This window comes from Bradyrhizobium sp. AZCC 2289, from assembly GCF_036924615.1.
Taxonomy (GTDB): domain Bacteria; phylum Pseudomonadota; class Alphaproteobacteria; order Rhizobiales; family Xanthobacteraceae; genus Bradyrhizobium.
In genome coordinates this window covers 8,618,905-8,676,575 of sequence record NZ_JAZHRY010000001.1, presented here as the reverse complement: position 1 = coordinate 8,676,575, position 57,671 = coordinate 8,618,905, and the positions used below count along the sequence as shown (strand labels likewise).

At 59.4% G+C, this 57,671-nt stretch carries 46 protein-coding genes and 1 pseudogene (2 of these 47 only partly in view); 10 read left to right on the top strand and 37 right to left on the bottom strand.

Annotated elements, in window-relative coordinates:
• On the bottom strand, nucleotides 1-8 hold the start of the coding sequence (locus tag V1289_RS40705; RefSeq protein WP_334404845.1) for a CocE/NonD family hydrolase. The gene continues 1,738 nt to the left of window position 1, outside the view; only the first 8 of its 1,746 coding nucleotides appear in the window; the start codon lies at nucleotides 6-8; its stop codon lies beyond the left edge, outside the window.
• 357 nt (nucleotides 9-365) lie between these two features.
• A complete protein-coding gene (locus V1289_RS40700) occupies nucleotides 366-785 on the bottom strand; it encodes a DoxX family protein (RefSeq protein WP_334404843.1) in 420 nt (139 codons plus the stop codon).
• A gap of 311 nt (nucleotides 786-1,096) precedes the next feature.
• Here V1289_RS40700 and V1289_RS40695 point away from each other — a divergent pair, with 311 nt between their 5' ends.
• Entirely contained in the window at nucleotides 1,097-1,378 is a 282-nt protein-coding gene (locus V1289_RS40695; RefSeq protein ID WP_334404841.1) for a hypothetical protein, read from the top strand.
• A gap of 129 nt (nucleotides 1,379-1,507) precedes the next feature.
• Here V1289_RS40695 and V1289_RS40690 read toward each other — a convergent pair whose 3' ends face one another.
• From V1289_RS40690 to V1289_RS40680, 3 genes are all read right to left on the bottom strand, one after another.
• The gene (locus V1289_RS40690) at nucleotides 1,508-1,993 is read right to left on the bottom strand and encodes a MarR family winged helix-turn-helix transcriptional regulator (RefSeq protein ID WP_334404839.1); all 486 of its coding nucleotides are present in this window, start codon (nucleotides 1,991-1,993) and stop codon (nucleotides 1,508-1,510) included.
• 76 nt (nucleotides 1,994-2,069) lie between these two features.
• Nucleotides 2,070-5,222: an efflux RND transporter permease subunit gene (locus V1289_RS40685; protein ID WP_334407869.1), complete on the bottom strand. Its 3,153-nt coding sequence runs from the start codon at nucleotides 5,220-5,222 to the stop codon at nucleotides 2,070-2,072.
• Between the two features lie 5 nt (nucleotides 5,223-5,227).
• A complete protein-coding gene (locus V1289_RS40680; protein WP_442896130.1) occupies nucleotides 5,228-6,091 on the bottom strand; it encodes an efflux RND transporter periplasmic adaptor subunit in 864 nt (287 codons plus the stop codon).
• 33 nt (nucleotides 6,092-6,124) lie between these two features.
• On the opposite strand from V1289_RS40680, the gene V1289_RS40675 reads away from it, so the two are divergent.
• Complete coding sequence (locus V1289_RS40675; protein ID WP_334404837.1) at nucleotides 6,125-7,057, top strand: LysR family transcriptional regulator; 933 nt, start codon at nucleotides 6,125-6,127, stop codon at nucleotides 7,055-7,057.
• Between the two features lie 82 nt (nucleotides 7,058-7,139).
• On the opposite strand, the gene V1289_RS40670 is transcribed toward V1289_RS40675, so the two are convergent.
• The 11 genes from V1289_RS40670 to V1289_RS40620 all read right to left on the bottom strand — a co-directional run bounded on the left by V1289_RS40670 (nucleotide 7,140) and on the right by V1289_RS40620 (nucleotide 17,903).
• Entirely contained in the window at nucleotides 7,140-7,748 is a 609-nt protein-coding gene (locus V1289_RS40670; RefSeq protein WP_442896129.1) for a LabA-like NYN domain-containing protein, read from the bottom strand.
• A complete protein-coding gene (locus V1289_RS40665) occupies nucleotides 7,745-8,911 on the bottom strand; it encodes a Gfo/Idh/MocA family protein (protein WP_334404833.1) in 1,167 nt (388 codons plus the stop codon). The genes V1289_RS40670 and V1289_RS40665 overlap by 4 nt, the downstream gene beginning before the upstream one ends.
• A 3-nt stretch (nucleotides 8,912-8,914) precedes the next feature.
• Nucleotides 8,915-9,433, bottom strand: a complete 519-nt coding sequence (locus tag V1289_RS50045) for a hypothetical protein (RefSeq protein ID WP_442896128.1) — start codon at nucleotides 9,431-9,433, stop codon at nucleotides 8,915-8,917.
• A 61-nt stretch (nucleotides 9,434-9,494) separates the two neighbouring features.
• Nucleotides 9,495-9,620, bottom strand: coding sequence for a hypothetical protein (locus tag V1289_RS40655; protein ID WP_334404832.1), 126 nt, complete (start codon nucleotides 9,618-9,620; stop codon nucleotides 9,495-9,497).
• A gap of 654 nt (nucleotides 9,621-10,274) precedes the next feature.
• Nucleotides 10,275-10,484, bottom strand: coding sequence for a hypothetical protein (locus tag V1289_RS40650; protein ID WP_309184105.1), 210 nt, complete (start codon nucleotides 10,482-10,484; stop codon nucleotides 10,275-10,277).
• The gene (locus V1289_RS40645) at nucleotides 10,481-10,669 is read right to left on the bottom strand and encodes a hypothetical protein (RefSeq protein ID WP_334404830.1); all 189 of its coding nucleotides are present in this window, start codon (nucleotides 10,667-10,669) and stop codon (nucleotides 10,481-10,483) included. The genes V1289_RS40650 and V1289_RS40645 overlap by 4 nt, the downstream gene beginning before the upstream one ends.
• A 223-nt stretch (nucleotides 10,670-10,892) precedes the next feature.
• On the bottom strand, nucleotides 10,893-11,111 hold the full coding sequence (locus V1289_RS40640; RefSeq protein ID WP_334404829.1) for a hypothetical protein: 219 nt from the start codon (nucleotides 11,109-11,111) through the stop codon (nucleotides 10,893-10,895).
• 636 nt (nucleotides 11,112-11,747) lie between these two features.
• Complete coding sequence (locus V1289_RS40635) at nucleotides 11,748-12,287, bottom strand: hypothetical protein (RefSeq protein WP_334404828.1); 540 nt, start codon at nucleotides 12,285-12,287, stop codon at nucleotides 11,748-11,750.
• Nucleotides 12,288-12,423: 136 nt separating this feature from the next.
• Nucleotides 12,424-14,136: a thiamine pyrophosphate-dependent enzyme gene (locus V1289_RS40630; RefSeq protein ID WP_334404827.1), complete on the bottom strand. Its 1,713-nt coding sequence runs from the start codon at nucleotides 14,134-14,136 to the stop codon at nucleotides 12,424-12,426.
• A 128-nt stretch (nucleotides 14,137-14,264) separates the two neighbouring features.
• Nucleotides 14,265-17,132, bottom strand: coding sequence for an ATP-binding protein (locus V1289_RS40625; RefSeq protein WP_334404826.1), 2,868 nt, complete (start codon nucleotides 17,130-17,132; stop codon nucleotides 14,265-14,267).
• 375 nt (nucleotides 17,133-17,507) lie between these two features.
• The gene (locus V1289_RS40620) at nucleotides 17,508-17,903 is read right to left on the bottom strand and encodes a response regulator transcription factor (RefSeq protein WP_334404824.1); all 396 of its coding nucleotides are present in this window, start codon (nucleotides 17,901-17,903) and stop codon (nucleotides 17,508-17,510) included.
• A gap of 586 nt (nucleotides 17,904-18,489) precedes the next feature.
• Between V1289_RS40620 and V1289_RS40615 the strand changes: the two genes are divergently transcribed.
• On the top strand, nucleotides 18,490-19,137 hold the full coding sequence (locus V1289_RS40615; RefSeq protein WP_309184099.1) for a response regulator transcription factor: 648 nt from the start codon (nucleotides 18,490-18,492) through the stop codon (nucleotides 19,135-19,137).
• Between the two features lie 98 nt (nucleotides 19,138-19,235).
• Here the strand turns inward: V1289_RS40615 and V1289_RS40610 are convergent, their stop codons facing one another.
• Nucleotides 19,236-25,649 (bottom strand): AAA family ATPase, encoded by a 6,414-nt coding sequence (locus V1289_RS40610; protein ID WP_334404822.1) that lies wholly within the window; start codon nucleotides 25,647-25,649, stop codon nucleotides 19,236-19,238.
• A gap of 350 nt (nucleotides 25,650-25,999) precedes the next feature.
• Nucleotides 26,000-27,559, bottom strand: a complete 1,560-nt coding sequence (locus tag V1289_RS40605) for an ATP-binding protein (RefSeq protein WP_334404820.1) — start codon at nucleotides 27,557-27,559, stop codon at nucleotides 26,000-26,002.
• 283 nt (nucleotides 27,560-27,842) lie between these two features.
• Between V1289_RS40605 and V1289_RS40600 the strand changes: the two genes are divergently transcribed.
• On the top strand, nucleotides 27,843-30,530 hold the full coding sequence (locus V1289_RS40600) for a LuxR C-terminal-related transcriptional regulator (RefSeq protein ID WP_334404818.1): 2,688 nt from the start codon (nucleotides 27,843-27,845) through the stop codon (nucleotides 30,528-30,530).
• 14 nt (nucleotides 30,531-30,544) lie between these two features.
• On the opposite strand, the gene V1289_RS40595 is transcribed toward V1289_RS40600, so the two are convergent.
• From V1289_RS40595 to V1289_RS40555, 9 genes are all read right to left on the bottom strand, one after another.
• Entirely contained in the window at nucleotides 30,545-30,823 is a 279-nt protein-coding gene (locus V1289_RS40595) for a winged helix-turn-helix domain-containing protein (RefSeq protein ID WP_334404816.1), read from the bottom strand.
• Nucleotides 30,824-31,034: 211 nt separating this feature from the next.
• Nucleotides 31,035-33,947 (bottom strand): ATP-binding protein, encoded by a 2,913-nt coding sequence (locus V1289_RS40590; RefSeq protein WP_334404814.1) that lies wholly within the window; start codon nucleotides 33,945-33,947, stop codon nucleotides 31,035-31,037.
• A 117-nt stretch (nucleotides 33,948-34,064) separates the two neighbouring features.
• Nucleotides 34,065-36,914 (bottom strand): ATP-binding protein, encoded by a 2,850-nt coding sequence (locus tag V1289_RS40585; protein ID WP_334404813.1) that lies wholly within the window; start codon nucleotides 36,912-36,914, stop codon nucleotides 34,065-34,067.
• Nucleotides 36,911-37,498, bottom strand: a complete 588-nt coding sequence (locus V1289_RS40580) for an AraC family transcriptional regulator (RefSeq protein WP_309184093.1) — start codon at nucleotides 37,496-37,498, stop codon at nucleotides 36,911-36,913. The genes V1289_RS40585 and V1289_RS40580 overlap by 4 nt, the downstream gene beginning before the upstream one ends.
• 196 nt (nucleotides 37,499-37,694) lie before the next feature.
• Complete coding sequence (locus tag V1289_RS40575) at nucleotides 37,695-37,898, bottom strand: DUF1656 domain-containing protein (protein ID WP_309184091.1); 204 nt, start codon at nucleotides 37,896-37,898, stop codon at nucleotides 37,695-37,697.
• A 9-nt stretch (nucleotides 37,899-37,907) separates the two neighbouring features.
• Nucleotides 37,908-38,858, bottom strand: a complete 951-nt coding sequence (locus tag V1289_RS40570; protein ID WP_334404810.1) for an HlyD family secretion protein — start codon at nucleotides 38,856-38,858, stop codon at nucleotides 37,908-37,910.
• Nucleotides 38,843-40,810, bottom strand: a complete 1,968-nt coding sequence (locus tag V1289_RS40565) for an FUSC family protein (RefSeq protein WP_334404808.1) — start codon at nucleotides 40,808-40,810, stop codon at nucleotides 38,843-38,845. The genes V1289_RS40570 and V1289_RS40565 overlap by 16 nt, the downstream gene beginning before the upstream one ends.
• Nucleotides 40,811-41,181: 371 nt before the next feature.
• Complete coding sequence (locus tag V1289_RS40560; protein WP_334404806.1) at nucleotides 41,182-41,982, bottom strand: acetoacetate decarboxylase family protein; 801 nt, start codon at nucleotides 41,980-41,982, stop codon at nucleotides 41,182-41,184.
• 129 nt (nucleotides 41,983-42,111) lie between these two features.
• Entirely contained in the window at nucleotides 42,112-42,912 is an 801-nt protein-coding gene (locus tag V1289_RS40555; protein ID WP_334404804.1) for an acetoacetate decarboxylase family protein, read from the bottom strand.
• Nucleotides 42,913-43,229: 317 nt separating this feature from the next.
• Between V1289_RS40555 and V1289_RS40550 the strand changes: the two genes are divergently transcribed.
• Complete coding sequence (locus V1289_RS40550; protein ID WP_334404802.1) at nucleotides 43,230-43,562, top strand: hypothetical protein; 333 nt, start codon at nucleotides 43,230-43,232, stop codon at nucleotides 43,560-43,562.
• Between the two features lies 1 nt (nucleotide 43,563).
• Nucleotides 43,564-43,851, top strand: a complete 288-nt coding sequence (locus V1289_RS40545; protein ID WP_334404800.1) for a hypothetical protein — start codon at nucleotides 43,564-43,566, stop codon at nucleotides 43,849-43,851.
• A 362-nt stretch (nucleotides 43,852-44,213) separates the two neighbouring features.
• Here V1289_RS40545 and cyoD read toward each other — a convergent pair whose 3' ends face one another.
• The 5 genes and pseudogenes from cyoD to V1289_RS40520 form a co-directional block, all read right to left on the bottom strand.
• Nucleotides 44,214-44,609 (bottom strand): cytochrome o ubiquinol oxidase subunit IV, encoded by a 396-nt coding sequence (gene cyoD / locus V1289_RS40540; protein ID WP_309184084.1) that lies wholly within the window; start codon nucleotides 44,607-44,609, stop codon nucleotides 44,214-44,216.
• Nucleotides 44,606-45,238, bottom strand: a complete 633-nt coding sequence (gene cyoC / locus V1289_RS40535; RefSeq protein ID WP_334404798.1) for a cytochrome o ubiquinol oxidase subunit III — start codon at nucleotides 45,236-45,238, stop codon at nucleotides 44,606-44,608. The genes cyoD and cyoC overlap by 4 nt, the downstream gene beginning before the upstream one ends.
• A complete protein-coding gene (cyoB, locus tag V1289_RS40530; protein ID WP_334404796.1) occupies nucleotides 45,235-47,223 on the bottom strand; it encodes a cytochrome o ubiquinol oxidase subunit I in 1,989 nt (662 codons plus the stop codon). The genes cyoC and cyoB overlap by 4 nt, the downstream gene beginning before the upstream one ends.
• Nucleotides 47,220-48,077 (bottom strand): ubiquinol oxidase subunit II, encoded by an 858-nt coding sequence (gene cyoA, locus V1289_RS40525; protein WP_334404794.1) that lies wholly within the window; start codon nucleotides 48,075-48,077, stop codon nucleotides 47,220-47,222. Before cyoA ends, cyoB begins: the two co-directional genes overlap by 4 nt.
• A 139-nt stretch (nucleotides 48,078-48,216) precedes the next feature.
• Nucleotides 48,217-49,092: pseudogene (locus V1289_RS40520) on the bottom strand (heme o synthase); the annotation flags it as partial.
• 403 nt (nucleotides 49,093-49,495) lie between these two features.
• On the opposite strand from V1289_RS40520, the gene V1289_RS40515 reads away from it, so the two are divergent.
• The 4 genes from V1289_RS40515 (at nucleotide 49,496) to V1289_RS40500 (ending at nucleotide 53,071) form a co-directional block, all read left to right on the top strand.
• Nucleotides 49,496-49,855, top strand: coding sequence for a hypothetical protein (locus tag V1289_RS40515; protein WP_334404792.1), 360 nt, complete (start codon nucleotides 49,496-49,498; stop codon nucleotides 49,853-49,855).
• Entirely contained in the window at nucleotides 49,822-51,126 is a 1,305-nt protein-coding gene (locus tag V1289_RS40510) for a threonine/serine ThrE exporter family protein (protein WP_334404790.1), read from the top strand. Before V1289_RS40515 ends, V1289_RS40510 begins: the two co-directional genes overlap by 34 nt.
• A 111-nt stretch (nucleotides 51,127-51,237) precedes the next feature.
• Complete coding sequence (locus tag V1289_RS40505; RefSeq protein WP_334404788.1) at nucleotides 51,238-52,569, top strand: NAD(P)/FAD-dependent oxidoreductase; 1,332 nt, start codon at nucleotides 51,238-51,240, stop codon at nucleotides 52,567-52,569.
• A gap of 52 nt (nucleotides 52,570-52,621) precedes the next feature.
• Nucleotides 52,622-53,071 (top strand): hypothetical protein, encoded by a 450-nt coding sequence (locus tag V1289_RS40500; RefSeq protein WP_334404786.1) that lies wholly within the window; start codon nucleotides 52,622-52,624, stop codon nucleotides 53,069-53,071.
• 76 nt (nucleotides 53,072-53,147) lie between these two features.
• On the opposite strand, the gene V1289_RS40495 is transcribed toward V1289_RS40500, so the two are convergent.
• The 5 genes from V1289_RS40495 to V1289_RS40475 all read right to left on the bottom strand — a co-directional run.
• Nucleotides 53,148-53,762 (bottom strand): NADPH-dependent FMN reductase, encoded by a 615-nt coding sequence (locus V1289_RS40495; RefSeq protein ID WP_334404784.1) that lies wholly within the window; start codon nucleotides 53,760-53,762, stop codon nucleotides 53,148-53,150.
• 12 nt (nucleotides 53,763-53,774) lie between these two features.
• The gene (locus V1289_RS40490) at nucleotides 53,775-54,572 is read right to left on the bottom strand and encodes an enoyl-CoA hydratase (RefSeq protein ID WP_334404783.1); all 798 of its coding nucleotides are present in this window, start codon (nucleotides 54,570-54,572) and stop codon (nucleotides 53,775-53,777) included.
• Between the two features lie 83 nt (nucleotides 54,573-54,655).
• On the bottom strand, nucleotides 54,656-55,882 hold the full coding sequence (locus V1289_RS40485) for a CaiB/BaiF CoA transferase family protein (protein ID WP_334404781.1): 1,227 nt from the start codon (nucleotides 55,880-55,882) through the stop codon (nucleotides 54,656-54,658).
• Nucleotides 55,883-55,892: 10 nt separating this feature from the next.
• The gene (locus V1289_RS40480; protein WP_334404779.1) at nucleotides 55,893-56,828 is read right to left on the bottom strand and encodes an alpha/beta fold hydrolase; all 936 of its coding nucleotides are present in this window, start codon (nucleotides 56,826-56,828) and stop codon (nucleotides 55,893-55,895) included.
• A gap of 32 nt (nucleotides 56,829-56,860) precedes the next feature.
• Nucleotides 56,861-57,671, bottom strand: partial view of an enoyl-CoA hydratase-related protein gene (locus V1289_RS40475; RefSeq protein ID WP_334404777.1) — the 3' portion only. 41 nt of this gene lie beyond the right edge of the window; only the last 811 of its 852 coding nucleotides appear in the window; its start codon lies beyond the right edge, outside the window; the stop codon is at nucleotides 56,861-56,863.

Below are 57,671 nucleotides of genomic sequence, written 5' to 3'. Positions count from 1 at the left end.
TCGATCATCGCTTCGTCTCCGCCCATTTCGCGACGCTGACCGCCGGCATTTCGGAATAGCGAGCGTGGCATCGACTGATCGTCGTCCGCGCTGCACGGATTGGAAGATACCATTGTACTTTACGTTCGTAAAGTATAACTTTCGATATATCGCGGTGAGGAAGCGCTCCGACCGCCCTGGAAATTGTTTGCATTGGATGAGGAAGGCGTTCGCGGGAGCGTGACGACTGCACGTCGTCGCCCGAGCATTCTCAATACTTGTCAGCGCACGCTCGGTCGTGACGCACTGAAAGGGCACCCGGCTTGGCCAGAAGCCCCACGATGGTGAGAATTGTCTTGCGCTGGTAGCGGCTTACGTCCGGCGCTCTAGGCGGTCGCACCGGCGATATTTTTGGTATCCCGCGTTCTGCGTGCGTCAAGGCTGTAGCGTTCGGCGCCGAAATGCGCGATTTGCAAAAGACCGCCGATAATCATGATGTTCTTGAGAAAATGGATCATCTGATTTCGGTCAGCAAAGTCGTGGTGAAAGAAGATCGCCGCTGCCAGGGTGAACACCGCAAGGCCTGACGCCACCTCCCGCGCACGAAACCCAAGTATCAACAACACTCCACCGCCAACTTCGAAGGCAACGGCAATCGCCCAGCCCAGCGGCGCCAGGGGCAAGCCCGCGCTGCTGATGTAGGCTGTCGTCGGTCCGAAGGCGGCGAGCTTGCCGAGGCCGCTCACGAGAAACGGCAGACCGATAAGTATGCGACCAAGCAGTGGCAGAAATCTTGTAATTTCCATGTTCGACTCTTTTCGCGACACTCGTGTTGACGTTTAGCGGCGGTCGGAAGGGGGACGGCCTGACGACCAATTCCTGCGTTAACATTATCCTTTACGATTGTAAAGTTCGATCGTAACATCGAGGCCAACACCATATTTCTCAGCATTCTGCTGAATACAATTCAGCACACATGCCCGTTGCTGAGGGGTATTGTCGCCAGGTCTCGTCAGGATCCAAGACAGAGATTGGCTTTTGGCGTCACTCGGACCCGCTCAAAAAGAATTGGATAGCTTCCATGGACGCATGTGACCAGGGAGAAAGGGCGCATACGATGAATTCCAACGCTCATCTGTTCGAACAGATGCGTGGCATGCATCGAGCCTGGCTCGAAAAGCTAAGGGAAATTCGTGATCTCGAGCTGGACTACGGTTCCAGAATCATGGCCGCAAAAACTCCCTCGGAAGCGGTAAGCCTCTGCAGCGAATGGATGGTAAAGCGCATGGCGATCGTAGCTCACGAGCAAAGGATGTTTGCAAGCTCATGGGCTCGGCTACTTTCGGACATGATGGGCAAGCAGTCAGCTGTGTCTGCCGGACTCTCTGAACGCGATTAGTAAGGAGCTTACTCCGTCGACGGCGACGCGTTTTGCAGTGATGAGTGCGTCCCCCCTCCTGCTCCAATATCGGCTCATTCCCCCGTCCCCCCGGTTCCAATGGAATGAGCTGTAGCCCCGGCGTCGACCTCACCCGCGGACGCCGGGGCAATTTGTTTGGGAGCACCGTTCAGTCTCGTGTGTGCCCACACTCTCTCCTTCGATCGCAGACGAATTGTATGCGTTCAACAGGTTGGCCCTTACGACCTGGAGTGTCTTGACCAGTAGCTCGATCTCTGCCGGCGCAAGTCCCGCCAATGCTTCGCTGCGGGTGAGATCGCCCAATTCGCGGACTTCCGCCACCTTGGCCCGCGCAGCCGGCGTCAAGTTAAGTCGCCAGACTCGCCGATCGGATGGGTCGGTATGTCGTTCGATCAATCCCATGCTTTGCATCTTGTCGATCAGCCGCACAAGAGTGATCGCCTTCACATCGAGGAGCTGAGCCAGGCACGTTTGATTGATGCCTTCGTTTCGATGGAGATAGAGCCGTGCCTGACACTGAGTTCTACTGAGGCGCAATCCGCGTGCTTTCGAGTCGAATTGCCTTCGCAGCAGGCGCGCAACGCCGTAAAGCAAGAACTCCAATCTCCGGGAACGCCCTCCATAAACTTGATTGGTATTTGTCGGAAGCGCCGCGACGCCATAATGCCTCTTACCCATGACGCACCGGAGCGTTCGTCACGCCGGGCCGACGACCAAATCGCCCCTTCAGACGCTCACGGAGGCGCTGGAACGTCGTATAAAGCATCGGCACCAGGAAGATGCCGATCGAGCTTGCAGCGATCATTCCACCGAACACGGCCGTTCCTACCGCGCGGCGGCTGATCTGAGCGGCGCCGGTTGCCACAACCAGCGGCACCAGACCGAGAATGAAGGCAACTGAGGTCATCATCACGGCCCGAAAGCGCATCTGCGCGCCCAAAACGGCTGCCTCGTCAATGTCCACTCCGGCCTCGCGCTGCTCCTTGGCAAACTCCACGATCAGAATGCCATTCTTGGCTGCGAGCGCGATCAGAACAACCAACCCGATCTGACCGTAGAGATCGAGGCTAAGCCCAGCCACCTTGATGCCGGCGAACGAGCCGAGTACGCCAACGACGACGGACAGAAGAACAGGAATGGGAATGGTCCAGCTCTCGTAGAGCGCGACCAGGAACAGATATGCGAACAAGACAGCAAGCGAGAGGATCATGCCGGTCTGGCCGGAAGCGGCCTTCTCCTGATAAGCAGTGCCGGTCCATTCGAAGTTGAAACCCGTCGGCAAAGTCTGGTCGGACACCTTCTGCATGGCCTCCAGGGCAGTGCCAGAGGAGACCCCAGGCGCCGGCCCGCCATTGATGGTGACGGCTCGATAGTTGTTATAGCGCGTGATGACCTGCGGGCCCCGCTCGAAACGCATGTTGGCAATCGACTGAAGCGGAACCATCTCGTTGCGGTTATTGCGAACGTAGACCTGCCAGAGGTCCGGGATATCGTTGCGATTAGCCGCCTCGCCCTGGACGTTGACCTGCCAGGTCCGGCCAAGCATGTTGAAATTGTTGACATAGATGCCGCCGAACGTGGCCTGCAGGGCTGTGAACACGTCATTTATGTTGAGGCCGAGCGCCTGCGCCTTGCCGCGGTCGATGTCGAGATAAATCGAGGGAGTGGTGGCGGTGAAAGTCGAAAACACCCGCGCCAGCAAGGGATCCCGATTGGCCGCGGCAATGAGGCCGCCCATGACGCTATTGATTGCTGCGGGCTCCTGCCCCTCCAGAGCCTCGAGCACGTATTCAAAGCCGCCGCCGACGGACAGGCCGATGATGGGCGGAAAATTGAAGGCCACGACGTTAGCCTCGCGAATTTTCGATCCTTCGCTGAACATCTTGCGGATGAGCACCTGGGCAGATGCGGCAGCGGTGGTCCGATCCTCAAACGGCTTCAATCGCACGACTAAAAACGCGGCATTCGGGAGATTGCCGCCGTCGAGGAGCGAATAGCCAATGATCGACATCGTATGATCGACTGCCGGCATCCCTTTCAGGATGTCCTCAACGCGTTTGGTGACCTCGCTCGTGCGTGCGACCGATGCTCCATCCGGCAGCTGGACCATCACAAAGAAGGCGCCCTGGTCCTCCTCCGGCAAGAACCCGGTAGGCACGATGCGCGAGACGCCGTAGATACCGCCAGCGAAAACAGCTACAGCGACCAACGACAGAATGGACATTCGCAAAAGCCAGCGCACCCCCCCGGCATAACGATCTCGGGTCCAATCGATCCCCGCGAGGACCTTGGCCAGGACGCCGCGGCGCGGCCCCGTGTGCCGCAGGAACAGCGCGCAGAGGGCCGGCGACAGCGTCAGCGCATTGATCGCCGAGATCAGCATTGCCGCGCTGATGGTGACTGCAAACTGACGGAACAACGTGCCGGAAATCCCCGGAATGAACGCGATCGGAACGAACACAGAAAGCAGCACGAGCGTGATCGCAATGATAGGCGCCGTGATCTGCGCCATGGCCTTCTTGGTTGCCTCTCCTGGCGACAGGCCGGGCTCTTCTTCGAGAACCCGCTCGACGTTCTCGACGACGACGATCGCATCATCCACGACAATGCCGATCGCGAGCACCATGGCGAGCAGAGACACAGTATTCGCCGAATAGCCGATCACCAGCAGAACGGCGAATGTCCCGATCAAACTGACGGGAACGGCGACCATTGGGATGATGGTCGCGCGCAGGTTTCCAAGAAACAGGAAGACCACGACGACAACCAGGACGAACGCCTCGGCCAGCGTCCGCAGCACCTCCTTGATGGTGTCGGTTACAAATGTGGTGGTGTCGAATTGGACGAGATAGTTGAGGCCGGCCGGAAAGTGGGCAGAAGCCTCCTTCAAAGTACGTTGTACAGCGGCGGCGGTCGCCACCGCGTTGGCGCCCGGAGCGAGATAGATGCCGATGCCGACGCCGGGACGGCCATCGATGCGCGACTCGCTGTCGAGATTTTGCGCGCCGATTTCGACGCGGGCGACGTCGCTGACATGCAACAACGAGCCATCCTGGTTGGCACGCAACACTATTTTGCCGAATTCCTCCGGCGTCGCCAGTCGCCCCTGGGTCTGGAGATTCAGCTGGAACTGCTGGCTGTCGTCGGTCGGGCGCGCTCCAATCCGTCCGACTGGGGCCTGAACGCTCTGGGCCCGAATCGCGTTGACGACGTCCGATGGCGCAAGACTGAGGCTTGTTAGTCGCTGCGTATCGAACCAGATCCTCATCGAATAGTTCATCTTGGCGAACAGGGTCGCTTGCCCGACGCCTGGCGTCCGCGAGATCGCGTCCAGGACGTGGACCACCGCATAGTTGGTGATGAATACCGGATCCTGGGCGCCCGTATCGCTATAGAGAACGATGAATTGCAGAATCGCTGACGACTTCTTCTGAACCGTCACCCCCTGAAGCTGCACCTCGGGCGGCAGTTGCGCCAACGCCGCTTGTACGCGGTTATTGACGTTCACCGTGTTGATGTCTGGATTGGTGCCGAGCGCAAAGCTCGTCGTCAGCGTATACGACCCATCGTCACCGCTCGTCGACTTCATGTAGAGCATCTTGTCGACGCCAATCACCTGCGCCTCGAGCGGCTGGGCGACGCTCGCTTCCACCACCGAGGCCGAGGCGCCTGGGTATGTGGCGGTGACCGTCACCTGTGGCGGCACGATGTCGGGAAATTGCGCGACTGGAATCTGTGTCAGCGCCAGCAAGCCGGCGATGGTCATGACGAATGCGATCACAATCGCCAGCCGAGGGCGGTCGACAAAAACCGACGAGATCATATCAATCACCCGCCATCCCGCGTCATCGCCCGTTGCGCCGCATTTGTGCTGCCAAGCTGCGATGCGCCCGGTCTCGGCCCAACCCGCTCCGGCTGATTCATGGCGGCCTGGACTCCAGCGCTGGCCGGGCCTGGCGCGACCACCTGCCCCGGTCGCACGCGCTGAATTCCTTCGACGATGACCTTGTCGCCAAGCGAAAGGCCGGTCGTGACCGATGCGATCGTCGTCGTGGACTGACCGACCTGGATGCGGCGCTGCTCGACCTTGTTCTCCGTACCGAGGACAAGGACGTAGTTACCCTGCTGGTCCGATAGCACGGCCGCACGAGGGATTGCGGGAACCTCGACGGGCTCCGCGCCCTCAAGCATGACAGTCACCAATTCTCCGTCGGTAAGCTCGCGCACCGGGTTGGGCGCCAAGTAAAGCGGGGGATTGGGAATTGTGCCACGCAACAGCAGTGTGTCGGTGGTCTGGGTAATGGAGTTGCTCTCAAAGTCCAAATGCCCGGTCTGGCCGTAGATGCGACCATCCGGAAGCCTTAGAACGATGACGACCGCGTCGCGAACGCCCTTGGCAGCATATCGCTCGCGCAACACCAATGCCTGCTTCACCGAGACGGGAAAGGTCACATACATCGGATCCTGGCTGACAATTGTGGTCAGCGTCCCCGTGGTGGGACTCACGACGTTGCCCTCGGTGACCGCAGTGCGTCCGATCTTTCCGTCGATCGGCGAACGGATATCTGTGTAGTCGAGGTTGATCTGCGAAAGGTTGACCTGAGCCTCGGCCGCTTGCACCTGCGCTTCCAGGCTCTTCTGATTTGCGATCGCTGTATCATAATTCGCCCGCACTCCGGCAGGGCCGTTCATATCAGTCCATCTGGTATTGAGAGGAATTCATCAATGAATCGCGGCGACCTCAATGACCTCAACACCTTTCTCGCAATCGCCGACCATCTCAGCTTTCGTGCAGCAGCGGCCCAGCTCGGGGTGACCTCATCCGCCCTCAGTCATTCAATCCGGCAGCTGGAAGAACGTCTCGGCGTGAGGCTGCTGCACCGAACAACACGCAGCGTGTCGTTGACCGACTCCGGCCTTCGCCTGTTGGAACGTCTAAGGCCAGGCATGGATCAGATCTCGGATGCGCTGGAGGAACTGAAGGAGGAGCGCCGCCGTCCTTCCGGTCGCCTGCGGATCTACACGCAACAGTGGACCGCAGCGACGGTCATCGCACCGGTCTGGCAGCGATTCCTGTCGAGCTATCCCGAAGTGCATCTAGAGCTCTGTGTCGACTCCGGACCGACGATCGATATCGTTGCGGGCGGGTTCGATGCGGGCCTCGCGGTGCGTGAGCGCGTGCCGGACGAAATGATCGCGGTCCGCGTGACAGGGCCGATGGAGGCGGCCGTTGTTGCGAGTCCCAGCTATCTTGCAAAACATCCGGCGCCCCGCATGCCGGACGATCTCGCGTCTCACCAGTGCGTCCAGTTTCGCATTGGACGAGATGGCGAGATCTTTCGGTGGAGATTCGAGCGGAACGGCAGCAGGAAATTTGTTTCTCCTCGCGGAAACATCACGGTCAACACCGCCGAAACGGCGATCCGCGCCGCGCTCGACGGACTTGGGATCGTCTACATGCTCGACGCCCTGGCAGAGCCGTTCCTGCGCAGCGGGCAACTCGTACGCGTCCTCGAACCCTGGTCGCCATGCATCGAGGGAGCTTATCTCTACTATCACGGCCGAAGGCAACCGCCCGCCGCGCTGCGCGCATTCATCGACATGGTTCGCGCGCCCAAGGGACGCTCGGGCCGACGTTCACTCAAGAACCCATTTTGAAGACCTAGAAGTCTTATTCTGCTGCGCGCGAGACTGGAGCGGCATTTTGCGCCGCGTGGTCAACATTGATGAAAACCGCGCTCTAGTTCGGCGAGCTCGCACGGTGCGCAAGTTGGGGCGAGTAATGGCGCGAGTCGCGCGGAGCGGGGCGCTCCGAGGGATCGCGGCTGACGAAAGGCTTCAGCTCAGTGATGTCGATGAAGTCGTCGGCTTGGCGGCGTAACTCATCCGCGACCATCGGTGGTTGGCTGGCAATCGTCGAGACCACCGTGACCCGGACGCCGCGACGTTGCACCGCTTCCGCCAATGGCCGGAAATCACCGTCGCCAGAAAACAGCACCAGATGGTCGATATGCTGCGCCAGCTCCATGGCATGGACCGCCAGTTCGACATCCATGTTACCCTTTACCTTCCGGCGCCCGGTTGCATCGATGAATTCCTTGGTCGTCTTGGTAACGACCGTGTAGCCGTTGTAGTCCAGCCAATCGATCAGGGGCCGTATCGATGAGTATTCCTGATCCTCGATGATCGCGGTGTAGTAGTACGCCCGGACCATCGTGCCCCAGCCCTGAAACTCCTGAAGCAGGCGCTTGTAATCAATGTCGAAGCCAAGCGCCTTCACTGTCGCGTAGAGATTGGCACCATCTATAAACAGCGCGAGCTTGTCGGACCGGAATGACATGGGCATCAATTCCTGGGGACGAGAACTGCGAGGCCTGGAATAGCCGCGCGTTCAGAGGTTGATTCAAGTCGGTCGGCACGCGCGTCTCGGGGGTGGTGTACCATCTGCCGCACTCCCCGCTTGGCGGAGTTCATTACGGCCTCGATGAGGCGCGCATTGTGAAGTGCGTGTTGAAATCCCGGAGTTCTGTAGGTCCCTTCATGCAAATCGCGGACAAGCTGAGCGTACACCTCCCCGACATTGATCGCCGTCTCGATGGTCCCGTCGGAGACCGCCGCCGCGTCCGGTTCAACGAATGCGAGGTTTGACGTCAGCTTGAGATCCCCGAACTGGAAGCCGTAGGGGTGATTACTGGTCAAGCTGAGCCATCCATCCGAACCCCTGACCTCGAAGCTGAAGCGAATATTCTCTGGGCTCACGCCAGCTTCGATGTCCGCCGTGAACGCGACGCCAGAGCGCGTCTTGCCCAAAACGCCGACGTAATCGGCGGTTGCACGCACGCTCTCCACGTCAGTATCTGTCAGCTTAACGAGGGGCCACCTAATCTCGGTCCGAGCGTCAACCTCGACTATCGGCCCCAGCACCGCTTCCACCAGATCGAGCGCATGCCCCCCCGTGATGGTTAGCAGGTTGGCTCCGGAAGACGGCCTATTGAAAATATCATGCGCAGCGGGGATTTCCGGCCCGAAGCCGAACGTAGGGGATACAATCCTAGCGCTTAGCGGACGCCCGATCCTTCCGAAGGAAACCAACTCGGCCGCGCGCCGCACGGCCGGATTGTGCCGGCCCTGCAACCCGATCGCCGTGTGGTGCGAACGCACCGCGCGCGCCATCTCTTTGGCCTCCGCGACGCTGCGTCCGAGAGGCGCCTCGCAGTAGACCGCTTTGTCCGCGGCCAGCGCCATCAGAACGAGTTCGCGATGTGCCGGCACATTGACCGCAATCGTTACGATATCAATCCGGTCGTCGCGGATCATTGCGAAGGGGTCGGAATACCAGCGATCGGCACCGAAGGCTTCCGCTGCCTCCCGTGCACTCCGCTCGCTGCGTGTTGCCACTGCCGCGAGCCTCACGCCCGGAAGGTCTTTGATCGCCGGAACGTGCGACACCTTCGCCCAACTGGCCTTGGTGTCCGCACCCACGATTCCGACACGAATCTCTTCTTGGGTCATAATTCAACCTCGCCATGCTGCAAGTGATCGGCACGAAAACTCTAAATCCAGTCCTTCAGCCCGATCGCCCGCAAGGATGTTAGTCCTCAGCGGGAGGCATGTGCGATGAAATGTGTTCAACAGAGTGCTGAGATCGATGCAGTAATCCCAAGGCATTTCGCCGGAAGCCAAGGCGCATAAAAGCTTCGCGCCACGATCGGCCGCGGCCGCCGAACGCAGCATAATGATGGTGGCGCCAATATCCATTCCGACGCGAAACAAGATGCATGGCCCGCCTCCGCTGGCCACTCGCGCTGCCTTTCTCCCCTGAACTTCAACAGCGAAGATCACCGCATCGACAGCACTTGCGAATTCGACCAGCATGCCGTCGCCCGTCGTCTTGACGATGCGGCGGTTCCGAGCAGCAATGGGAGGATCGACCACTTCGCGCCGGTTCTTTTTCAAGGCGGCTAGAGTGCCGACCTCGTCAGCGCCCATTAGGCGACTGTAGCCGGCAACATCAACCGCCAGCACCGCCGCCAATCGCCGCTCCACATGGCCGCCGATCACTAGACCCGTCTGCCATCACCTCAACGACTTGACGCTACAGTTCGACGCCACCGCGCTCCAATTCGGCTTCAATCGCGTCAAAGACGATCTCGGCCGGCATCACTGCAAGGCTAGTCCAGAGGATGATCACAGCGCGCACCGCGATTAGGTATTCGGTCATGCAAACGCTCCTCGCACGCGAGATGTTGGTTAGATCCGTGGTGTACGTGCGCGCGTGATAGCCACGTCAGCGGTCGATCTCGCGTCCGCAGCGGAGGAGCGGCGATGGTGTCGCGACAACGTCTGCGGCGGTCGAGCGTGGCCATCGATCCTGGAATCGCGTTCGTTCGCAGACGCATTGTCCGAGTCGGAGAAGATGGGGCGGCCCGCACTCAACAGGTCAGCACCGGCTGATAGACCGCATACGCACCTTGGTTCCGATATTGCCTCCTCAGCAAACACGGGTTGTCCGCCGTCAAACACAGCAAGCAAGGTCGTCGCAACGATTGCAAGTTTGGACATGTAACTTGCTCCTCTTGATGCTATATGGAGTAGCTGACCTGCTTCGGACGATCTTGTTCATTCCTGATCCATTTGGACGGTTACTGCGCAGTTCCGTGCGCAACGCCAGACTGTGTTCCTCTTCCAAGTCCTGCCAGCGAGAAGAACCACAAGCGCGCTTTCGACGAAGATAAAGTAGCGGGCTAAGGGCACCGCCTATCGCTCCTGCAAATTGAGCAATGTCGGCTCGTCCACGACCGCGGTACAGCTCCGCAAGTGCGGCGCGACGCCGATGGGATCGGCGGCGAACTCTCGAGGAAAACCGCTTTCCACCCTAAACAGCCTTGCCATCCTGTTTGCCGATTACGCAGCGCCATGCCGCCAGACGCTCGACCGGATGCTGCTTCATCCACTCGGCGAGCTGCGGCGCGCCCATCAGGCAGGATTGCATTGAGACCTCAGCGAAGTCCGAGGTGGTCACGGTCTGCTCGTGGCAATTTGCCGGAGAGGAGAGACTGCAGAGCACGGCGATGATCTTGATCACGACAGGAGAACCCCGTCGCTACGACGGGCATTGGCGCCGCTAACCGCATGACCTACCGGAGCCTTTTTCTTCTCGCTGACTGGATCAGCCGGCGGGAAGATGCGGTCGTATATCGCGCGGGCCTCTCGAATTAGCCGGGCTCGCTCGCGCTCAGACTTTGGGACAAATCGAATAATTTCGCCCATATTCACTCCAAACATTGGTTAGAGAAGGAGTCCGCAGTTAGAGAACGAGCCAACCATACGATGATGAAAGTCATCTCATGTGGATTTAGGATGTCAGCCCCAACTTTAAAGCTCCGCTGGCGGTAACGAAGGGATAAAACGTTCGTGACTGGGCCGCGCGCCAGTATCCCAACGTTCACCACGCATCTCCTCCGCAGGCTGGACCGTGATGCTGTCCATCAGGTCATGTACACCACTCGCCTTCGGCGTTAGCAGCCGATCGAACGAATGCTTTGGCCGCATCAACATGCGGGCCTTTCTCAGCTCGCCGCTGGTAATCGTCGGCATGGGCCTTAAGATGACCCGCAATCGCTCGGTCGCTCATGGTTTGGGCAGCGCGAAGCAAAGTCTCTGCCGTTTTTAAATATCCGCTGGCTCGTTGTGAGATCTGCTGAAACGTCATAGAGCCCTCGCGCGGTTCTCTGTCGCTTGGTCTAAGGCGATTTGGAGCCAACGCAGCCAGTTCCGGTCACTTGCCCGGCGAACTCCGAAGCGATCGACGCACTTCTTGGAACAAAGGGGAGTTCGGCACGAGTAGTACCGGACGAGACCAAACCTGCCCTCACAAACTGCGCATCGCGCGGCTCTGCCACATCTAAGACTTTCGGAGCAGTTCAGCATTGCAGTCTCCTCTTGGTACTATCGTCGCTTCTGGTCGATCATCCTTCTTTCACCGTCGCACCTCATGATCCTGTGCGCTTTTCCAACTTATCCAGCCTAAGACGATCGCGGTCACCGGCTCAATAGACCAAAGTGGTCACGGAACGATACGAAAGTTTTATGGCGCTCTGTAAAGCCGGCCACTTCCCGATACGAGACTTCGATTAGCTCGCCGGTGTGGGCGATCACTCCTGTAGTGATCTCAGGGTATCGTGAACACCCCTACTAATCTTGGTCATTCGTGATCTGTTTAGAGGGAAACTGCGGTTTTGCTCTCAACCTTCCAGAGCGGCAAATCGCTGCATCCTTGCGTGTCCGTAAGATCGCAGCAAGCCAGGCGGCGACGCATAGGATGAGGCCTACAGAAGTGCCCTGACCTTCAATTTGCCTCCGGGAAATGCCAGCCTATCCATGAGTCCCGACGCGCGACACGCTTACGCGATACAGCTTTTGATAATGCGGGCCCATCCGCCCACTCAGACCGACAACACTCCTCGCCCGTGCTCAATGTTAGTTGCTCGTTGCGCTTACGAGCTCTGGCCACATGAACCGACGGAAATACCCTTGGCTTACGTTTGGCTCGCGCGGGCCGGCGATGAGCATCGATCGGCCGTGCATCTGGATGTAGCTTGGCCAGGGAGTCCACGCGCGTTTGATCCGTTGTCTCATCGGGCAGGCTCGCCACCAACTGCTCGGTCGGCGCCACCTCGATGGATGGTGTTGGGATCGTCAGCTGACTGGTATCCAGGACAACCTTTTCCGGCCATTTGCGCTCGGATCGGATCCGGATAGTCGCCCTGTCAATGACCTCCGGCCGATCAGGAAAACTCTCCGGGTGCTCCGGCAAAGACCAGCCGGCTATCAGCAGAAGAACAACAAGCGCGCTTCCGACAACTACAAAATATTTGGCAATGGGCACAGCCGATGGTTCCCGTGACTTCAGCAATCCCGGTCAGCCCATGGCAGCGTTGCTAGACCACACTCATGTTGCGCGGAAAATCGATAGGGGGTGCCACACCGCCGCATCGCATTCACTGTGGAGGATGACGGCTCGACTAGACGAAATTCTCCTTCACCATTTCCCAGACGTCCCCTCCACGACCGTGCAGAATGGCACGAGTCGAATAAAGCGCCATCCCGATGGCCGGCTCTACCTGCATGAATGGCGGCATGACGAGCTGCATCGGGTTGACGTGCACGTGCAGAAGTGCTGGCCCTGGTTGCGCCAACCAGTCCTTCACAGCAGCTTCGAGCTGGTCCGCGTCCGAAACCGTCTGGCCCCAGAGACCTAACGCGCGCGCGACCCCTGCAAAGTTCGGATTCTTCAACTTCGTAAAGGTATCGAGCATCCCCTCAGCCTTTTGCTCGATCTCCACAAAGCCAAGCTTGCCGTTGTCATACACTGCAATCTTGATCGGCAACTCCTGCTGCACGACAGTCATCAGGTCTCCGAACAGCATCGAAATTCCACCGTCCCCTGCCATGCACACGACTTGGCGACCGGGTTCTGCCTTTTGAAGTCCAATGGCTGACGGCATGCCGTTGGCCATCGTTCCGTGAAGCAGACTAGCGAAAATGCGGCGCTCACCGTTCGCCTCGATATGGCGATAGGCCCAGGCCGCCGGGGTACCGTCATCGGCCGTGAACAGCGCATCTGTTGCTGCGCTGCGGCTGATCACCTGTGTCAGATGGGTTCCGGGAATGCTCCCATCGTGGCCGACAGCGACTTTAGCCCGTTCCGACTCCCGATACTTCGCGTAGCGTTTAACGTATGCGCTTCGGAACGAGGCGTCGGTGCGCTCAACCAGCATCGGTAGCAACGACGTCATCGTCGCCTTTACATCGCCGACAACGCCCTTCGTGATCGGATGACGTCGTCCCAGATGGGTCGGGTCAATATCGACCTGCACGATCTTTGCCTTGTCTGGGTAAAATTGCCGCCAAGCGAAGTCGGCGCCCAGCATCAACAACGCATCGCAGTCCAGCAAGGCGTGGTAGCCGGCCTCGTTGCCGAGCATCCCGGTCATTCCGATGTTGTAAGGATTGTCGAACTCGAGGAAGTCCTTTGCGCGCGACGTATGCGCGATCGGCGCCTTCAGCTTGTTGGCGACCGCGAGAATCTCCTGATGCGCCCCCTGGCAGCCCGATCCGCCGTACAGCACAACATTTTCGCTTTTGTTGAGAATATCTGCGATCTCGGCGAGATCGGCGTCGTTCGGCCGCGTGACGGGCTTGGCGACATGCACCGAGTAAGGGATGCTATCATCCACGACTGAGGCGGAGATATCCGCCGGCACGATCAGAACGGCAACACCGCGTTTCGCCAGGGCGGTTTGGCAAGCGATCACGGTCTTCCGGCGCGCCTGTTCCGGCGTATGGATCATGTCGCAAAAGACGCTGCAGTCCCTGTAGACCTGCTTGAAGTCGACCTCCTGGATGAAATCGAAGCCCAATTCGTCGCGAATGATTTGACTTGCGATCAGGATGACGGGCGCACGATTGCGATTAGCCTCAAATATCCCGTTGATGAAATGCAGACTACCGGGGCCGCAGCTCCCGGCAACTGCCGTCAGGCGATCCGCTACCTGCGCCTCCGCCTGCGCGGCAAACGCTCCTGCTTCCTCATGTCTCACCGATACCCACTCGATGCCGCTTTTTTCGAGTGAGCGGGCGATCAGATTAAGCGTGTCGCCTACCACGCCGTAACAATGCTTGACGCCCGCATTCTGCAAGGTTTCAACAATGATGTCCGCGACCAGCTTGCCCATTGCATTCAATCCCTGCTGTGACCATTCCCGCCACAACATGCATCCAACTGCAGGCTTGGGCTTGTATCGGAATGCGAGGACTTGAACCTGACTGCGCAGACAGCGCACGGTACTCGAAGGTGTCCGCTTTAGCCGACGGCCTCGGCGCCGGATTGGAGCTGGTTGAGGATTTGCAGGGCGCCCTTCCGAGTGGGGGATACAATTCCGGCTGGAGTTCGATCAAGAGCCGCGCTGAGATGTTTGTAGGCTTCTGGCAAGCGATCCTGTCGCAGCAACAGCCCGGCAAGGTCCGTCGCTGCCTTCAATTCAAACAGGGTAGCGGACTGGCTTTTCGCCCAGTCGATCGCCGACAGCAGACTTCCTTCTGCTTCGAAATAATCCTCGTCCGACCGAGACGCCAAGATGAGCCCTTTCATCCTGAACAAGGCAGGCATATGCAGAAATTTGCCAACGCGCTGCTGTTGCTCGATTGCATTCATGGTTAGGGTCAGTGCCTGCTCGTGTTCACCAAGGTCCACAAGAGCCGCGGCCAGGTCGCAGGTAAAATCCATATTCAGCATCTCGTGACGCTGGGCGCGAAGCTCCTCCAGCGCTCTCTTCAGCAATTCGATTCCATCGATGCGATTGTTTTGAAGGAGCAACCATTGGCCCCTCAGGCCAGTCGCTATCGCGCGATACGGTGTCAGGGAGTGCGCGGCGGAGAGATTACTCAGTTCACTGATGTACTCATCCGATTGCCTCAAGTCCGCCGTGGTCAGAAAGACAGGAAGGACCAAGGCCAGGGATCGGCAAAACGTGGTGGGGTGGCCCGACTTTTTGCCTTCCTCTCTGGCGCGCTTTGCATAATCTAGCGATTGATCGAGCAAGCCTCTGTACAGGAGAGAACGTGCCATGCCGACGAGCAAGAAGCTCGTATAATGAAAAAGATACTGTTCGGTTCGAACGCCCCGACCGGACACCAAGTATCGGAGGCCCGATTCGCAGTGTAGTTGTGCGGCGAGGTGATTTCCCAGCAGATGATCGGAGGCGGCCAACATTGCTTCCGCTAGCGCCACGTCGTCGGGATTCCCCGTCTTCAACGCTAATTTCTTGCTCTGGACGGCGATGTCGGTCGCACCCCGAATGTCCATGGTCCAATGCGAATACGTGAAGAGTCCGCTTAAAATCCTCAGCTCGTAGGCGAGGTCTCCCTGATCGATCGCAATCTCTAGCGCGCTCGCAAAAGCCGCTCGGACGCGTTGATCGTTACCTTCAGTATGCATCAAGGCCAACGGTAACGATGCATAGATTTCCATTGCCCGGCGAGAGCTTTGATTTCGAGTTCCAAGGCGTGCTATCGCGCGTTCTGCCCATGCCTGGCATTCGATGAGTAGTGATAGCTCCAGAAACACCTGTGCTGAAGCGGCGGCCAGTCGCGTCGCTATTTCGTCGTCACCGTGTGAACCAAAGCTCCATTCGAGCGCCGCACGGATGTTGCTCAATTGGTCGGAATAGGCTGCGATCCTCCTCGCTCTCGACAACGCCAGCATCATCTCCCTCTGCGATTCGAGAAATTCCGCAACGTATTTCGCGTGTCGGCTGGAGATCACATCGAGCTCGTCATGCTCCTCCAATTTTTCGAGTGCGTATGCCCGCGTCGTGTCAAGCAGTCGGTACTGTTGCTGACCGTCGTCAAGCCGAGTTACGATCAACGACTTTTCGACCAGGCCGGCGATGGCGTCGAAAATCTCTGCGTCGACGGAACTCTGCTCGCCGGCGACATATCTGGCGCCCTCAAGGGTGAAATGGCCAACGAAAGGAGCGATGCGTCGAAAGACAATCCTCTCTCCGTCAGACAGCAGATCGTAGCTCCAATCCAATGTCGCCTTGAGCGTCCGATGCCTGGGAACTGCCGTCCGATGGCTTAGTTTCAGCAATTCCGGCCGAGACACCAGGCGGGAAACCGTGTTCTTGAGGCCGAGGGCGGCCACCTGACCCGCTGCCCACTCAATTGCCAGGGGTATGCCATCCAGCTTTCGGCAGATTTCCGAGACAAACGGCGCCTCCGCGTCGGTGAGAGCGAAGTTTCCTGCTCTCGCCGCCACGCGCCGCACAAACAACTGCACAGCCGGATATCGAAGCACGGCATTTGCCGTCTGCTCTGAGCCGTCTGGTGGAAAATCAAGGGGAAGAACCCGGCAACAATGCTCGCCCTCTACTTTCAGCAATTCGCGGCTCGTCGCCAGAAGATGGACCTGCTCCGTTTCCCGGGAGAGTTGCTCGGCAAGCAACGCGACCGTCTCGATCACGTGCTCACAGCTATCGAGAATGATAAGAAGCTTTCGCGAACGAACGAGGTCGACCAGCTCCAGACCGGGATCTTTCGATTTGAGTGCAAGTCCCAGGGATGTCGCGACAGCCCCCGCAACATGGCGCGGATCGGTCAGGCTTTCCAGGTCCACAAAATGGATTTGTCCGCCAAACTCCTCGGCAGCGGCGCGGGCAACAGCCAAGGCAATGGTCGTCTTGCCAATGCCGCCGGGGCCGAGCAGTGTCACGAACCGTTCATCGCGAAGCTTGTGGCTAACCTCGCCGACCACCGTTTCACGCCCAATCATCATGAGCGGTCGCACGGGGAGGCTGCCTTGGTGCCGAAACTTGGCGTTCCTGCTCTCCGTATTGCCTGTGAGAGGGACAACGGTGCCGACGAACGAGTAGCCCCGTCCCTTGATGTTTGCGATGTATCGGTTGCCGAATTGGCCGTCACCAAGCGCCTTGCGGATTGCGGCCACGTGGACCCGGAGGCTCCCCTCCTCGACCGTTACGTCCGACCAGACGTGATCGATCAGTTCCTGCTTTGCGATCACCTCACCCGAACGCTCAGCAAGGTAGATCAGCAGGTCCAGGGCCCTGCTGCCAAGGGGCAGCGCCTCGCCCTCGCGCCGCAGCACCCTCTCGCCCATCGAAAGCTCGAAAGGACCGAACCTCAGCTTCCTATGAACCGCGGCGTCAGACATGTGTCATCCAAAGCGACGGATTTCGCGCGCCCTGTATGCCGTCAGCCGGCAACTGCCACAATTGTACGAGCGTAAAGTTGGCCGCAACGAAGCTCGTAACAAACTGAACCTTGGTATAGCGCTTAATCACCTCAACGCGGAGGATTGAGCCGAACCCCGCGCCGCTGCGACCACAATGAGGGGCACGAGCAGCATGCGCCGGCACGGCCGTCCTGCGTTGCGCGTCCAGCCGCTGGAGCTGATTGCACTCGGCAGATAACGGACTGGTCATATGTTCGCGCCCTCTGCGATGCCGATGTTATTGAGTCGCATCGCCGATGGCCGACGGAGGCGACCTGTCGCGTGCTTAGTGGTCATTGATGCAACGTAGGCAAACTAAGGCGCGCCTCTATTTCCCTTTGCGCGATCTAGAGCGGTCTGAATACAATTCAGGAGGTCGCTCTCATCGAACGGCTTGGGCAGATAGCAGCTGACCCCAGCTTTAAGTGCGCGGGCACGAATATCATCGCTTGGATAGGCAGTTATCAGTACGGTGGGAATCTCTTTGCCCAATCGAGACAAATTGTTGTGCAGATCAAGGCCACTCATCTTGGGCATGTCGAAGTCGACAACCAAGCAGCCGGTGCGGCTCAGTTCGGGTGAGCGCAAGAACTCCTCCCCCGACGAAAATGCTTGGGCGACCAACCCTATCGAACGCATTAAAACTTCGATTGCGTTTCCAACCGCTTCGTCGTCATCGACTATGGCCACTATTGGTCCGCTATTTGGCACTTGGCTAGACCTGTAACCGCGAGCAGCTTTTACGGAGGAACGGATATAGTCCGCGAGACACTTTCTTATCCAGCCTAGGCGCAACCGCTACGTGCTTCGATTATACAAATGTATAGGAACTCAACGATTGGCTTCGGTGGTCGGAAATCTTGTGGTCGATGGAGCAAGCTGTGTCACAGGCATCGACCTTCATATCACCCTAGCCCCTGTTACCTCACAAGAGCCCCTCCAGCTTGGACTGCGCTGGAGGGGCAAGGGAGGCCGCAGGGAGTGATCGGCCTCGAGGGAGGAGAACTTCACCATAATGGCACGCATTGGCGCTCACTATTGATCTAGCGGAAAGATCGAGTACCAAATAGGAATGTGCGCACTATACGAAGGTTGTGCGCTGCCAGCTTAGTCGGTTCGACTTTGGGCAGCTGGCTGCCTGACGCAGAACCTGGCCGATTTCAACCGGCTAGTTCGCCCATGGCTGCGATCCGTCGGAGCCGAATTGGGCTGGTCATCCCCTCTATCGCCCACGCGATGATCTCGCTATGCTGCATCGCGGACTGGCAAAGCTAATGCGCATGTCAACGAGGAACATGTGGTAGAGCAACCGCCAATAGTGATAGTCGTCGACGATGATCCGGGGGTGCGGGACTCCCTGGGCAAGCTGCTTCGATCGGCGGGCTTTCGGGTCAGCTTACTTGGTTCGGTGAGCGAATTTTTCAAGGCGGACCGGCCAGAAGGACCCGCTTGCCTGGTGCTTGACGTGCGGCTTCCCGGCCAGAGCGGACTCGAACTGCAGCGCGAACTGGCAGGTGCCAAAAGCCAGCTGCCAATTATCTTCATTACCGCACATGGTGACATTCCAATGTCGGTGCAGGCGATGAAGGGTGGCGCGATCGAATTCCTACCAAAGCCATTCCGAGAGCAGGATTTGCTTGAAGCGATTCAGCTCGGTCATGCCCGTGATCGAGCGCGGCTTGAGCAGGAACGAGCTATGGCAGAGCTGAAAGTTCGTTTCGAAACGTTGACGCCGCGGGAGCGCGAGGTCATGGCGCTCGTGGTGACCGGGCGGTTGAACAAGCAGATCGCAGCCGATCTCGGCGTAAGCGAAATCACGGTAAAAGTTCATCGTGGCCAAGTAATGCGCAAGATGCGGGCATCGTCCTTGCCTGACTTGGCGCGCATGGCCGACCAATTGCAACTGACGCCGACAAAGCCGCATAACCCGGGTCGCGTTGCCTAGCGCAGACGCGCATCTCCCGTAATGGTCCCATTGCGCCTCGCCACCGATGGATCAGCGTGCCTGCTAGACTCGACGTCTGTCACGTAAGCGGCATTCCACTACGATGCGGCGGCCGGATGAGCAGGCGCAACAAAGCCAAGGATAGCGCCACGTGGCACGTTAGGTCTCGCCCACAATCGTCCGTTATGCGCTTCGATAATCGACCGGCAGATCGACAGTCCAAGCCCCAAACCGCTCGGTTTCGTGCTGTAGAAAGCCTCGAATACGCGGTCAATTTCCGCCGGCGCGAAGCCTGGACCTGAATCTCGCACCTCGACTGACACGCCATCCGGTTCGTTACGGGTGCTGATGAGCAATTCTCGCTCCTCTTCGCCGACGTCGCGCATCGCTTCGATGGCATTGATGATCAAGTTAAGTACTACCTGTTGCAGCTGGACCCGATCTCCCTGGACACGCGGCAAGCCCTCCGCTAACTGCGTCCGCACCGAGACGCTACTGTTTGCGGCCTCCGTACGGGTGAGAGCAATAACCTCGAGGATGGCATCGTTGATCTCTACGGCGTCTTTTCGTGCGGGCGCCTTCTGAATGAGCGCGCGGATTCGCCCGACGACCTCGCCTGCGCGGTTCCCTTCCTTGACAATAAAAGAGAGCGCGTCATCCACCTCATGAAAATTCGGCGGCTCCGCGCGTAGCCAGCGCCGAGCGGCTAACGCGTATGTGACTGCCGCGGTGATCGGCTGGTTCACTTCATGGGTGATCGAGGCCGTCAACTGGCCCGTCGTCGCGACGCGATTGGCGTGCGCGAGCTGCATCTGCACCTTGCGGAAGGCCTCTTCTGCGCGCTTACGCTCGATGAACTGACCGATCTGGCTGCCGATGGTAGCCAGCATGTTAAGCAGCTCCTGATCGGGCTGCCTGATCTCGCGACTGAAAAACTCGATCACGCCCAAGACTTCGCCCCCGAGCAGGATGGGAAAGCCGAAGGCCGCGTGTAGTCCTTCGCGTTCGGCGATGGGTCCGCGCGGAAAGTTCTCATCAGAAACGACATCGCGAACGTATTCAGGCTCAAGGCTGGACCACACCCGGCCCGGTAATCCCAAGCCCGGAACGAAAGTGAACTCCCGGCTGACTCTTTCAAATTCCGGGACTTCTATCGAGGCTTTATGCCAAAGCTCGACACAGCGCAGCACCTCGGCCTCCCGGTCCACGCGCCAGAGCGCACCCAAGTCCCACCCCAGACACTCGCCCATAGCCCACAATATTCTCGGAGTGGCCTCTTCGATCGTGGCCGCTTCCGCCAAAATTTGCGCGACCGTGTGCTGCACGCGCAGGCGTTCCTCTGCGCGCTTGCGATCCTCGATGTCGTAGGCGGTTCCGTACCACTTAATGATCTTGCCGTTCTCGTCGCGCGCAGCGACACGATCGATGGAGAACCAGCGATACTGTCCGTCGGCACGCCGGACGCGCTCCTCCGTATGCCATGGCTCGCCGGTGGCAAAAGCGTCATGCCACATTTTCTCACCGGTCGCGATGTCGTCGGGATGCGCCACGACGGACCATTCCGTGCCGAGCGCAGCCTCGTCGGAAAGGCCCGTGTATTGTTTCCAGGCAGCGTTGACGAAGTCGCGCCTGGCGTCTGCCGAATAGCTCGCCACCGGAATTGGGATGGTATCGATCATCTGCCGCAGCTCGCGCCGCGCCTCGGCGAGCTGAGCCTCTCTCTCGCGCAGCGTATCCTCCGCGCGCTTGCGCCCGGTCAGATCGAGCACGAATGCGACGCCCTGGTTACCGCCCTCTTCAAATGTCGCCCCACCAATCAGCACGGGTACACGACTACCGTCTTTTCTGGTGTATTCCTTTTCAAACGGCTCGAACCGGCCGCTTCTTTTTTGCCGTTCGATCCTTGCGTTATTCCTGTCGCGCCAGTCGGACGGCGTCAGGTCCGCCCACCTTATGCGGCCCGAAACCAGGTCTTCGCGATCGTAGTTCACCATGCGAAGAAATTCATCGTTTGCCTCAAGAACGCGACCGTCGAAATCCCAGATGAAAATTCCGATGATGTTGGAATCGACCAGGCGCCGGATTTTCGTCTCGCGCTCCGCGACGTCGCGATACAAATGGGCGTTCTCCAATGCGATCGCGGCCTGCGAGGCGAGCAGTTTCAAGACCGATATCCGGGCGGGCGCGAAGACGCGAGGCATCAGGTTGTTTTCGAGGTAGAGCACGCCGATGAGTTTGGCCTGATTGAGCAGCGGCAGGCAGAGAATGGACCGGGCCTGGCGCTGACAGATATAGGAATCCACGCCAAACGGGGACTGGGCCGCGGCATCGTCCAGAACTACACTCTCGCGGGTGCGCAGGACGTAGTGCAGCACCGACTCGGGCAGCACGCGCTCGGTTACGGCCCCCTCGACCAGACGTACGGTCACCGTATCGCCGCTGGTCGTAGCTTCTGCCTCGATGCGAGGCCCTTGCCCGTACGGCATAATCAACAGCGCTCGCTCGGCACCCGCCTGCTCCATTGCGGTACGCATGAGCGTGTCGATCAGATTTTCGAGCACAATCTCACCTGAGACAGCTTGCGACACCTTGATCACCGTCGCGAGGTCGAGGTGTTCAACCGGCGCACCGATGGTGCTCATCGGGCCGGGAAGTGAGTCTTCCTGTCTGAGGTCTGGATACGTCTCGTCGAGTTGTCGCACCTTCCCGACGGCCCCCCAACGGAGATAACCGTAGCGGGCATTCCGCAGATACAGGTCCGCGATCTGCTTGAACCCACGCGCCGCGTAAAAGCGCGCGGCCAGTTCGTAGGCGAGCGCCTCATTGTGAACAAAGCCGTTCTCGCGGGCTGAACGGATAGCCCGTTCGTATAGGTCCTCGGCATCGAGCACACGGCCCTCGATCCGAGCGATCTCCGCGCCTACCAGTGCGGCGCGGTTCTCGAAGTTCTCCGCGCAGTTTTCAGCCCAGACAGCGATCTGCCTGTAATGATCCGCCAGCGCCGCCAAATGCTGGGATCGCTCCTCGGCCGGAGCTTCATCGCACCGTGCCGCCCGGGCAAGGGCACCATAGAACTGGTATTCAGATTGCTCCACTTGCGTGGGCGCTGTCCACAGCAGCGGCGCGAGTTTCGTTGTGGCCGCGATCGCAGCTACGGAGTCGCCGGCGTAGACCCCGGCTTGTAGCTTGCGCACCCAATAGTAACAGGCGCAAATGGCCAGCTGGCGATTGCTCTCAAGACGTTGCACGAAGCGGCTCTCCTCGAACGCCTCGTCATTGAAGGAGCCAAAGTCCGGTGTCAGTCCACGCAGCATCCGGATCAGCCTGAGCTGTCCGGTGAGGCAGTCGCTGGCAAGACCAAACCGCACCTTCTGCGCAAATTGGAGCCCATTTTCGGCCTCTCGTTCGACTTCCTCAAGTGGATCGCCGTAGGCAAAGAGATTCGTGGTCAAGTCAATGCAGCTATAGGCGGCATAAGAAAGGTCACCGGCTTCCTGCGCGGCCTCAAAGGCGCGCCGCAGGAAGGCGCGGCTGGTGGCCAGGGGCTGTGTCCAGTGCGCAACATGGACTGCGAAGACCAGGTAGACGCGGGCTCTGAACCGATCAAGGCCACGCTTCTCGACTAGATCCAGGCCAAGCCTGCCGAAGCGGAACCCTGCCTGATAATCGCCGAAGTGCGTCCCAAGGACGCCGCCCAGCCAAGTATATGCAAGGGACGATCCGTCGGTATTGCCATGCTCCAGGCTGAGGGTCGCCATCCGGCCGACAACGAGGCGGAAAAGATTTAAATCCGTGAACAGGGCGGGTGACGTCAGCACCGTGAGCACGTCCATGGTTGCGCGCCGGTCGGGATCGGTCATCAGCGGCAGCTCGAGCAGCCCCTCGATCGAGCCGGATCCGAGCCGCTGCTGTAGCCGACCATACTCCTGCTGAACGTCCTCGGCCGTCGCGTGCTGCGGCCACCGGGCGTCAACATGGCGGAGATAGTCCAGCCCCACCTCGACAGCCCTGTCGCTCCGGTCGACGGTCGTATAAAGATTGATGCGTACGCAGGCGACCGCGGCAGCGTGAACAATGGTCAGTGCCCGCGCCGACAGCAACGAGAGCCGTTCTTCCGCTGCCGCCAATTCCCCGGTCAGGTATTCGCACTCGCCCCTGTTGAGCTCAAGGTCGAAGGTGAGCTGGTAGCACTGTTCCCAACCCTTTTCTCCCAGCAGCAAGCGTCCGACGACAAAATACCGCAGGGCTGCGGCGTAGGCGGTTGCCGCCTTGGCGCGCCTACCTGCCATTAGATTGAATGTGGCGACCTGCTCGCGCTCCCGCTCTGTGCTGATAAGCGCCGCGCCACGGTCGAACTGGTTCACGACTTCGAAGATGTTCTCTTCGAGGTGCTCCGGTGGAGTGCGCGCTACAAGTAATCGGCCAATGCGAAGATGCGACATGGCCCGCTCGTCCTCGACGATGAGCGTATAGGCCGCCTCCTGGACGCGATCGTGGAGGAATGCGTACGTGCCGCCCGAACGAAGGACGAGGCCGGCCCGAACAGCTTCCCACAGCGCTGCGTTTGTCGCTTCGTCGCTCGCCTCGTGAACCAGCGCGAGCGTCTCCGACTCGGCAGCATTTCCCAGGCAGGCCAACTGGCCTAGAACCTTCTGAGTCGTTGGCGGCAGACGGCTCAGCTTCGCCGCCATGAAATCTGCGACGTTGTCGGTATAACCCTTGGCGCGAATGCGATTGACGTCCCAGGACCATCGCCCTTCACCATAGTCGAATGTGAGCAAACCCTCCTCGACAAGTACAGAGATCAACTGAATGGCGAAGAATGGATTGCCTGCCGTCTTCTCATGGATCAGTTCTGCCAGCGCGGTGACGCGTTCCGGTTCGCAGTGAAGAGCATCCCCAATCAGCCGTCCCAGGTCTTCACGCGCGAGAGGCGTTAAGATAATTTCGTGCACGACCGCGCCCGCCTTGCGGATCGCTTCGAGCTTGCGGATCAGAGGATGGGCGGAATTGACCTCGTTATCCCGGTAAGCCCCGATCAACATCAGATGCTGCACGTCCGGCTGGGTCAACAAATCCTCCAGCAGGTCCAGCGTTGCCGAGTCGAGCCATTGCAAATCGTCGAGGAACAGCGCCAGCGGGTGCTCCCGCCGCGCGAACACGGCGAGAAAGCGCCGGAAGACCAGCTGAAAGCGGCATTGCGCGTCATGGAGCGGCAGCTCGGGGACCGGCGGCTGGTCGCCGACGATGAGCTTCAGTTCCGGAACCAGGTCTATGATAAGCCGCCCGTTCGGGCCTAATGCCTCCCGAAAAGCCTCGCGCCATCCAGCCAACTCCGGATCGCTCTTGCCAAGCAGTGGTCGGATCAAGCTCTGAAAGGCTTGCGCCAGGGTCGAATAGGGGATGTCACGCTTGTACTGGTCGAACTTGCCTGATGCGAAGAGCCCGCGCGGTGGCACCAGCACCTTGTGGAGTTCATTGACCACCGAGGATTTGCCGATGCCGGAATATCCGGAGACCAGCACCAACTCCGCCGCGCCGTTGTTGACTATCCGATCGAAGCAGGCGAGCAAGGTCTCTATCTCGCGCGCCCTTCCGTACAGCTTCTCGGGAAGCAGCAGCCGATCGGGCGCGTCGTGTTCGCCAAGCGCAAAGGGGGCGATGCACCCTTTACGTTCCAGTTCGGCAAGACAGTGCCGAAGATCACTCTCGACCCCAGCCGCAGTCTGATAGCGCTCCTCGGCGGTCTTCGCGAGCAGCTTCATGATGATTTCAGAGACCGGAACGGGAATATTCTTCGCCCGTTCACTGGGCGGCAGCGGCTTTCTGGCGATATGGCAGTGCACCCACTCCATAGGATCGGCCGCGGTGAACGGCAGGGAGCCCGTGAGCATCTGGTAGAACGTGACGCCGAGCGCATAGAGGTCGCTGCGGGAATCGATCGAACGATTCATCCGCCCGGTTTGTTCGGGCGCCATATAAGCGAGTGTACCGGCGACAGTCTCCGGCGGCTCGGGCGCCTGTCGCTCACGCGGTGCACGTGATGCGATCCCGAACCCCGTAAGACGCACCTGCCCGTCCGCGCAGTTCACCATGATATTGGCGGGCTTTATGTCCTTGTGCAGCAGGCCTCGCCGATGAAGCTTGCCGAGAGCCACAGTGATGTCGATCGCCGGGCGCAGGAAGTGGTCTGTCTCCAAGGGCGCGCCGAGCAGATGCTCGAGCGGCTCGCCGCCGGGATCCTCGAGCACCAGCATGGTGCGGCCGCCTTCGCGAATCAACCCGAGTGGACGCACCGCCCACGCCCCGTCCAGCTCCTCCTTCAGTCCATATTCGTGAGCAAGACGATCGAGGGTGGCAGGTGTGGGATGCTCTGCAGCAGGCAACACGGCCAGTACGGAGCCGTCAGCGTTGGCGTGGCTACCGACCCTGCAGAAGACACGTTCGCCATCTTCCAACAAGGCCTGGAAGTTGGCATTCCCATCTGCGCCAAGCAGAGTAGATGGATTCAACTGCCGCACTCCACCGTCGAGCGGCTCACCAACTCGGGCTGAGAAATGCCCTATGACAATAGTCCACCCGGTTGGTTACACCGAGCCTAAACAGCCAGTCTGCCACATATCATGCTGAATCACAATTTCCGGGTCCTCGCGCAAAGCAGCCAATTAACTCACCTTGATGGGACATCGGACCGACAATCCTCTTGGAGAGGCGAGCGCAGGCGGTGTCGCCGGCGCAGACCCTGAGCCTCGTGATGCTCAGCCCCCGTTTTTCTTTGCCAGTACAGGCTGCAGTTACCATGCTTGGTATGGGTCAAGATGTGATTTCATGGAGCTCCCTCTCTGCTTGATGATTGCGCCCCTCATCCAGCTTGTCGCGCCGGAGCGCTCGTCTGTTCGAGCATTTGCTTAGCCCGAATGAGATCAGGCGTCGCGAGGTAGCCGGCGACGTATTCCGCATGGCGGCGGAAGACCACGTCGACTTCGGCATGCTCCTCCAGTTTTTCGAGTGCATACGCTCGAGTCATGTCCAGCAACCGATACTGCGCCTGCGCTTCATCGATCCGGGTTGCTATCAATGACTTCTCGACCAGGCCGGCGATCGCGTCAAATATTTCTCCTGTGCCTGCGCCGAGTTCGCCTGCGACAGACCGCGCGTCCTCCAGGGTGAAATGGCCGACGAAAGGAGCAATGCGTCGAAGAAGAATCCTCTCTCCGGCGGACAGCAGATCGTAGCTCCAATCCAATGTCGCCTTAAGCGTCCGATGTCTGGGAATGGTGGTCCGATGGCTTAGTTTCAGCAATTCCAGCCGAGACACCAGGCGGGAAACCGTGTTCTTGAGGCCGAGAGCGGCCACCTGACCCGCTGCCAACTCAATTGCCAAGGGCATGCCATCCAGCTTTCGGCACATTTCCGCAACAAACGGCGCCTCCTCGTCGGTGAGTACGACGCTTCCCGTCCTCGCCGCCACGCGCCGTACAAACAACTGCACAGCCGGATATCGAAGCACGGCATTTGCCGTTTGCTCTGAGCCGTCTGTTGGAAAATCAAGGGGAAGAACCCGGCAACAATGCTCGCCCTCTACTTTCAGCAATTCGCGACTCGTGGTCAGAAGATAGACCTGCTCCGTTTCCTGGTACAGTTGCTCGGCAATCAGGGCGACCGCCTCGATCACGTGCTCAGAGCTATCGAGAATGATAAGAAGCTTCTGCGAACGAACGAGGTCGACCAGCTCCAAACCGGGATCTCTCGATTTGAGTGCAAGTCCCAGGGATGTCGCGACAGCCCCCACAACATGGCGCGGATCGGTCAGGCTTCCCAGGTCCACAAAATGGACTTTCCCGCCAAACTCCTCGGCAGCGGCGTGGCCAACAGCCAAGGCAATGGTCGTCTTGCCAATGCCGCCGGGACCGACCAGTGTTACGAACCGCTCATTTCGAAGCTTGTCGCTAACCTCACTGACGACCGTTTCGCGCCCAATCATCATGAGCGGTCGCACGGGGAGGCTGCCTTGGTGCCGGAACTTGGCGTTCCTGCTTTCTGTGCCACCAGCGAGGGAGCCAACGGGGCCGACGAACGAGTAGCCCCGTCCCCTGATGTTTGCGATGTATCGGTTGCCAAATTGGCCGTCACCAAGCGCCTTGCGGATTGCAGCCACGTTGACCCGGATGCTTCCCTCCTCGACCGTTACGTCCGACCAGACGTGATCGATCAGTTCCTGCTTTGCGATCACCTCACCCGGACGCTCGGCAAGGTAGATCAGGAGGTCCAGGGCCCTGCTGCCAAGGGGCAGCGCCTCGCCCTCACGCCGAAGCACCCTCTCGCTGCTCGAAAGCTCAAAAGGACCAAACTGCAGACTTCTATGAACACTGTCAGCCATGGCTCGCAACACGAACTTGGTGCGCCTTTCGGGGTTGCTCAATCATCAGCGCAAAACCCAAGCGTCCCTGATCGACGTTTGCTTGCTGCGGCTCTCTGCGCACAGCCTTGCTCAAAGGGATCAGCACGCGGCGACCGGCAATGCGGGATGCTTACTGCCGACGATGCCCAGGGCTTCCCTCTCGCTAACAGAGATCGTACACTTTCACCATTGTTTGCATCCCCCGAATGGGGGGAGGACCGACGTGGATAGGGGGAGCCCTTTGATCCAGCCGCGCTCGAGCTATCTTGCATATGGAACTGGCACCTTGCCCGTCGGAGGACCGGTGCCATTTCTGGCGACCAAGATCGTGTCGACACGATTCCGGGGGTTGGTCGCACGTCCCCGGCTCCTCTCCATCTTGTCCGAACTCCCGGCTAAGCGACTTGGCGTCATCAAGGCGCCCGCGGGATTCGGCAAGAGCTCACTGGCGGCCGCCTGGGCCGAGAAACTCGAGCAAAGCGGCAATTGCGTTGGGTGGCTGACCATCGATTCAGACGACGACGAGGCCACGCGGTTTCTATTTTACGTATCTCAGGCCCTGCACCATGCCTGTCCGGACGTTGGTGCCGGAGCGATTGGGCTGATCCTCGAGAACAACCTGATCGACCCGACAGCGATCCTGTCGAGCCTGATCAACGATCTGGCAGAGATGGAAGATGATGTTTATCTGTTTCTCGAAGACTATCACTGGCTCCGCGCTCCTCGCATCCATCAGACGGTCGCGTATTTTCTGAAGCACGTGCCCTCCCACTGTCATGTGGTGCTTACGACGCGTACCGAACCTCCCCTGCCACTGGCGAACTTGCGAGCCCAGAATCAGCTGATCGAGATTGATTCCGTAGCCCTGCGATTCGATATGCAGGAGACACAAGCCTTTCTGGACAGCGCCAAGCCTGGCGCCTTAGAGCTCGCCGACGTCCAGCTATTGCAACGCAAGACTGAAGGGTGGCCCGCCGCCCTGCGAATTATCTCATCCATGGGGTCGCAGTCCGGGTCCGGCCTGAAAGAGTATGTACACAATCTCTCGGGTTCGCAGCGCCCGGTTGCCGCCTATTTGGCGGAGATGCTGGATGGGCTTCCGGTCGAATTGGTCGACTTCATGCTGCGAACGGCCATCCTTGATCGGCTATCCGGTCCCTTATGCGAAGCCGTAACCGGTTCGAGCGCGAGCCGCACAATCCTGGCATCGCTTGCCCAGCGCCAAATGCTGCTCACGCCGCTTGATAATGATGGTGTCTGGTTTCGCTATCACACGCTGCTCGCCGAATATTTGAGACAGAGGCTGAACGCGGATCGCGGCGTTGAAGTTCCTGAGCTGCACGGACGTGCCGCTCTTTGGTATGCCTCCCGCGAATTGTGGACTGAGGCGGTTCAGCACGCGATCGCAGCCGGTGCTCCTGATCGTGCGATCGGTTGGATCAAGAATTGCGCAATGGCTTTGATAAAGCGAGGTGATCTCTTCACCTTGCTTGAATGGCAACGCCAGTTTCCCGATGAACTCATGCGAGGTCAGTGCGAGGTCCGATTGGCGATCGCCTGGGGGCTATCACTCGCGCTACGTTTTGACGAAGCGCTGAAGCTCGCAACTGACATAGAGGGCGATATCGCTGCAATGGGTCTGCCCGAGAGCGACTTGCTGCACGAATGCCAGGCGATCCGCTCTGTTGCTATCGCGCTGAAGGATGACAGCGAAAGAGCGCTGCCTCTGGCACAGGATTGCGTGAACAGTTCGTCCGATCCCTGGACGGCGAACGTTGCGTCAAACGTCGTTCGCTTCAGCCATATGAAGGCGGGCAACCTCAAGCAATTCCATGCGACGCCGTGGATTCCCTATTCAGTCGAGGAGGATCGCAGGAACGTATTTGCCTCGGTGTATCGACACTGCCTGAACGGACTTGCAGAGGAGCGGCAGATACGTCTCGCGGCGGCAGATGGGCACTACCGCGAGGGCTTGCGGATCGCCGAGCAAGATGTCGGGCCGAATTCGATTGCAGCGGCCTTGCCGGCAAGTCTGATCGCGCGAATTAGATACGAACAAGGTCATCTCGATGAGGCGGAGGCCTGGGTCATCGATCGCGTACCGCTGATCAGCTCCGGGACAATGCTCGACTGCGTGTGGAGCGCTTATTTCGTGATCGCCAGGGTCGCAACTGCTCGAATGAACTTCGAGCGAGCCCGCACGCTCCTGGAGCGAGCTGAAAATCAGGGCGTCACGCGAGACTGGGGAAGGCTCTCGGCTGGCGCGATAGCGGAGCAAGCGCGACTCTACCTGAACGATGGCCGACTGGATGAAGCCGCCGCGTGCGTCGATCGCTTGGAACGCCTTGCCCGGAAGTACCCGGCGCCAAGGCCTTGCGCCTGGTCGGAAATTGAATGGTACCACAAATTGGCGCGCGCTCATTTGTTGGGGCAGCAAGCTCGGCCCGACGAGGCCATTTCAATCCTCCAACAGCTACAACGCGAAGCCGAAGCAATGCAGCATCGTCAATTCCTGATCTGCATTGCGATCCGTCTGTCGGCAATTCAGCTCAGTGCGGGCAAAGTTGCGGAGGCGGTGGGCCATTTTCGCCGCGTGCTTGCCGCGTGTGCTGCAGCCGGTCTTTATCAGACCGTTTTGGACGAGGGCCCAATCATTTCCGAGCTTCTCCGGACGACCCAGGAGGGCGGGAACGTCAAAACGGATCTGATTCCCTACGTCGATCGGCTCGTGGCAGGTCTGCAGCGAGCAGGACAAGATCGTTCGGCGCCGACCTCAGGTGCGCGGATTCTCAGCGCATTGAGTCCTCGCGAGACTGACATTCTCACGCTGATCGCGGAAGGATTGTCCAACAAGGAAATCGCTCGAAATCTTTATATTGGTCCTGAAACCGTGAAGTCGCACCTCAAGAACGTTTTCACCAAGTTGGGTGTGGAGAGGCGCGCGCAGGCGGTATCACGCGCGCAGACCCTGGGCCTTGTCACCACGCGGTGAAGCTGAACCCAGTACTATTCGGTACAGACGACAGAGCCGACGAACGAGCAGGCCCGTCCCTCGATGTTCGAGATATATCTGCTGCCGAATTGACGCTCACCAAGCGCCTTGCGAATGGCCGCCATGTGGACCCGCAGCCTCGCCTCCTCAATAGCGGCGTCCGACCACACACGATCCATGAGTTCCCTCTCTGCTAAAATCTCGCCCGGACGCGCGGCGGGATAGATCAGAATACCGAGCGACCTCCTCCCCAGGGGAAGCACCACACCCTCGTGTCGGAGCACCCTCTCCATGCTCGAAAGCTCAAACGGACCGAACTTCAGCTTCCTTGAAGTGCCACCGATAGAGGCAGAGCTAGACTAGAGCACACCTGGGTCGACAACATCCGTCCTCACGATTCAACATTGCAAGTGCCCAGTCTCAGACCCTTGTCAGGCTGTCCGACCCATTTCCTCCCTGTTACGGCTTGTGTTTCAGTTATTTGTCATTTGGGCAACGGTCCGTTCAAGCTTTCGCTCTGCCAGATGATTTCGCCACCCTTCGCCCGGTTTGCCGCGCCGGAACGCTCGTCTGTTCGAGGATTCGCCTGGCCGAAATGAGATCGGGTGTTGTGAGACCTTCGGAGAACCGACTGTAGACGGGACTGATCAGATCATGGGCTCTCTGCACCTCGCCGCGCCCGATCCAGATACGCGCGAGTTCCAATCCAGCTCGCAATTCGAACGGCAGCGCTGATTCTTGCCGTGCCTGCATCATCGCCCTCGCGAAACACTCCTCTGCCAACAGACTCTCAGGCACATCCCCGGACGCGAACGCCGAGCCTTTCGCCAGGAAGAATGCGGGCAGGTGAAGAGGCTTATTGGCCTTGACAACGGCGGCAATCGATCGATCGATAAGCGCTATCGCTTCCGAACGCGCGTTTTGCTTCGCCAGGCTAACCGTCAATTCAGAGACGAAATCGCTCGTCAGGATTTCGTGCCGGTGAATTGCAAGTTTCTCCAAACTCTCTTGCAGATGTTGTATGCCATCTGCCATTCGGTCGACGCGGATCAAGTAGCGGCCCCTAAGCCCTAAAGCGACCGCGCGAGCTGGTGCCAACGAATGCATCTCGGCGGTATGCTCGAGCTTTGAAAGACTGCGTTCGACCTGCTCCAAATCATCGATCCAAAAATAGAGCCGCATAGGGTTAGCGTGCGCCCGAAACAGTCCAATTGGATGCCCTGACCTCGCGGCCTCCTCAATGTTCATTTTGGCATAGTGGACGGCTTGGTCGAGATTACCTGAGAAAAATAGTGAATGGGTAAGAGCGCTAAGGGAAGAACTCCGCAGATCGAACAAGTATTGGCTGGCATTGAACCGTCGGAGGTGAGGCAAGCCATGTAATGAGCGTTTCAGATGTTCTTGCGCCCGCAATTGGTCAGAACGCAGACAGTATGCCGCCCCCAGCATGGAATCAGCAATGGCCGCATCGTCTGGACTTCCCGTTTTCCTTGCGACGGCCTCGCTACGAAGCGCGAGTTCATACGTTCCTGCCGCGTCGACAATGCAGTGAAGATACATCGACATTCCGCTAAGTAGAGACAAATGCAGACGCGCATCTTCGTGCCGCTGCGCACAGTTCAGCGCTGTATGGAACGCCTCGCGAACCCTCTCACTATTTCCTTCGGTGTACATGAGCGACAAAGCAAGCGCTGCCTGAATCTTCATCTGATGCCGAGGATCACAGTCCGGCGTCATCAGATCGATCGCCTTCTCCATCCATGTTCGGCATTCCAATAGCAGTGACATGGCCAGGAGTCGCTGCGAAGCTGCGGCCGCTAATCTTATGGCTGTGGGGTCGTCTCCATTGGGACCAAAGCTCCATTCAAGCGCGGCACGGATATTTCCAAGATAGTCTCGTACGGCGTTGGCTGCAGCTTCCGTGAACTCCAAATCGAAGAGATCGACCGGGTTTCTTTCCAGCATTTGAATCGAGAAGCTCGCGTGCCGCTGCGCAATAGAATCTTGCTCGCCACTGGTGGCCAACTTCTCCAAAGCGTAGGCGCGCGTCGTATCAAGCAACCGGTAGAACGGTCCCCGCGAGCTGGTCCAAACCCCGATCAGAGATTTATTGACGAGATTTGCTAACGCACCCGATATCTCGGACTCGCCTATCCCCACTTCCTCCGCCACTGCGAGCGCTGCCTCCAGCGTGAAGTGCCCTACGAAAATAGCGACACGTCGCAAGAGGACCCGTTCGATCTCCGAAAGATGGTCGTGGCTCCAGTCCAGCGTTGCGATAAGCGTTTGATGCCGTGGATTTGCGGTTCGTCGGCCGAATTTCAAGAGATCGAGGCGCGAACCCAGTCTTGCCACCGTGTTCCTGAGGCCAAAGATAGCGGCCCTTCCGGCGGCGAGCTCGATGGCGAGTGCAATACCGTCAAGCTTGCGGCAAATCTCGGCAACCATGGGAGCTTCGTCGTCACCGAGCGAAAAGTCGCCGCGGCGAACACTGACACGCTCGGCGAACAACCGTGCGGCGGGATAGGCAAGCACCTCTGACGCAGTCAGCCCCGGCTGCTCTGGCGGGCAATCCAGTGGACAAAGACGAAGTACGCGTTCACCAGGGACGTGCAATGCCTCCCTGCTGGTCGCAAGTATGTAGATGTCGGGGGTATTTCGAAAAATATGGTCGGCGATCTCCGCGGCTTTCTCGATGAGATGCTCACAACTATCGAGAATGATAAGCACCCTGCGAGGGCGCAGAAAATTAAGCAACGCCTCCTTCGGATCGCCTAACGGTGAGTTGAGTCCGACCGCGGAAGCGATGGCGCCGATGACCTGCTCTTTGTCTCTGACGGTCGAAAGATCGACAAAGAACACCGCGCCGGAGAAGTGCGCCAGCGCCGAGTGTCCGACGGACAGAGCAACCGTCGTTTTGCCCATGCCGCCAGCACCCAGAATCGTAGTCAGACGTTCCGTCTGCAGCCGGGCTTGAATCTCAAGAACAACATCGTCGCGGCCGACCATGCGGCCCAGTGCGGGCGGCAGGTTGGACAATCCCGCAGATGCGTTATCCTTGTCGCGGTCCGAGGGAAGTCGAGCGACCGGCGCGATGAAGCTATAGCCGTGGCCCTGTGTACTCGCAATGTACTTGTTACCGAATTGACCGTCGCCCAATGCCTTGCGCAGCGCCGACAGGTGGACGCGAAGACTGCCTTCCTCGACCGTTACGTCAGGCCATGCCCTCGCGATCAGTTCGGCTTTCCCGACAACCTCGCCGGCGTTTTCGAGAAGAGCGATCAGGATGTCGTAAGCCCTGCCACCAAGTGGAATGACCTGGTTCGCCTTCCTGAGCGAGCGCTCGGCGACATTCAGCTCGAATGGGCCAAACCGAAGCCGCATTGCACTCGACGAGCCAATTTGTTGAACCGACATGAGTTATTCCGCCAAGATCCTCGACGATTCGATCGTTGCGCCGTTCGTCGTCGGTCTTGTGCAAATACACCCCCAGCCTCTCAAGTGTTAGCCGAAACCTCTTCCAGCAACAAGCGGTCAGTGTAACGAATTGATGGCGCGATCGGGCCGGTATGATCCGTTCAACACCTGCTTGGCCAACCGTAGATCGACGGTCTCAAGGCCTTCTCGAAATTTCGCGCGAGTGGCTTGCAAGGTCCGCCACGCGGCCTCCTTTCGCCCGGCCGACTCTTCGGCAAGAGCAAGGCTGGTCGCGGCCCTGAGCGCCCACGACAAGCTCCCCTGTCTGTCCGATAGTTTGAGCGCACTGAGAAAATACTGCCTGCCAACCGCAAGCCCCTCGTCGTTGCCCAGGGCCAGTTCACCCCTGATTCGATGCAATTCCGGAGCGTACCATTGGATCTCGTCAAGATCGATCTTCGCTCGTTCGAAGACAGCAAGTCCTTGGCGGGGGCGACCGGCGACGGCCGTACATCTTGCAAATTCTGCTTGCAGGATCCAATTGAAGACCCCATAGCGCGCCGCTGACAGCTTCTCCAGACCGCGATAGAGCATCGCCGAAGCTGCATCGCCCTCGCCCCGCCTGACTCCGCAGAGAGCCTGTATGCTGAGGCCGAAGCCGAGATAGCTCTCCACAGCGTATTTTCCGGCGTGGTCGACTAGCTCGTTGGCGAGCGCTTCAGTCTCGCGATCGTCCGGACTTGTCAGGTACGTGTTGAAGCTTGCCCAGGCGAGCGCCACGCAGAGCGGTACCGCGTGATCGAGTTGGCGTGCCTCGGCGATCGACATCAGGTTGAGGCGCCGTGCCTGATCAGGACAGCCCCGGAGCCAGGCCAGGTTAGCCAATACACCCAGGGCGTCGACTTTCCGATCGTAGCCAAACCGCTTGATGAGAGATTGTCGGCACGCTTCATCATCGCGATGCAGGGACAATTCGAAATGAGCTTCGGCCTGCAATATTCGCCCAATGTGGTGGTATGTTACGCCGCGCATGTAATTGGCCGTTGCGATCGCGCCACGATTGCCGCTCCCGTCAGCGACATCGCCGCATCGATCTGCCAATTCGGTCGCCTCGGCATAACTTGGAAGCCGTATCTGGTGAGCCCAGAGAACAAGCAGAGAATCGAGTTGGCATTCAGTGTCGTTGAGGCACTCGGCAAGAAGGCGCGTTTTAGCCCAGCTCGCGTACGACTCTTCGGTCATACCATCCGTGAACATCATGCAACTGGCGAGTGCGGATTGAATTATCATTTCTTGCCGTGAACCGGCGCTCGCATCGTCGAGTCGACTAATGGCTTTCGTCATCCACTCCCGGCATTCGGTAAGAAGGGCCATTGCCATCCAGGTGCTTGCCGAGGCGGCAGCAAGTTCAACGCCGATTATCGCATCACCCTCGACTGAGAAAGCCCAGTTCAGAGCGGCTCTGAGATTGTCGACCTCGCCCCCAAGCGCCCTGAGCCTTTCAGGCATATCCATTGAAGCGCCTTGTTTGAACAAGTCGCAGAAGTAGAGGGCGTGACGCCGGCGCCAGCTGCCATCCTCAGCGCTATCGGCAAGTCGTTGTGAAGCAAAGGCATGAGTCGTGTCGAGTAAACGCAGCCTCGCCCCGTGTCCCTGAGCCGCAATCATCGATTTCGAACGGAGCTCCCAAACGCAATCCGAGACATTTGCTTCATCTATCGTCTCGTCAGCGACAACGGCGACGGCCGCTTCGAAGGTAAATCCGCCGGCAAAAACGCTGAGCCGGCTCAGTACGCGCTTCTCTGCCTCACCAAGCAGGTCATAGCTCCACTCCAGCGCGGCGTTCAATGTCTGGTGCTTCGGCGGAGCCGTTCTTCGCCCCATCCATGACAGGTTTAGTCGGTCGTCGAGCAAGCTTGCGGTCTTGCTGAGGCCAAATATGTCAACCCTGCCGGCTGCGAGTTCGATTGCCAATGGAATTCCATCAAGCCGCCGACATATCCCCGCGGCAATCGGCGCATCCGTATCGACCAGTTCGAAGTCACCTCGTACGGCCCGCACGCGATTGACCAGCAGTTGGACAGCGGGATATTGCAGGACGTCGTGTGCCGACAAGCTGCTATCTACCGGAGGGCATGCGAGCGCGCAGAGTTCATAGACATGTTCACCTTCAACACGCATCGCCTCCCGGCTGGTCGCGAGCAAATGCAGTGTCGGAACACGGCAAATCAGTTCTTCTGCCACAGCCGACGCCCCGTCGACAAGGTGTTCGCAACAGTCGAGAATGATGAGCGTTGGCCTTTCCTGCAAACGATCAATCAAGGCTGGTACGACATTGTTTGTTTGTACCGACACGCCGAGTGCTGCGGCCACGGCCGGCGCGACGAGCGAAGCGCCGCCGAGAGCACTCAGGTCGACGAAATATACCTGGCCGTTGAAAGTGGCGTTCATCTCATCGGCAACTGCGACCGCTACCGTGGTCTTGCCGATGCCGCCAGGCCCGACGATCGTCACGAACTTCTGCTCGGCCAGCTTCATCTGGATCTCGGCCAGCGCGTTTCTTCGTCCGAGCATCCGCATCAAACGCGCAGGCAGTCGGGACCTCGAGGACGGTTTGAGATCCTCCGAAGTCGGCGAGGAAAGTGACGTTACCGGTACGACGAAGCTGTACCCTCGCCCGGGCACGTTCGCGATATATCGCCTGCCAGGGTCACTCTGATCGAGAGCCTTGCGTAGCGCCGAGATGTGGACGCGGAGGCTGACCTGTTCGACTCCTCTCTTTGGCCAAACGCGCTCGATCAGGGTTTTCCTGCCAACGACCTTGTTTGCTTGCTCCACCAGGACGATGAGGAGATCCATGGCGCGCGCACCGAGCGGTACGATCTTTGCGCCATTTGTCAGAAGTCTGTTTCCGATCGACAGTTCGAAAGGGCCGAAGCTCAGGACTGTCCCGTGCTGACCGCTCATGGGATATTCTCGTCCGCTCCGGTTCTCGAGGTGACCTCGCCAGGGATTCCGCGCTCGCGTCGCCAGTTGGCCGGACTTTGACCAAAGGCCTGTCTGAAGAGCCTACATAGATGTGCTTGATCCGAAAAGCCTACGCTCAGGGCTATTTCGCTCAGTGGTTCCACACTGGTCATCATCAGGTGGCAGGCTCTCTCCAGACGCCTTCTCACCACGTAGGCATGTGGCGGCTCGCCAAGGGCCAGTTTGAACTTACGTGAGAAGTGCGCCGGGCTTCGACGCGCGACTGCACTGAGATCCCGGATATGAATGGTGCGGTGTAAGTTGCTGTCAATGTAAGCTCGTACTCGAAGGATCTGCCAAGCCGCCAGACCGCCCCTTGTGGAGCCGTTAGCGCCCGAACAACGTTCGATCTCCGCTTGCAGGATGTGCGATGCTGTGACCAGCGACGCCTTGGCCGCCTCCTGATCACGCCCCAGTTCTCGCCTTGCAGTCTCAACCAGCTTGGCCACGCTGTTCGCAACCAGGTGGAATTGTTGATCCTCTGCAAAGGAAGACTCGGCCGCGATAGTTTGAAGTCCTTCCATGATCACTCCCTCGACGAGCTATCCGAGGCTTCGGATCGGCGAGAGAGTGCAGCAAGGGGCGCCGTTTGGCTCGTTAATCAGCGTTATGGAAGGTTAATGTTGCGCAGCCCCGCGAAACGACTTTCGCATTAAAGATCAATATGTTAGACCTTTGCGAACCTGAGTTCGCAACAATTCAGAACACCTCGGCAGTCGCTCAGATCCAAAATGCTATGAGAGACGCGAGGATGCAGACGTACAGGGCCGCCTCCGCGAGTGGAGGATTCGCGAACATTGATCGCAATCCGAGGCGACCGACAGCAAATCGAACGGCGATCAGGATCACCAACGCGAGAAACAGATATCGCACAAAGGGAGCCACCAGGATGCCTCCCAAATCAATATCCCTTGGTACGCTCATTGGATCTCCCTAAGGCAGGTTTACCAGCCGATAGAAGAGCCCCCGGTCGCGCCCGACTACCGGCATTCCCTTTCCTCCGACAACCGAGACGCTGCAGGTCATTCCTGCAACGAGCGATACCTCCGGAGGGACTTGTTCGATCCTGATGCGCACCGGAATTCGTTGCGCAAGCCGAACCCAGGTGAAGATCGGGTCGACGTTTGGGAGGCCCTGCGTGCTGCTCGCCGCGTTCGCAGCACTGATTCCGCCCGTGATGCTTTCGACCTTTCCGTTGATCGGAGCCTGGAAGCCCAGCAGCGTCGCCTCCACCGGATCGCCGACATGGATGTTGGCGAGTTTCGTCTCCTCAAAATAGGCATCGATCCAATAGGAATGCTCGTCGATCACAGACAGGTTGGGGGCACCGGCCCGGGCGAAATCTCCCACGCGCATCAGAAGATTTGTGACGTAGCCGTCGACCGGAGACTGTACCTCGGTCCTCTGCAGATTGATCTCGGCTTGCGAAAGGGCTGCCTTGGCGCTAGCAAGCGCCGCTTCCGCCATCTTCGCGTTGCCGTCAAACACCTGCTTCTCCTCAATCGAGGTGGACAGCGTCGTGAGAATCGCCCGCCGGGCGTTCTGCGCTTTCTTGACTGCGAGGTCGGCCTCGCGGTTCAGGATTGTTGCCTTGGCATTGTCGAGCGCCACCTCGAAATCGAACTTTTCGATGACGTAGAGCACATCTCCCTTGTGAACGTGCTGGTTGTCGTGTGTTCGCACCTCAACGATCTGACCAGAGATCTGTGGCGCCACGTTTGCGACCTGCACACGGACCATCCCATCGCGCGTCCATGGAGATGTCATGTAAATCCGCCAGGCGTGACGCGCGGCAACAAGCGCCGCGACGACAAGTACGCCGGTCGCGACATAACGGAGCACCTTGAGCGTAGATCGCCTTCTCGTCTTCAGTGCAACGACCATCGAATATCTCCTTTCCTGACCGCGCCATGGTCGCAGAAGTGCCGGATCCTGCGTTTCTCACGCTCAAGCACCATGCCTGCCGACCAGAGGTCGGTCGCCGCCGCCAGAAGCGGCTCGCGTGCCCCGGCTTGACTGACGCGCATCCGTCGAAGAATCGATCTCGCGCCGGCGCAAAGTCGTCGGCTGTTCCCGGACCAAAGAGCGCGTCGCAATTGGCCAATCCTTGAACGGATTACCGGGTCGTCCGAGCTTTGCTCTAAATAACGATGCGCCGAGGCCGCAGCGAGCGACAAGTCATTGGTCGAAAGCAGGCCCTTGAGCACTTCCCGACGCGGCCGGCGCGTGCCGGCAGCCGACGCGACGTAGTCGGCGATCCGGGAAGCCAAATCAAATTCGAGCGCGGGCAGACTGTATTCGGTGCCGGCAACGGATGCCGTCAATGTTTTCTGCGTCGCCCTGACGGCCGCATGTTGCTTGTCGAGCGCAGACATCGGCCACACCAGGCGGGAGGCCAGAAACACGACCCCGAGGGCGAAAGCGACGAACATGCATTCGGAATAGAAAGTGAGCGGATTGTAGACTTGAGGGTTGGACGGCGCGAGCAGGACCAGGAAAATAATGTTCATGATCAGACCGATGCCGGCGATCGCAGGAAGGACACTGAGCAAACAGCCAAAAATCACGACGGGCGCGATTGCAACGGCAAGTCTCACGAAATCCTGTGACTCGGTCAGGACGTAGAAGCGCACGATTCCAGCGCTCACCGAGGCCAGCGCGAAGCTCACCATAGCTGCTACCGCGAATTTTGAAGGGCTTGGCATTGTGGTGCTGAGCGCGCACAGGATCGCTGTAATCGTCAGGGCAGCAACAGATGCGGGCCATCCGGCAAACACCAGAAATATGGCTCCCGTGACCAGCGCAATTCCAATGCGCGTTGCGTTGCCCAACGCAACGGCAAATTCCCCGCGCTGCGGCAGGTGGACCTCGCGCGCCGGCTCGAGCCCTTCGCGCAAAGATAGCAGTCCGTCGTCGAGCAGGCTTTTCGATTCCACGAAGCGGACAGCCTGTTGAATATGCCAAACCGCTCCAACAACAATATCCGGGCGGGACAACTCGATTTCACGCAGCTTTGTCAGGAACGCAAATGCCTCGGCCTGATGGTCGTCGAGAGCGGCAAGACATTGGTCTTTGACAGTCACGGCCAGGGGATCGCCGTGCGCAAGCAACCTCAACAGCCGAACCCGTTGGACGATCTCGACGAGTGCGAGCATGGCACTCCTTGCGCCCGCAGCCCGGTGCCGCCCGTCCGCCATATCGTGAGCGACGATGTCGACCTGGTCTCTCAACCCCGAGATTTGTGCAAGGAGTTCTCCCGTCCGTTCGGGATTCTCCTGGCTCCCAGCCAACACATCGCGCGCATAGCCGCGGACATCGCGCCAAATATCGCTTATCCGGCGATCCAATCCGCGCCACACCGGCGGTGATCCGAAGACATCATTTATCAGCGTCACGCACAGGATACCGATCGCGATCGCCGCCATTCGGTCAGTCATCGTCGTGAACACATTCTGCGGCGTATCGATGTTGACGAGCGCAATGATTGCGACGGTGTAGCCGGACAATACGGCGGCGTAGGCCTGGTAGCCGCGGAGGTAGCTTGCGACGAAGACACAAATGCATATCCAGCAAACAAAACCGCCGAGCATTCCGATCCGCTCGCCGGGAAAAAGACCGGCGATCACGACCGACATGGTGGCGCCTATGAGTGTCGCTGCGATCCTGTTAACCGCTTTGGCAAGCGCGGCGCCGCGCGTCGGCTGTGCCAGAATTGCCACAGTAACGGCCGCGGATGACGCGCCTCCAAGTTGCAGCCAGAATGCTATGCAGAGCGCGACTACCGCCGCCAGCCAGATTCTGAAGGCATAGGCCCATATGTGAACCGGTATTACCATGCGCGAACGTCACGTGCCTTCAAGGAACAGCTCCCGCCGTCCGCAATGACGTGGAATGCCTTGACACAGAGCCGCGCTAGGCCAAGCAGCAGAAGCTCGATCCCCATCATGTCTCTGCTCACTACCGCATCGCTGTCAGCGGACGAGAGCTATTCTCGCCAGGTCGACAGGCTCGGTCGCCCGGCCGTCGAGCACGGCCCTCGTCATGTCGATGATTTGGACCAAACATTCGTTTTCCCACTATCTTTCCTCACCTATCGCAAAAACATCTCCCCGCCGAGGGTCTCCGCGCGACGGGGTGGCACGGAGACCCTCTCGGCGAAGCGCGGGACTGTACGCTTCGCCGTTACGGCAGGAGTATTTTCAGTCACTTACGAGCCATGGTCTTCGAGGATCTTCAGATCGCTAACTGAGTATGAAAGTGAGTAACGAAACCCTGATTCGATCCTGTTCGGCGCGAGCGCGTGTAGTTCTTCGCCATTCGTTTCCGTAAAATTAAGCTCGCCCTTCCCGATCCAAGCGCCAGCAACGGTCAGATTGTCGATGATCGACATCGCCAGTTCGTTAACCGCCGGCCTGTCCTGGTAGCCGGCCGCCAATCTCGGGAAGTATCGCAACAAGACCGTGGGTCGGCCGAGGAAAGACAATCCGTTTTCGACCGGCTTGTGCAAGGTCACGCAGGCTTCCGCAAGACGTTGGCCATGCGCCGAGAGGCTGGCGCCAAACCGACCGCCGGACGCAACCGGTGCTGCGGCGGGGCCTGAGGCCGCAAAGGAGCGCGTCTGAAAAATGCTACCCATTTTCTTTGGAAACCCCTGCGTCCAACCGCGCGCCAGTGCAGCGTCATTGTCGACATAAATGTACGGACACCACATGACCGGCACGTCGCGATACATTGCGTCGACCAAAATAAACGCCTCGCGATACTGATAACGAGCCGGCTCAAGATATTCGTCGTCCTGGGCGGTGAATTGCCAATCCAGAAACATCATGACGGCGCGACCGTTTGAGTTCGGATCTGGGGAAAGACCAATCGGCAATGTCGCCGCCGTCGCATCGGGGTCCGTCCAGAATTCGACTCCAACAGCATCGCCGGCATAGTGCCAGGGCGGTGGCGGAGTTAGAGCGGCCTGGCCGAATGGCGATTTCGGAACTGTAAAGCCCTTGAGCATTCCCGTGTCCTGATGCATCACTTCGGCAAAGAGGCTACCGAAACCAGCCTCAATTGATTTGATCGAAGTGCGTCGACTTGTTCATTCCTGCCGCAATCGGGACGCGCTTGTTGGCATCAGCCGCGACTGCTAGGCGGTCAGGTCGGCCAGGATCTCGATATCGGTGACGGAATAGGAAAACGAGAATCGATATCCGCGTCCCACCTTCAGCGGTCCCAACACTTCCAACTCTTCGCCATAGGCTTCCGGAAAATTGAGCTCACTCTCGCCGATCCAGATGTCTGTAATCAGGACATGATTCGAGACGCATCGAACGAGTTCATCCACAGCTGGCTTGTCGTGCATGCCGGCGGAGAGCCGCGGAAAATGCCGCCGTCCCACAATCTGGCGATCGAGCAATCCGACAAGACGCTCGACTCTTTCGCGCAAGGTAACACGGGCTTGCACCAGTAAACGGCCATGAGCGGACATGCAGGCCGAGAATCTGCCATCATGCACGAGTGGTGCCGAAGCGGCGCTCGCCGTGCCAAAGGTACGGGTCTGGTGTACGGCACCGAACTTTCTTGGATAACCCTGGATCCAACCCCTCATCAAGGCAGCGTCGTTATCCGCATAACAATATGGACACCACGCTATCCGTGCCCCCTTCCACATCGCGTCGAGGAGGACGGTGAACTGGCGACATTGATACCTGGCGGGGTCAAGATACTCATCGTTCTGCGCGGTGAACTGGTAGTCTGCGAAGAGCGCAACAGAGTGGCCTGGATGTTTCTTATCAAGCTCGACACCCGTCGGAAGGCTGTGGACTGATACATCGGGATCATTCCAAAATTCCACCGCCAGAACGTCACCTGCAAAATGCCAGGGTGGCGACGGGACCAGTGCAGCGACGCCGAGGGGGGATCGAGGGGCAGTGAATCCTTTGAGCATTTCTCGTCCCCACTACCAGTGGCGTTTCAGCCGCGCATTATTTCAACATGAAATGTTAGCGTCGGTGTTGTTCCCGACGCTTGGACAAACGTGTGACGACTTGGTGGTTTGTGCGCCCCGATGCTGAACTCGACCGGACCGGACGGCCTCGCATTCTGCTCGATGCGCCGCACTCCCACTTTCGGGAAGCGGGAGGACTGCTGCGGGGTCGAAAGCTACAAAGGCTGACGTTTCGCTACAAGCACCGGCTCCGGCAAGAGCGTATTCGTATTCGCTCTGATGCGTATCGACTTCGAGTACGGATGGCAGGTCCTCTGATGAACGTAGAAAGCCGGGGTAAATGGATGCTGCTTCGGCTTCCTTTGACGCAGTGGCGCGTGTCGCTGGCCTTGCTGTCCGCGATGGCCTTGCCCGCTCCCTCCTTCGCGCAAGGAACACTAGAACAACGCGTGGCGTGCACGCCCGACGTGCTCAGACTTTGCAGTGCATTCATCCCCAATGCAGATGAGATAACAACTTGTCTCAGAGAGAAGAACGCCGAGCTCAGCGTTGCTTGCAGCACGGCGTTCGAGGCGGGAATGAAACAACCGTCGAGCGCGGGCGACAGCACTCAATCTCGCAAACGCACCGCAAAATACAGGGATAGGTGACATGTCAGTTCACAAAATGAAGTTTGTGCTGGTGAACGACATGGCACCGCGCACGACCTCAATTTGCACGGCATGCTCGCGACCGCTGGAACAGGGCTACTTGCATGATCTTTCCACATTGAGGCGCTATTGCGGGATCGAGTGCTACCCCCGATGGATGGTGGTGGGCGGGTTCGTCGGATCGTTCGCTCCAACGAACCCATTCGAACTCGGTATCGCCTGGCGGAAGCTCACCGTTGACGTCGCGTCGGCGCTGTTCGACAGCGCCTGGCGCGACCATCGCGGTTGACGCTTGAGACGCATTCCACCTCCTCATGTCCTGTTCTGAACGGCCGGCGCGCTACAGAGCGGCGCCGACAATGCTATTTCCGGTTTTGTGACAGGCATATACCAGGTAAAGAACAATCGGAAGCTCGCGAGGCAATTGGTAGCTCACGTTTGCGCCCGCCCCGCCATTGTCGTCGTCCTTTGCGACGCGGCAGCGTTTATCGACATGCACGGCGACCGCACCCGGCCCTAGGTCACCGCGAGACCGCCGTCAAGTGCGCCGGTCGTAACCCCCTCCTGATCGACCACGCCACCAGGACTCTCGAAAACGCACTGCGCAGGGACGGTATGCTTGATTAGCAGCCAGTATCCCTGCGACGCTCTTCAATGTTGCATCCTCATGCTCATCGGGGCGCCCGACGGCATCATCATGTTCGCGTTCATATCTGCCACGATCCACATTGTGCCGGCGACCACGACGAATACGATGAGAACGCCAAAGGCGAGCGCGAGTACGTTGTTGGTGCTTTCCGGCCCGCTGGTGATGTGCAGGAAAAACACCAGGTGAATGCCCATCTGGGCAATGGCGAGGACAGCGAGGCCCAGAGCTACGCCACCTGGCCAAATCAGCGAGGTGTTAGCGGCCCAGAAAGATGTCGCCGTGAGAAGAACCGCGACAAATAGGCCGATCGTGTAGACGAGAAACTCGGATGGAGCCGATGCGTCCATCTCGCGGCTCGGCCTGTCTCCGGGTGCGCGATCGTATCGAGCTTCGGTCATGGACTCACTCCCATCAGATAAACCACCGTGAATACCCCGACCCAAACGATGTCGAGCGCGTGCCAGAACAAAGAGAAGCAGAGCAGGCGATGCTGCACCCTCGCAGCGAATCCGAATACCGCCACCTGCACCATCATCACGATCAGCCAGATCAGTCCGAGCGCGACGTGCAGCCCGTGGCATCCGACAAGCGTGAAGAATGCGGACAGAAAGGCGCTCCGCTGCGGCGTCCCGCCGATGGCGATCATGCTTGAGAATTCGCGGATCTCAAGACTAAGAAACGTGGCTCCGAGTGCGAATGTGATCAGGGCCCCCAGATAAGTCCCGAGACGGCGTCGTGAGTTGACGGCCAGTGACATCAGTCCGCAGGTGTAGCTCGAAACGAGAAGGCAAGCAGTTTCGATCGCGACCGTAGCCTGATTGAACAGCTGGGCGCCGGTCGGACCGCCGGCCGTGGAGCGCACGAGGACCGCGTAGCTCGCGAACAGCGCGGCAAACATAATGATGTCACTCAACAGGAAGATCCAGAAGCCAAAGGCGACCACGATCCTCTTTGGAGCAGGTCCCGCTTCGCTCGCACTTGGCAGTGCGTCTTGCGGGATCTGATCAATTGCGACGGCGATATTCATGCTGCAACTCCTGCCTGGTGGGCCCGTACGAACCGGGCGATCTCCTCGGCCGGCACCTCAATTTCGCCGTGACGGCGGAATGAGAAGGCAAGCACCGTCATGAATTCGCCGAACACTCCGACGCCGGCCAGCCACCAAATGTGCCAGATCAGCGCAAAGCCGATGACGACTGCGAAGAAGGCAGTAACAAAGCCGGTGGCGCTGTTCTTCGGCATTTCGACGGGCTCGTACTGGCGCGTCGGCGTCGGCTCGTCCTTTGTCGCTTGCGCGCGGCTTTTGCTGTTCCAGAACGCGTCCAGTCCGGCGACCTTGGGCTGGAACGCAAAGTTCCATGCCGGCGGCGGCGACGCCGTCGCCCATTCGAGCGTGCGGCCGTTCCACGGATCACCGGTCACGTCGCGCAGCGACTCGCGATTACGGATCGACACAACGAGTTGCACGACTTGGCAAACGACGCCGACCAGGATGATAGCGGTGCCGAATGCCGCCGCTATCAACCACGGCTGCCAGGACAAATTGTCGTAATGTTGCATGCGCCGGGTCATGCCCATCAGGCCCAGCACGTAGAGCGGCATGAAGGCGATATAGAAGCCGACGAACCAGCACCAGAACGAGGCTTTGCCCCAGCGTTCGTCAAGCTTGAACCCGAATGCCTTGGGGAACCAATAATTGTACCCCGCCATCACGCCGAACACGACGCCGCCGATGGCGACGTTGTGGAAGTGTGCGACCAGGAACACGCTGTTGTGCAGCTGGAAGTCGGCCGGGGGCACCGCCATGAGCACGCCGGTCATGCCGCCGATGACGAAAGTCACCATGAAGCCAATCGACCACAGCACCGGCACCGAGAACCGAACCCGGCCGCCGTACATGGTGAACAGCCAGTTGAAGACTTTCGCGCCCGTCGGCAAAGCGATGATCATGCTCATGACGCCGAAGAAGCCGTTGACGTTTGCGCTGGCACCCATGGTGAAAAAGTGGTGCAGCCAGACCAGGAAGGAGAGGATACAGATGGTCATCGTCGCGGCTACCATCGAGCGATAGCCGAACAGCGGCTTGCCGGAGAAGGTCGCCATCACTTCCGAGAATACGCCGAACGCCGGCAGGATCAGGATGTAGACTTCGGGGTGCCCCCATACCCAAAACAGGTTGGAGTACAGCATCTGATTGCCCTGGCCTTCAGGCGTGAAGAAGTGAAAGCCGAGATAGCGATCGAGCGCCAGCATCGCGAGCGTCGCGGTCAGCACCGGAAAAGCCGCGACAATGAGCAGGTTGGCGGCAAGCGCGGTCCAGCAGAAGACCGGCATGCGCATATAGCCCATGCCTGGTGCCCGCAGTTTGAGGATTGTCGTGACGAAATTTATTCCCGCCAGCAAGGTGCCGATACCGGAGATTTGCAGCGACCAAAGATAGTAGTCGACGCCGACGCCGGGCGAGTATTGCAATTCGCTCAGTGGGGGATAACCCCACCAGCCGGCTTTTGAGAACTCGCCGACCGCCAGCGAAATGTTGACCAACAACGCGCCCGAGGCAGTCAGCCAGAAGCTGACGGAGTTGAGCGTAGGGAATGCGACATCGCGAACACCAAGTTGCAACGGTACTGCGAAGTTCATGAGCCCTACCACGAACGGCATTGCCATGAACAAAATCATGATCGTGCCGTGCGCCGAGAAAATCTGATTGAAATGCTCGGGCGGCAGATATCCTTGTGCACCGCCGGCTGCGAGCGCCTGCTGCGCGCGGATCATGATCGCGTCGCTGAAGCCGCGCAGCATCATGACGAGCGCCAGTATGCAATACATGGCGCCTATCCGCTTGTGGTCGACCGAGGTGAGCCATTCGCGCCACAGATAGAGCCAGGCTCCCTTCGCCGTGACGAATCCGAGAACAACCAGCACGATCAGGACCATGAAGGCCGTTGCGCCCATGATGATCGGCTCATGGAGGGGGATCGCGTTCCAATCAAGCTTACCAAGGAGATTCATCGCTCTGCCCTCTGCGACGTTGAACAAATTGATAGAGAGGAGTCTTGCCTCCCCATGCCAGCGTTTACGATGCTGCTGAACAGATCGGGGGCGACGGCCCGATAGGTGAACGGCGCGACCGCCTTGCTCGGCTTGACCAGGCCGGCATAAGCCTCCTTATCGAGTACCAAACCAGTTTCGCGGGTCTGGCGAACCCATTGCGCAAATCCGTCGTCTGTCACTGCGTCGACCGTAAAGCGCATGTCGGGAAAGCCTTCACCGCTGAACATGGCGGAGAACCCTGCATAGGTTCCGAGATGGTCCGCCTGCAGGTGGAGGCGCGTCGCCATTCCGGACATGGTGTAGATCTGGCTCCCGAGCTGAGGCACGAAGAAGCTGTTCATGACGCTCGACGAGGTCAGTTCGAAGCTGATCGGCGTGCCAACCGGTACGACCAGCTTGTTGACGCTCGCGATCCCCTGCTCTGGATAGATGAACAGCCATTTCCAGTCGAGTGAGACGACCTGAACGTTGACAGGCTTGACCGTTGAGCTAATCGGCTTGCCCGGATCAAGGTCGTGTGCGCCGACCCATGCGACGCCGCCGACCAGGAGCACCGTCATCGCGGGGATGGACCAGACCAACATCTCAAGACGTCCGGAATATGTGAAATTTGGCCGATAGCGCGCACGCTCATTCGATGCACGAAACCAGAAAGCAAAGCCAAGTGTCGCAAGGATCACCGGGATCACGATCGCCAGCATGATGCCAAGCGCGTTCAGCAGAATCTGTCGCTCGGCGAGGGCAATAGGCCCTTTCGGATCGAGCACGCCTTCGGTACAGCCACCGAGCGTGGCCGCACCGATCAGGACCACAGCAAGTAAACCGTATCGCATATCAGACCTCGCTGAAGTTGGCGGTGCAGCAGGCGCTGCCGACGGCGCCTGACTTGAATTCGGCATGCACCGGGACGCCGCGGATGGGCGGGAATGAGCCACTTCCATGGTCAACCAGGAGGGCCGCAAACAGCACGAACAAATAGAAGATGGAGAACACGAACAACTTGTGAGCAGCGCGGCGATCGGCCCCAGTGCTCCTGTTCAGCTGAAGTGCGAGAAGAAGGAAAAGCGCCCCGCAGATCGCGACGATCACGCCATAGATTGCACCTGCGAACCCGAGCACCCAGGGTAGCTCCGAGGCGAGAACCAGCAGGCCGCTGTAGATCAGGATCTGGCGCGTTGTTGCAGCGCGTCCCGCGACCACCGGTAGCATGGGAACGCGGGCACGCGCATAGTCATCGGTGCGATTGAGCGCGAGAGCCCAGAAATGGGGCGGCGTCCAAAGGAAAATGATGAGAAACAGCGCAAGCGGCTCGAGCCCGACTTCTCCGGTTGCCGCGGCCCATCCGATCACGGGCGGCAGCGCTCCTGCAGCGCCGCCGATGACGATGTTCTGTGGCGTCGACCGCTTCAGCCACGCCGTATACACGACAATGTAAAAGAGGATCGTGCAGGCCAACAATGCGGCTGCTGTGAGGTTCGTCGCCAAAGCCAGAACCACCACTGCGAACCCGCCCAGGACGAGACCAAAGACAAGCGCCTCGAACCGGGAGACCTTGCCGCGGGGAATTGGCCGCATCGCAGTGCGGCTCATGATTGCATCGATATCTGCGTCGTACCACATGTTGAGCACGCCGGCGGCGCCAGCTCCCGCGGCAATGGCAAGAACCGCGGCAAGAGTGGTTAGCGGACCAAGTCGAACTGGAGCGCTGCTCAATCCGACGAGCGCGGTGAAGACGGCAAGCATCATCACGCGTGGCTTTGTGAGGGCGACGAAGTCGGAAACACCCCAATGGCCCGCCAGCGGGTGAGCAGACTCAGACGATGACACCAAGCGAGTTCGTCTTTCCCCAAGCTGGCCAGCAATGGATTTGACGTTCATCTCGCTGCTCCGAGTTCTTTCAAAAAATGAGAGCTGTCGTGTTCAGTTCGAACAGCGGCAGTGCGTGCATTCAATAAGCATCCCCACCCTCGGCCGCGATTGAACGCGGCTGCTCGATTGGGGCCAATCGTGCTCAAAACTGTCAGCTGACGAGTTCGAATCCAAAGACGCACCGCGCTGCCATCGCACGATTCAGAATAATCCGAGCACGTTTCAACAAGCGCTCTATGTCAGCTTTTCCTAAAGGAGATCATGGTTCGGATGTCTGAAACAAGCCGCTGCCCAATTCGAATACCGACGAGATCTGTGGTGTTTCCCGGGAGCGACCGCCTAACCTAACGGAGATGTATCAATGAAGACGCCTTCGCTCTGGATGATTGCAGCAGTCTGCTTTGTGGCCCCGGCATCTGTCGCACACGCGCGGTCCGCCTATGATGGCTCCTGGGATCTCGTCTTCGTGACGCAAACGGGCTCATGCGATCCCAGTTACAACTTCACCGTCAATGTTTCTGACGGAGTTGTGACCCATCCCAATCTCGTAAAATTCGAGGGATACGTCGCGAACTCTGGTTCCGTTCATGCGTCGGTGACGGTTCACGACAAATTCGCTTCCGGCACCGGCAGGCTTTTCGAAACCTCGGGTCGCGGCAGATGGAAAGGCCGCGCGGGAGGTGCGCGATGCTCTGGCTATTGGACCGCGCAGCGCAATTAACCCATTTGAAAAGGGAAACACCGTGCCCCGAGCCGCTGACGTGCGAGGCGGCATTAAAGACGACCGCGCTGGCAGCCACACTCCTGTTTGCTCATAGGCAGACCACAGAACGGACGGTTACCGCTGCCGAGCAGCTTGGGCGCGCTCTCGGCGTGACGGGTACGGTGCTGCCTTACTGGGGCGAGCTCACTGTCGCACTCAACGGCGCGCCCATCTCACAAATCGTCCCCGCCAAGCCGCTCGGCGTTGACATGGGCAGGGTACTGGCCGTTACGACGGTGATCGATCAGGTCTGCCACGGCACGTTGTCGGCCGAGGCTGCGCAATCCGCGCTTGAGTCGGCTGGCCGGCTGCCGCCAGCTTCTACGCCACACTTCACTTTGTTCGCAGCCATTGGCGCGGCTTCGCTCGGCGTCATTTTCGGTACGCTCGATGCGACGAGCCTGCTGCTGATCGCGACCAGCGCCGCCATCGGTGCGCTCGTCCGCCGCTGGCTTTCCGGCTTCAGCAATAATCCACTGATCCAGCCGCTTTGCGCCGCGTTTATCGGGGGTGTCGTGGCTGCTGCTGCCGGCCGTTTGCTGCTATCGGATGCAGCAACGATGGTCGGTTTCTGTCCCTGCATGGTGCTGGTTCCCGGTCCGCATATCCTCAACGGTGCCATCGACCTCGCTCGCACGCGCATCGCGCTGGGAATCGCGCGCCTTGCTTATGCCGGCGTCATCGTGCTCCTGATCTGCGCCGGTGGCCTCTTCGGCTTCACGGCGGTCGGCGCAAACCTTGCGATAGCCGGACCATCTCCACCCGTGCCCTTGGTCATCGACGTGATTGCGGCAGGATGCGCCGTCGCCTCCTTTGGCACTTTCTTCTCAATGCCGTGGCGCCTGTTGGCGTTCCCGATCGCGGTCGGCATGCTCGCGCATGCCGCACGCTGGGCGCTAATCTCCGTCGTGGGGACAAATGCCGCGACCGGCGCGCTCGTCGCCTGCACGCTCGTCAGCGTCCTCGCGACTCCGGTCGTCGATCGTCTGCATCTGCCCTTCGCGGCTGTCGCCTTCTCCGCCGTCGTCTCATTGATGCCGGGCTTTTTCCTGTTCAACGCCGCGACCGGCCTCGTCGAATTGGTCTCGATCGGGCCGACCGCCCCGGCGGCTCTGCTGACAAGCATCGCCACGAACGGCGCCACGGCATTTCTGATCATCATGGCCATGACCTTCGGGCTGATCCTCCCGCGCATGTTGTTCGAGCGCGTATTGCCCGCGCCAGCATGAAAAGCGGCATGGACGTTCTATGCACCGCAGCGCCGTTCAAGATTAGCCCGAAGCCCCGCTGTATCCGTTGCTAATCGGGCGGCTGGCCCTAGAGAAACCGTTGGTACATCCATGACCACAGTTCTGACCAAATCGTTCCCGCAAGAAAAGCCACCTGTAATCAAGGCGGTCCCGGACAAAAAACGCGTCTTGATCGTCGGCGGTGGCTTTGCCGGTATTGCGGCAGCGCGGGCACTAAAGCGAACCGATGTCGAAATCACGCTGATCGACCAGCGTAATCACCATATCTTTCAGCCGCTCCTGTACCAGGTCGCCACCGCTGTTTTGTCGCCCTCCGAGATAGCGGCGCCGATCCGGCAGCTCGAGGCGAAACAGAAAAACCTCAGCGTGTTGCTGGCGGAGATTAAGGGCATCAATCTCGGAGCTCGCACCGTCGAGGCCGTTTGCCCGGGGATTGGCAGCCGAAAACTCGAGTACGACTTCCTGGTGATCGCGACCGGAATGCGTCCGAGCTATTTCGGTCATGACGAGTTCGCGCGCTTTGCGCCGGGCCTCAAGAGCCTCAGCGACGCTGAAACGATCCGGACCAAGATCCTGGGTGCATTTGAATTGGCTGAATCGACCGATGATGAGAAAGAACGCGCGCGCCAAATGACCTTCGTTTTAGTAGGCGCTGGCCCGACCGGCGTCGAGCTTGCCGCTTCAATCGCTCAACTGGCCACGGTTACCCTGCGCAAAAATTTCCGTAAGATCGACCCTGCCAGGAGCCGAATTGTGCTACTGGACGGCGGCGCGCGTATTCTTCCGACCTTTGCAGAGTCACTGTCGGGAAAGGCAGCCAAGCGACTAACCAAGCTCGGCGTTGAGGTTTCGACCGGCGTAAAGGTCGAGAAGGTTGATGACCAGGGCGTGATCGCGGCCGGCGTCCGGATTCCCAGCGCCACCGTCCTATGGACAGCCGGCGTCAGCGCCTCGCCGGTGGTCAAAATGCTGGGAACACAGACAGACCGCGCCGGGCGCGCTTTCGTTGGTGCCTTCATGGACATTCCCGATGCCCCCAACGTATTCGTGGCGGGCGACGCGGCCACGATGACCCAGGATGGTCACCCCGTCCCCGGCGTGGCGCAGGCCGCCATTCAGCAGGGACGATTCGTCGGACGCGTCATCGCCAACCGTGTCAGGGGACGCAAGGACGGTCGACCGTTTCGATACCGCAACAAGGGCAACATGGCGGTGGTCGGCAAGAATTTCGCCATCCTCGAGGCCGGTCATTTGCGAACCAGCGGCTTTGTGACCTGGCTGGTGTGGGCCGCGCTGCACGTGCTCGCGTTGCCGCAGCTTCAGAACCGGTTCCGCGTTCAAACGCAATGGTTCTGGTCCTATCTGTCCGGACAACGGAGCTCCCGGCTGATTTCCGAAGGGCCGCGGTCGTCCGCGTCATAATAGTGAGGCCCGGTAGTCATCACTGCCTGGCAGTTGATTGGGAACCGCACCCGTGGACGTATCCATCATCTCCGCACTCGCTGCCCTCACCGGAGCAGCCGTCGGCGGCTTGACCAGCGGAATGGCAGCCTGGCTGAACCACCGAAGCCAGGTCCGCGTCGAGTGGGCTCTGCACGAGAAGAGCCGCCGGCAGACCCTTTACAGGGATTTCATCGAAGACGCCGCCAAATGCTACATCGATGCGCTCCAGCACGATAAAGCCGACATTCCCGGTCTGGTCAGCCTCTATGCGAAGCTGAGCTCGATGCGGGCAGTGTCCTCGAAGAAGGTGGTGCAGCACGCCGACGATGTTGTCCGAAAAATTCTGGATGCCTATCTGGAGCCGGACAAGAGCTTCGTCGAACTGCGCGAAATGGTCATCGACGGCACGATCGATCTGTTGCAAGGCTTCAGCGAGGTGTGCCGCGACGAATTCGAGCAAATGCGGCCAATACAATTTTAAGCTTCACCACGCGACCCAATCCGCCGTCACGGTGCTGCCGCCGTCATGAACCTTCGTGAAGCCGATCGCGCCCATTCTAGCTGGATACCGTGGCCACCCGCGCTTGCGGCAAGGCATTAGGTGCGCTGCCCTGAGACCCGATCGTCTCGACCCAGTTCGCGAACGCCTGCATGAAATCCTGCAGGAATTTGCGGGTGCCGTCGTTGACGAGCTTGCCATGCTCATCGAAGAGCTTGTCGGCGTGGCCAATATAGGCTTCCGGCTGCTGCATGGTCGGCACGTTCAGAAATACGAGCGACTGCCTCAAATGATGATTGGCGCCGAACGCCCCTATCGCGCTCGGCGAGCCGCTGACGATCGCACCAGGCTTGCGGTCCCAGATGCTGCTCCCATACGGCCTGGAACCGACATCCAGTGCATTCTTGAGAGCGGCCGGCACCGAACGGTTATATTCCGGCGTGACGAACAGCACCGCGTCGGCAGCCTTGACGCGCTGGCGGAACGCGGTCCATTGCGCGGGCGATCCGTCGGTCTCCAGATCCTGATTGAAGAAGGGCAATTGCCCGATCTCAACGACGTCGAGCTTGATCGAAGGTGGCGCGAGCGAGATCAGTGCATTCGCCAGCATCCTGTTGACCGACCCCTTCCGCAGGCTTCCAACCAACACACACACATTCATCGGCTTATCCATGGTCTTTATCCCTTATGTTCGCGCGTATGCGGCCGCTGGAGACTTAATGCTCCTCGTGAAGTCAGGCTTGCGCTTTTCCAGGAACGCCGAGAACGCCTCCTTTGCGTCTTCAGAGCGGACTTGCACGCTGAACTCTTCGTTCTCGGCCTTCATCGCCGCCTTGATCTGCTCGCGTGATGACTGCTTCATGAGCCTCTTGCTGGCCTGCAGCGCTGCCGCAGGCTTCGCTGCCAGCTTCCCGGCCGTCTCGGTCGCTTTCGCCAGGACGTCCTTGTCGGATACCACCTCCGTAACCAGCCCCAACTCCGCGGCCCGCCTGGCATCAAACGGAGTGCCCAGCAGGATCAGCTCCGCGGCGCGGAGATGACCGATCCGCGCCGGCACCGAGCAACTCGATCCGAATTCCGGCACGATGGCGAGATTGATGAAGGGCATCTGGAATTTCGCGCTCTCGCCCGCGTAGATGAAGTCGCAGTGCGTCAGCATGGTGGTGCCGCCGCCGATCGCCGCGCCCTGGACCGCCACGACCACGGGCTTGTCGAAGTTGACGAATGCGTGCATGAGGCTCGCCTGTGGCGATTCGCCCGGCCCCGGAGGATTCTTCAGAAAGTCCTCGATATCGTTGCCCGCGCAGAACGAATCTCCCGCGCCATGCCAAAGCACGACACGCGTGTTCTCGTCATTCGCCGCCTTGTTGAAAATGCCGGCGAGAGCCACGTACATGGCCGACGTCATCGCATTCCGCTTGGTCGGGCGGTTGAACTGGACGCGCAGGATACTTCCTGCCTGTTCGGTAACGATATCATCCATGGTCGAACTCCCGGGTTCGTTTGGTGAATTGCACGACAAATCGAAGTTCAGGGCGGCTCACGCCGCCCCGACAGTGTCGTGTGCTAGGCCGCATGTTCCTTTGGTTTCGGAATGGCGCCACTCGTACGCAAACCGTCGATTTCGGTCGCGCTAAACCCGAGCTGCCGGAGCACCTCGTCGTTGTGCTCTCCAATCTTCGGGGCGCGCTTCGCCGGCACTTTGGCGACACCGTGCACCTGAAGCGGGCTAGAGATCGTGGACGTCAGCTTGCCGCCGGCACCGCTGAGCGGAACGATGATGTCATTCGCCTGGAGTTGGGGATCGTTGATCACCTCTTGCGGCCCACGCACTGCTCCGAACGTCACGTGAGCGCCGTTGAACACCTCGTACCAATGTGCCATCGGCTCCGCACAGAAGGTTTCGTCGAGGATCGCCGTGAGCTGCGGCATATTCGCCATCAGCTTCGCCGGATCGGAGAATCGCGGATCGGTCAGAAGATCAGGGCGGCCGATGGCCTTGGCGACGGCTGCCAGCTTGTCGGGCGTGACGAGGAGAACGAACCAGGTGTCATCCTTGGCGCGATAGACATTCATTGCCGCATTAGCGGGGTGCATACGATCGTGCGGCCCGAAGAATTTCGCCTCGCACAGCGCGGCCTGGATCGAGACGCTGGCGGACCATACGCCTTCGGCAAGAAGAGAGGTCGTGACATGCGACCCCTCCCCCGTGCGCTCGCGACGATAAAGGGCAGTGACGATCGCCGAGTAGAGCCCGACGGCGGTGGCATTGTCACCGCTGCCGGCGACCGGCCAGGTCGGCGGCGAACCGGCATCGCGTGTCATTGACAGCAATCCGCTGCGTGCCCAGTACGACGTGATGTCAAAGCCGGGAAGATTCGCATCGGGTCCCTTGTCGCCGAAACCCGTGATGTCGGCGTAGATCAAACGCGGATTCCACCGCACCACATCTTTATATTCAAGCTTCAGTTTCGCACGCGCCGGATGCGGCGTGTTGACGATGAGAACGTCGGCCCATTTGACGAGCTTTTCGAGGACCTGCTGGGCGCTCGGCGACTTCAGATCAAGCGCCATGCCCCGCTTGTTGCGATTGGCGAGGTGCCAGGGGTAGGCATCCTCGGAGACCGGCTGTGGCGGGAGCTTGTTTCCAATTCTCCAGAGATCGCCGCTCGGCGGCTCCACTTTGATGACGTCGGCGCCGAAGTCCGACAGGATCACCGCGGCGCTGGGGCCTGCGATGAAACTCGCAAAATCTACCACTTTCAGTCCAGAGAAAATGTTGTCGCTCGGCATGTTTGTCTCCTTAGTGTTGAAGTTCGGGCGCGATTGAAACGCGGCGGTCATCGTCGTTCAGTTTTTCCAGTGTCTGGGAAATCCAGCCGAGCAGGCGGATTTGGACCTGGCGTCGGTTGATCTCGTTCAGCATCTCGTGTCGACCGCCTGGATAAAAATCGAAGGCGATGTCGCGCAGGCCGGCATCGCGGTAGCGGCCAATCAATGTGTCGAGTCCCCGCAATTGCTGCCCGACCGGGTCTTCGCTTCCGGAGAACAAATAGATCGGCAGATCGCCGCGGATCTTGCGGAGTGCGACCGGATCGTACAATCGCGGCGCGGTGCCGAGGAAGGAGACAAGAGAGTCGGGGTGAGGGTCTTCAAAGCAGAGCGGATCAGCCATGAACCCATCGACGATCGCCTGATCACGGCACAGCCAGTCGAAGGGCGTGCGCGCCGGCTCGAATGCGGCGTTAAGGAGGTTGCTGCCTTTGGTCTCCGGAAGCACGGTCCGGGCCAAACCTTCAAGCGCTCCCGATCCCGACAGGATCAAGCCATCAATCTCGTGGCTGTGGTCGATGACGTATCTCTGCGCGGCAAAGGATCCCATGTCGTGCCCCAGGAGGAGCAGCGGCAGGTCGGGATTTTCCTCTCTGGCGATCTCGCTCAGGCGGACCATGTCCTGGACCAGAAGTTCAAAGCCACCCCTGCCAAATTCTCCCAATTGCGCGTGGGCCGAGAGGCCGTGGCCGCGATGATCGTTGGCGTAAACGGAGAGACCTGCCGCAACGAGCGCATCGACGGTATCGGCGTAGCGCCCCATATGTTCGCCCATCCCGTGGGCGATCTGAACAACGGCGCGGACCGGGCCACGGCTGTCCCAGCGGGCGCAGGCGATGCACAGTCCGTCGGAGCTGGTCAGTCGGAAGCGCTCCGTCGGAACTGGGGTGGGAGAAGGCGTTGTCATGGCAAATGTCCAGTCTCGCTTTCGCTCGAAATTCAGCGTCCGTGAAACTGCGGCGCGCGTTTTTCGAGGAAGGCGGAGGTGCCTTCCTTCTTGTCTTCCGTTGCCGCGCAGATGCCGAAATAGGACGCTTCGAGCGCAAACCCCTCGACCTGGCTGGTGTCCAGCCCCTTGTTCGCCGCCTCCAGCGAGAACTTCACTGCGATCGGTGCGTTGGCCGCGATCTGCTTCAGGATCGTCTCGGCGCGAGCGATCAGATTGGCCGCGGGGACAACTTCGTTGACGAGGCCAATGCGATAGGCTTCCTGCGCGGAAATCGTCTCGCCGGTGAGGATCAGCTGCAATGCACGACCCTTTCCCACAAGACGGGGCAAACGCTGCGTTCCGCCGCCGCCGGGCAGCAGGCCCAGCTTGACTTCGGGTTGCCCGAATTTGGCGTGCTCTGCTGCGATCCTCATCGTGCAAGCCATTGCCGTCTCACAGCCGCCGCCAAGCGCAAAGCCGTTGATCGCCGCGATCACCGGCTTGCCAAGATTTTCGATCAGATCGAGCACGCCTTGCCCGAAGCGGCTGGACTCTTCCGCTTCATAGGCATCGACATGCGCGAGTTCGCTGATGTCGGCGCCGGCGATGAAAGCCTTGTCGCCAGCGCCGGTGAGGATCACGCCATGCACAGACATGTCGGCCTTTGCATCCTCGAATGCGGCCTTCAAATCGGTCCAGGTCGGCGTGTTGAGCGCGTTGAGCACCTTGGGCCGATTGACCGTCACGTAGGCGATCAAACCCTTTTTCTCGTACTGGACGTTCGCAAGCGCCAATGCCGCCCTGGGCACGGAGTTGGGTACT

Excerpts from the sequence above, each read along its gene's own strand:
- V1289_RS40565 (WP_334404808.1), bottom strand. The coding sequence starts at position 40,810 with ATGGTAATACCGGTTCACATATGGGCCTATGCCTTCAGAATCTGGCTG.
- cyoC (WP_334404798.1), bottom strand. The coding sequence starts at position 45,238 with ATGAATATCGCCGTCGCAATTGATCAGATCCCGCAAGACGCACTGCCA.
- V1289_RS40580 (WP_309184093.1), bottom strand. The coding sequence starts at position 37,498 with ATGGAAGGACTTCAAACTATCGCGGCCGAGTCTTCCTTTGCAGAGGAT.
- V1289_RS40590 (WP_334404814.1), bottom strand. The coding sequence starts at position 33,947 with ATGTCGGTTCAACAAATTGGCTCGTCGAGTGCAATGCGGCTTCGGTTT.
- cyoB (WP_334404796.1), bottom strand. The coding sequence starts at position 47,223 with ATGAATCTCCTTGGTAAGCTTGATTGGAACGCGATCCCCCTCCATGAG.
- V1289_RS40625 (WP_334404826.1), bottom strand. The coding sequence starts at position 17,132 with ATGTCTGACGCCGCGGTTCATAGGAAGCTGAGGTTCGGTCCTTTCGAG.
- V1289_RS40570 (WP_334404810.1), bottom strand. The coding sequence starts at position 38,858 with ATGGTCGTTGCACTGAAGACGAGAAGGCGATCTACGCTCAAGGTGCTC.
- V1289_RS40575 (WP_309184091.1), bottom strand. The coding sequence starts at position 37,898 with ATGAGCGTACCAAGGGATATTGATTTGGGAGGCATCCTGGTGGCTCCC.
- V1289_RS40595 (WP_334404816.1), bottom strand. The coding sequence starts at position 30,823 with ATGGAGAGGGTGCTCCGACACGAGGGTGTGGTGCTTCCCCTGGGGAGG.
- V1289_RS40510 (WP_334404790.1), top strand. The coding sequence starts at position 49,822 with ATGCTCTGGCTATTGGACCGCGCAGCGCAATTAACCCATTTGAAAAGG.
- V1289_RS40695 (WP_334404841.1), top strand. The coding sequence starts at position 1,097 with ATGAATTCCAACGCTCATCTGTTCGAACAGATGCGTGGCATGCATCGA.
- V1289_RS40485 (WP_334404781.1), bottom strand. The coding sequence starts at position 55,882 with ATGCCGAGCGACAACATTTTCTCTGGACTGAAAGTGGTAGATTTTGCG.
- V1289_RS40700 (WP_334404843.1), bottom strand. The coding sequence starts at position 785 with ATGGAAATTACAAGATTTCTGCCACTGCTTGGTCGCATACTTATCGGT.
- V1289_RS40630 (WP_334404827.1), bottom strand. The coding sequence starts at position 14,136 with ATGGGCAAGCTGGTCGCGGACATCATTGTTGAAACCTTGCAGAATGCG.
- V1289_RS40685 (WP_334407869.1), bottom strand. The coding sequence starts at position 5,222 with ATGATCTCGTCGGTTTTTGTCGACCGCCCTCGGCTGGCGATTGTGATC.
- V1289_RS40645 (WP_334404830.1), bottom strand. The coding sequence starts at position 10,669 with ATGGGCGAAATTATTCGATTTGTCCCAAAGTCTGAGCGCGAGCGAGCC.
- V1289_RS40480 (WP_334404779.1), bottom strand. The coding sequence starts at position 56,828 with ATGACAACGCCTTCTCCCACCCCAGTTCCGACGGAGCGCTTCCGACTG.
- V1289_RS40560 (WP_334404806.1), bottom strand. The coding sequence starts at position 41,982 with ATGCTCAAGGGCTTTACAGTTCCGAAATCGCCATTCGGCCAGGCCGCT.
- V1289_RS40515 (WP_334404792.1), top strand. The coding sequence starts at position 49,496 with ATGAAGACGCCTTCGCTCTGGATGATTGCAGCAGTCTGCTTTGTGGCC.
- V1289_RS40495 (WP_334404784.1), bottom strand. The coding sequence starts at position 53,762 with ATGGATAAGCCGATGAATGTGTGTGTGTTGGTTGGAAGCCTGCGGAAG.
- V1289_RS40675 (WP_334404837.1), top strand. The coding sequence starts at position 6,125 with ATGAATCGCGGCGACCTCAATGACCTCAACACCTTTCTCGCAATCGCC.
- V1289_RS40555 (WP_334404804.1), bottom strand. The coding sequence starts at position 42,912 with ATGCTCAAAGGATTCACTGCCCCTCGATCCCCCCTCGGCGTCGCTGCA.
- V1289_RS40545 (WP_334404800.1), top strand. The coding sequence starts at position 43,564 with ATGTCAGTTCACAAAATGAAGTTTGTGCTGGTGAACGACATGGCACCG.
- V1289_RS40655 (WP_334404832.1), bottom strand. The coding sequence starts at position 9,620 with ATGACCGAATACCTAATCGCGGTGCGCGCTGTGATCATCCTCTGGACT.
- V1289_RS40665 (WP_334404833.1), bottom strand. The coding sequence starts at position 8,911 with ATGACCCAAGAAGAGATTCGTGTCGGAATCGTGGGTGCGGACACCAAG.
- V1289_RS40680 (WP_442896130.1), bottom strand. The coding sequence starts at position 6,091 with ATGAACGGCCCTGCCGGAGTGCGGGCGAATTATGATACAGCGATCGCA.
- V1289_RS40585 (WP_334404813.1), bottom strand. The coding sequence starts at position 36,914 with ATGAGCGGTCAGCACGGGACAGTCCTGAGCTTCGGCCCTTTCGAACTG.
- V1289_RS40505 (WP_334404788.1), top strand. The coding sequence starts at position 51,238 with ATGACCACAGTTCTGACCAAATCGTTCCCGCAAGAAAAGCCACCTGTA.
- V1289_RS40490 (WP_334404783.1), bottom strand. The coding sequence starts at position 54,572 with ATGGATGATATCGTTACCGAACAGGCAGGAAGTATCCTGCGCGTCCAG.
- V1289_RS40550 (WP_334404802.1), top strand. The coding sequence starts at position 43,230 with ATGAACGTAGAAAGCCGGGGTAAATGGATGCTGCTTCGGCTTCCTTTG.
- V1289_RS40640 (WP_334404829.1), bottom strand. The coding sequence starts at position 11,111 with ATGACGTTTCAGCAGATCTCACAACGAGCCAGCGGATATTTAAAAACG.
- cyoD (WP_309184084.1), bottom strand. The coding sequence starts at position 44,609 with ATGACCGAAGCTCGATACGATCGCGCACCCGGAGACAGGCCGAGCCGC.